This is a genomic window from Vibrio sp. 10N.247.311.47 (genome assembly GCF_041467535.1).
Taxonomy (GTDB): domain Bacteria; phylum Pseudomonadota; class Gammaproteobacteria; order Enterobacterales; family Vibrionaceae; genus Vibrio; species Vibrio crassostreae_C.
This window is the reverse complement of the sequence record NZ_JBFSUR010000004.1, coordinates 173,015-230,685: the sequence shown is the minus strand read 5'-3', so window position 1 is coordinate 230,685 and position 57,671 is coordinate 173,015. Positions and strand designations below refer to the sequence as shown.

The window sequence follows — 57,671 nt, the reverse complement described above, 5'->3', positions numbered from 1 at the left end:
GCTCTTAAACCTTATCGACTGTATCCGCCCCATGAACCCACGGGACGATATTGTTAATACGTGAGCGCCGCAATCACACTGTTAGCGCTAAGGAACCTTTGAAACCGTCATCAAAGCTCACTCATAATAAGCTATTATTTACAGTAGATTTCGGTTAATTTTCCAAAGGCCATTATGAAAAACAAACTGAGTTTAGCAATTCAAGCATACTGCAACTGGATTGATTCAAACATTATTGAAATTGCTTATGTCGGTTCCATTCTAGTTGTGATTCTAACGCTCATCATCAATCTTATTTAGGCTTCCATTTCCTAAATATTAGTTTCCTTTACTCATTACCGAGCTTTTCTAAAAGCCTCAGAGTTAAATCAATCACCTCATGGATTTGGAGTTTTACGCCTTCAAATAGCTGCGTGAGCGGATCTATTTTTGAGGTTGCAGCTTCAACAATGACTGATTTACCTCAACGATAAACTGATAACCTCTCATTCAATGAATCCTATCTTTTTAACCATTGCCTTGTTCGTTTGTAGGGGCCCGTCCTCTATACACGACTATTGGTTACGCTTGAATGAGGATACTATTGAATTAGAATGCCCCTCAAACATATATCGCCTTGGTGATTGAGAAACAAACAGAATGAAACAAACAAATCATATCGAACAATGCCAGCAAGAAATTTTGAGCTTTTCGGACCGATTACATCAATCTGGTTGTGCGCCTTACTCGGTAGCTCAATACACTCAAGCTTATGCAAAACGCCAGAACATTGATGTCTCTATTGATGTGACCCCGACAAAAGTCATCACTATTTTTGAGCAACCCACGCAAAAAGTCGTGATGGAAAACAAAAAACCACCCTCGGTTAACTTACGTGATTTAGTCGCAACGCTTAAAGGGTTTTCGACTCATTCCCATTACGAAGGTTCAGAAACCTACTCGAATCGTACCTTGTGCTTTGCCAATTTATTGCTTCCGCCATGTTATTTAATGTTAGTTGGCAGTACTTATCTGGCGGTCGGTTTATCCATTATTCTGGGCGCTATAGCCTGGCTAGCACAAATTTTCCTGACTGGGCCAAGAAGCATTCTTGTCGAGTTCTTTGTCGCCTTAGTAGCCAGTTTTTTAACCGGTATGATAGCGGCACAGGTTCCCGGCTTACCAACATTGGCACTGTGCATTTCTTCCATTGTCCTTTTTATTCCTGGGTTAACCGTCACCAACGGCTTAGCCAGTCTTGCTCTCAATGACTTTCGGTCAGGTATCGAACTGCTTGCACAAAGCGCACTCATAGTAATGAAAATATTCATCGGCATTGTTATGGGGTTAGGCTTAGCCAACATAATCAATCAACCATTATCGGTACCGGTATTTATTGATGAAATCCCATTCGTTCTTCATGTCACCGCACTGATCGGGATTTCTGTCGCTATTGGCCTTATTTTCAACGCAAGTATGACAGAAATTCTCTTAGGCCTTCCTGTCGCGGCAATTGGCATGTGGGGGCCACATTGGTTTACTTCCGATTGGGTTGTAGGTACATGGGTAAGCACAATACTCATTACGCTTTACGGGTTGGGGATGGGAAAATTGCGTCACGTTCCACCACTCATATACATTATTCAAGGGATCATCATTCTTGTCCCCGGTAGTCGAATCATTGTCGGAGCAAGTGAGTCCTTCTTTGCGACCTCCATTTTACCCATTCCGAATATTGGTCTGTCCGCCTTGCTGATGTTTGGCGCGATTATGGCGGGACAAATCATGGTTTATTCTATATTTAGTCGTCATTTTGATTCCATCATTGAGGACTAACCATCGAGCTAACAATCGCTGATCAACACGCCCCAATAACCCACGATTGAGTCTTTATCTGCTTTTTGACGTTAACCGATTCTGAGAAGGTACTGATGAACAGAGTCTCGAAAATCGATAAGACTATTTTGTTTCAGATGGCGAGGGGAATGAGCAATATGGATTTGGAAAAACCGAATAGAATCGAAAGTAGCCAATAATTCAATAAGATAAGGATGCTTAGGATGAGTCAATGCAAAGTAGGCAGAGGTAAGCTAGGTATAGGCAAGCGCTAGGTTGATAGGCTTGCCATCTACTCCATTTCCGTTCTAACTACGCCACCAGTGCGTTCAGTTTTTTACGCATACTCTCTTTATCAAGGCCACCTTTAGGTCCAATGAAGACTAACCGTGACGAACGAGATTCATCATCTTCCCATGCATCTCCAACCGTCACATTGGCTCGCTGGCCCGTGCACTGAAATACACAGCGATGATCAGGACGATCGGTTAAATTTAAAATACCTTTCATGCGATAAGCATCAATTGAAAACTGTTGCAGTAGAGGATACAAACTTTGTAGATTAAGCGGTTGATCAGTTTCAAAGCTGAATGTTTCGAAATCATGATTCACGTGATGACAGTGCTCATCATGACAATCATGGTGCTGGCATTCCCTTTGATCACCCGCTATTTTGTTAGTGACAAAGCGCGTACTTTCAGGGGCATCAAATAAGATAGGTAAATCCACTTCGCCGAATGAAATATCAATCAATTTAGCAAACGGAGCTTGTACTCGGCACCATGCTTTGACTTGCTCTAGTTTATCAGCATCGACTAGGTCAACTTTATTAACCAGAACAATGTCAGCCACTTGAATTTGCTGCTTCGACAACGTCTCCATTGGGCCTTCTAGCCCTAAAATGTTTTCCGCATCGATCGTCGTCACGATTGCATTTAAAGGTGCGTGTGCCTGCAGTTCCGGATCTTCAAATTGAAGTGCCACTTCTTTGGGTTCTGCGATACCTGAAGTTTCAACAATAATATGGTCTGGGCGTTCCTCTAATGCGAGTAAACGCATTACCGAAACGACTAGTCCTTCTGCAAGGTTACAACAGATACAGCCATTCTCTAGGCTGATCATATTTTCACTTTCAGATTTAACTAACTCCGCATCAACATTGATTGATCCAAAATCATTGACGATCACAGCCATGCGCATTCCATTTGCATTGGTTAATATATGGTTTAGTAGGGTCGTTTTCCCTGCTCCTAAAAATCCGGCTAAAATTGTTACTGGAATAGGCTTCTTGCTCATAGCATGCTCTCTTTCGATTTTCGTTGTCTATATTTACTCGGTAAGCAATAAAAAAGGTTGAGCTAATGCCCAACCTTTTAAGTCAGGATAACTTAGCCAGTAACTTTGTTGCGAACCGCTTCACCTGGGTTTGAATCTAACAACATTTCACCAGCTTCAATGATAGGTGTCCCGTTTACAAGTACGTATTTCATGCCTGTAGAAAGGGCATTTGGTTTATCAAATGTTGCAACGGCTTTTACTTCATCAAGTTTGAAAATAGCTAAATCAGCATCTTTACCTACTTGAATACGACCTTTATTTGCCATTTGTGGCACAGCATCCTCAAGAATACGACATGCGTTTAAGCTAGTTCTTTCCATCGCTTCTACTAGTGTTACCGCTTTGTATTCCTCGACATATTTTTCAATAAAACGAGAGAAACAAGCAAGTGAGCGAGGGTGAGCTATTGCGTTGCTTGGAAGTGGCCATACATCACCTTCAATTAATACGCCTTTATCATCCATCCAAGGCATTGCATCTGAAGCGATAGCTGCACCTGGGAACAATACTGAACGGTCCATTTTAGCGCGATCTTCTTTGTTCTCATCGGGTTTTAAGAAGTGCATGACAACCACGGTACCGGGCGCTGATGCTTGTAGTTCAGTGACTTTTTCTTGGTTTAGTGCTTTACCATTCGCTTCCATGTAGCTAGCGCTTGGTACACCCCAACGTTGTAACCAATCGTCACCACGGAAAACTTCTGCGCCAATAACGGAAGAGCCAGCACCATAAGGATAAGCTTCAGTAGTAACGGCTAAACCTTGATCAATGGCGGATTGAACTAAATCGGCACAATCTTCGATATCTTGTACTGACGTGCTGTTGAGGTGACAAATGTGCATGTGTGCACCCGTTGTCGCCGACAGGCTAATGAGTTCTTGGTATGCTTCAAAGCTTGATTGTGGCTCTGCGCTGTTTAGGTAACGAACGTGAGTGTAGGTTGGTACTTCATAGCGTTTTGCTAGTTTAGCAAGATCATAGTACTCTTTGTGGCCATAACCTGGTGCGTAACCCGCGTTAATACCAATGCCTAAGCCCCCCTCTTTAAGACCTTGCTCAACCGAGCCCAGAATTTGTTTTAATTCATCTGGGGTTGCTAGGGTATTTTGCCAATTGTTTTTAGAAAAAGCTTTCTGGAACCAAACAATCGTACCATCAGGAGCAGGCATCGTAGGTTCTTTTGCTTGAATACGAGCGTAAGTCCATGCTACAGAAGCGCCGTAATTAATCGGGCGACCTTCAGCAGCAGTAATATCGTAGTACGTTCCGATTGGGAATAGACCAGATTCCATCTCAAGAGCGGTGGTTACGCCATCGAATGCTTGAGCACGGGCAGCAGGAAGTTGTTGTCCGTGAGCGTGCATATCGATAAAGCCAGGTGCAACCACGAGACCTTCAGCATCGATGATTGTTTTGCCTTGCAGCTTTTTGTCTGAGATTGCAGCAATACGCTTACCTTTAATACCGACGTGACGAATTGCGTCGAGTCCAGTTTCAGGATCAACAACACGGCCATTTTCGATAACGATATCAAATGGCCCTTTCTCGTTAGGCATCAGTTTGATGTTTTGGCCAACCAGTTTTTCAGGGGCTGCATGTAAAACAGAGGCAAAAGGCAGTGCCGCAGCCCCAACCGCTAACTTAGTCAAAGTCGAACGTTTATCTGTATCGACACCATCAAGTAATACTTGCGTAGCGTCCAATTCATTTGGGTCGTAATTTTTCATATTGATACCTGTTATGTTTGTTGTAAAAAAATACTAGTTCATGATTGCTATGAAAACTATGCTGCATGTAGAAAAATCAATCGATTGACTAACACCCACCTTTCCATCATTAGAATCCACTGCCAACCGTTATATAAAACGCGCTGTCAACGTCACTAAAAGCGAGGTCTACCCCCATGTGTAACCCATATCAGCAAGCTATCTGATAGCGAAATCCAGCACCATACGCATCGACACTTTCATCGTCTGACAGACTGCCCTCTACTGTCGCTTTACCCAGGCCATAAAACGCAGAAACGGTCCAACGATTATCAATCGCATTATCGTATTCCGCGACAACACCCAGCCCAGAGGTCACCGAGCTCTGGCCAATAATCTGTTTCACACCCAGCATCAATGGTGTGTTTGCCACTCGAAACTGGAGCTGCTGAAGCGCAGCGACTCCCGAGTTTTTTGTGCCGAATTGAATCGTTTTGTTGTACGACGCACCTATACTGAACTCTTTGAAAATATCGAGGTTCGCCTTTCCAGCGCCAACGCCACCCGTATATCGAATGGTATCTTTTAGCCACGACGGTATCACCGTTAATGTCGGTATCAGAACCTGCGCCATATTCAAAGTCCCCACCATGAATAAAGACATACACGGGTAATGACTCTGAATCATTGATCTCCGAAGGACGCCAAATATTAAGATTCAAGCAATCTTCAGATTGCTCTTGCTGGGTTATTTTAAGCTGTGGGCACACGGCGCTAAATTGTGTCGCATCTATAGCGCTATCAGCATTGTCTTCTAATTGACGGAGTGACTGTGCTGAAAACGTTGTTGATCGGCGTAAGTGATTCCTTTAAACGCTTCAATGGATACGCGTTGCTCGTCACCTGCTAAGGTATTGATCACAACAGACTCTCTATTTGCGAAAAGAGTCGCGTCCCCGATGGGTACTGAAACCTGCTCTGTTGGTAATGTCTGAAGCGGTTCTGGCTTAATAGGACGAGAGCTGGTTTCATCACTACCCCACGCAGAAAGAGCAACAGTGATAGCGATAACCATGAGTGAGCGATGCGTTAAATTCATGGTTGTACCCATAAATGTGTTCGGCCATCTGACCTGATATTGGTATCATCAAACCTGAGAATCCCTATGCTCAGCCATGCTCATTTCTGGAGTATTTGAAGTATTTTTTCTTTATGGTGCGATATTAATTCACTCTTTAAATTTGAATAAATCGCTTATGCAGGACGTGATCCTACATATATTCACTACCGTGAGTGGATGTCGCTTTTTATTTATCACAAAGACTTCTTGTTGTACCTTATTTGGCTGACTATCTAGGGTTGATAAAATTTCAACGGGTTCTTGAAACAGCTCTATAGGGGGTTGCTGTGACTCTCCTTCTGAAGCTTCAAACTCATCAAAGAACCCAAATATGTTATTAGAGTCCGATGGCATAGTTAGCACCAAACGTAAGTTTCGAGGCCAAAGCCAATATTGTTGAGGTCTGTTTTGACTTGACCCGAAGAGGTCCAAGGTAGAAGTGCGTCGATATCAGGCTCTGCTTTCGCCAGCTCTTTCATGCACTTGACCATGTAGTCTTAGAGGATAAGACCGTTGGCTTTCGCGGTCTCGATGATGCTGTAAAGCATCGCGCTCGCATCAGCACCGTTTGGTGTGTTGGAGAATAGCCAATTTTTCCTGCCAATAACCAGCGGTTTAATTGCGCGTTCAGCGCGATTATTATCGATAGATAAGTGACCATCGTCGATATAACGAATGAGTTTAGGCCATTACCCGAGCTTGTACTTTATTGCTTTGCCTAGTGGGCTAGAGCCTATCACCTTCTGGGTTGTCATCCATTGGTAAAGCTCATCCAGTATCGGCTTGGCATACGCTTAACGCTCTGCTTTGCGTTCTTCGGCAGGCGCACCTTTTAAGCTTGATTCTATCCCGTAGAGCTTTTGGGGTTTAGCCAGCACTTTATCAGCCTTGCCCGATTTACCTTCCCCTTGAAGCTTCTTCGCGTCCATGAACTTGCGTTAAGCACCCCACATTAGTGACGTGATGCAGACCATGATAAGCCGTGTAGCCATCGGTTTGTAGATAACCGTTGTAGTCACCTAAAAAGTCCACGGGGCACACCCTCGCGCGACTGTTTTGATAGTCGTACAAGGCGATTTTTTCACATTCGGCAGTGCCGCTTCGGGCGAGTCAGCGCCTGAGCAGTAAAGCCACATATAACACTGCTTCTCTTCTTTGAGCACATTGAGCGGCGTTTCATCCGCCTGAACCACCACTTGTTGAAGTAGGTTCTCCTTCAAGGCCACATACAGCGGGGCGAACTTCTCACTGACTTGGATAACCCACCTTGCCATGGTGGCGCGTGATAGCTCGATACCCGACTGGGTAAACAGCGATCATCAATCAATGCATTGGGTGCTAACTCTTGTCCTCCACCCGCTAAGCGACCATTACAAAAAGCACCAACAAGGATCTCGCCGGTAAAGCTGCCTTTGTCTATGGGCAACGTGCCACTGTAGGGCTTAAAGCCAAGTGCTTTCACCACACCTGTTAGTGTATACGCACCGCCACCGAGAAAATCTTTAAGCTCGACTGGCGTTTCAGCTGTGACTTCAGCACCAAAACCCGCCGCAGCGACATTCATAAAATAGCGGTCATTCGCACGCGCGCTATCCACCGCAAACGCCTTGCCTTCCAGCGCTAGTTCAAAAGCACCCGAAATATCGTTAGGTATTCCCGTTGCGGTAGCAAAATCATTCGCAGTGCCCATTGGGATAAGCGCCAGTTGTGGTCTTTCACTGGCACGGAACTGGTTGAGCGCGTTAACGGCTTCATTCACCGTTCCATCGCCACCGACAACAATCAGACGCTTAACACCATCGCATATTGCCTCGCTTACCAAACGAAACATGTCCGACGATTCCCAAGTCACTCTAACTTGCAGGTCAATATCATTGTCCCTCGCCGCAAAGATGGCTTGCCTTAATTCCGGGATATTGGCTTTCTTTCCGTTTAAAATCACGCGAATGCTGTCCATGGCTATGTCCTTGTATAGGCTAACTTGATAACTCTTTTGCTGCCGCTTTGATCTTAGATCGTAACCACTTATGGCTTGGTTCATTAGTACGGCTTGGATGCCAAATCATACACATATCGAGGTCTTCCAACTCGAAGGGTAATGGTAGTGTTTTTACCGCGTACTTTTCAGCAAAACAACGCACTGATGAAATAGGCATTACTCCGATGTACTCAGAGCCTTCGATAACAGGAAGCATCTCTACAACGCCCGCTGCGCGATACACGATTCTACGTTTCTCAAGGTCACTATAGTGCTCAGAGCTTAATAAGCTTTTGCGCGCATGCCACCTAGAGACCACCACATGCTCGAGTGCTAAGAACTGTTCCATATCGATGGTATCGCCAACCGTAGGATGATCACTACTACACACCACGACCAGCTCTTCTGTAGAAATCACCTCGTGCTTAAGCATGGTTCTTCCTTTAGGCGTCATATCAACAATCACGTCGTGTCTTTGCAGCCTTAAATCAGACTCATAGTCTTCGGTAAACAGAGGATGAACCTCTAACGCGATACCTGGTGCGACTTGGCTGATTAACCGCATGACTTTTGGCATCATTTCGTAGCTCGCCGCCGAGACGCAGGCAATGGAAAACACGCGGCCTGAGGTTTTAGGATCGAAGTCTCTTGATGCGGATAAGGTAGAAGTAAAGTTTTTAAGTGCAGCGGCCATTGCAGGATAGATATCAATAGCGAATGTGGTTGGCTCTACGCCTGATGTGGTGCGATGAAACAGTGGCTCATCATAGATATCTCTCAACCTTGCAAGTGCTTTACTCACTGCTGGTTGGCTTATATCCATGCGATTAGCAGCTCTAGATAAGTTCTGCTCTTCATAAATAGCGACAAATATAGGAATTAGATTTAGTTCGGTACTTTTCATACAGTTCCATATTAAAGAAACAGGTTCTCCATAGTAGAGAACCTGCCGATTATGTTCGATGCGAATAACTAAAGTTTGCTACTTAGTTCTATCTTTTAAGTTTGGCAAGGCTTTAGGGATTTTCAAGCGAGCGGCAATTGAACGAGAATTGCTTGAGTTTGATGTGTCACTGGGCAAGTTACGTAACCCTTTCCATAAACGAGTGAATACGTTTTTATCTTCACATCCTTGTTGAAGGGCTTCGCTATCTTCTAGCCAACGCTTTTGTCCATTTGATTTACCATGTTGCGCTTTATCCAGTTGCACTTTATTCAGTTCTAACTTAGAGGTTTGGTTTCGCAATTGACGGTAGATAAAGGTTCTTAATGCAGCCCAATTACCTTGCTTAACTAAACGACGTAGTACCAGCCAACTCAGTGTTGGGCGGTTTGCGTAGTAACGCTTAACCGAAACAATAAACGCAATGCAGACTAACAACACCAAACCAACACTAATAAACACCGACATGTAGGCCTTGATGAAAGATTGGACTGTGTGTTTGGCTTCAAACACTTCGCCTTTTATCACCACGTTTTCAAGGCGTTGATTTTTGCTGTCCCACCACTGAAATGAAAACTCTGGCAGCGTAAACTCACCACCCTGCTGAATCACATATACAGTCTGTTCAACTCGGCTTGAGCGATAATCACCACGTTCTTGAGTGTCATCCAAACGATTGGGCTGTGGGTAAGCTTGGAACTGCTTAGTGGACTTATTGGTTAGCACATCTGGCAGCAACACAGAAAAGCTGTCTTTTGCCTTAATCGTGATAGTTCGAGTAATAGCATCGCCAACTTTTAGCTCTTCACTTGAGCGTTGCCATTGCTGCTCTATATCTACTTCTGTCGCAGAAAACCAAGGCGTTTCATTATCGAGTAAACCTGAAGGCAACGAAGCTTCAAACTTAATCGGCTGCGTGTAAAGCGTACCGCCCACGTTTGAACCATCAGGAGCAGAAACTTGGATACGAACCGGTACGGTTGGAATAACAAACTCACCGGAAGTCATCGGATAAAGCGTCACTTCCCAACGCTGACGTGACCATGTAGTACCACCGACTCTTTCTGTGTAGTTCGTCGCGAGTTGGTTACGCTGCTTAGCGATAACGTTAGGGATTTCGATACTGCCGATTCGAGTGCCGCCCGTTAACCAGCGCGGTGTCGCCACCTCAATGTTCAGAATGACCTGCTCATTTACGCTCACTTTAGTCGGCGTTATCTTATCGCCTGACTTTGGCTTTTCCCCTACCCAAGCGATAAGCTCAACGTCACCACTTTTTTGGAGATCGAAGATATCTGCAGCAGAAACAAAAGTAGGGAAAACAGTGCTAATCAATAGAACCATCGACACAAGCAAGGTCTTGGTTGGTTTAAAGGACTCTGAGCGCCCTACCTTTACTTGAATCGATTCAAGAGCTAAATCATATCGACTCATTGCGTTTGCTCCTGTTTTGATGCCTGTTCCTGTTTTGGTGTCTGTTCGATAGAAGGCGCAGGATCTCTTAACTGAATTTGGAATTTGGATTTCAAGAAGAACTTAGGATCGGCTTCTACTCGCTTTAACCACTTGTCGGCAAGCTCTTGGCTGCCCAAGATTTCATTGGCGTTAAGTGTTTCCTTAAGCATCAATTCCGCTACCGTTTCTTCTTCAGCGCCATCACCCGTTCGCGGCTGATCGTCTTCGAGTTCTAAAGATTCTTCAGGGCCATCTGTGGTTCCAGACTGGCTTTCACTGGTTCGGTTTACCTCTTCGACAATTCCACTAAGCACAGCAAGATTGTTCTCCACATCCGTTCTTAGTTCTGGTGACAGATCCTCTTTCTCGCTTAATGATTTCAAAAGGTCTCGTGCGGCAAGGTATTCACGCTGCCTGGCTAACGCGCTCGCCGCGTTGTATAAACCAAGATCAGTTTTGGTTTGCAGGAATGCGCTGTGAGCGAGCTTAAAATCACGAGCATAGTAGTAAGCCGCGCCCTTTCTCATTGGGTCAGTAAAATGTTTTGCCGCTTCAAGGTATTCTTTCTGATTCAACAGGCGTTGACCTTGCTGGTCGGGCGTTAACCATAAGTCCCACCACCATTGAGCTGTTTTGTCCCAAGCCGTAACCGACTCCACCACAACGGGTTTCTCAGCCGTTAAGTTGACTGTTTTCGCCAAAATGCTTGGTGAATACATGCTGCTTGTGATCATCAAACCAACGACACACCACTGCACCAGCCAGCCTTTTCTGAACCATAGCAACATAATGAAAGCCATTGGAATAAGCAGTCCATAGCCCATGTCTTTCCAAGGCATTGAAGATTCGCCGTTGAGCTGCATGTTTCTTTCAACCGCTCTGTTCAGTTGTTGGATATCCGAATCATCAACGGTCACCTCAACCACTCGTCCGCCCGTCTTGCTCGCTAAGCTACGCAATGAATCGAGATCGACTGGATTATCACTCACCACATTGCTATTTCCTGCGGCTAGAATGAGCAACTGATACGGATTGTCGTTAAAGAAACTCTCGTACGCCCTAATGGTGCTTGGGTTTACACCATCTGATACCAACAGTACAGAAGAGCCTAACTCACCAGACAGTTGCTGATTAATCAATGGCAGTGCTTCTTCTGCTGACTTACCTGATACCGGCATGATATCGGGTGTGATAGCCGCTAGAAACGGTTCGAATACCTTGCTGTCTTGAGTGACGGGCATCGCGACGTGTGCGCTGCCTGCATAAACCACTAAGCCCGTATTACCGCCTTTCCGAGCTGCCAATAAGTCTCTAATTTTCTGCTTAGATCGTTCCAAGCGACTCGGTGGTAAGTCTTTAGCGAGCATGGATTCACTGTTATCAAGCACAACCAACATCGACGCTTTGTCTTCACCAAAAGGCGAAGCCTCACGCTGCCATGTTGGGCCAGAACAGATAATGATGGCGATAGTTACAATCACCACCAATAGCTTCAATGGCAGCTGCTTACGCCAGCCTGTTTCGCCAATGGTCAATGCATCACGTAAGTGTGCAGGTAGAATGTCTTTCCACGTTGGTTTGGTCTCTTCTCTCCAACGAACCCATAGCAGGAAGAACATCGGAATAAAGGCCAACAACCACAAAGGTCGGATAAAATGAAACTGGGTAAAGACCTGTTGCAGAGTGAGAGAATCAGGCATCACTCTCTCCTTTCAAATTCTTAACAGAAGAAGCGAGCAGCGATCTTCGGCGTATCGTTGCTAAGCTGAATGCGGTCAAATACATCACTACAACAATCGCCATCAAATAGTGGTGCAGCCCCTGTTTAGGGCGATAAGTGGTACTTTCATATAACTGAGGTTCAAGCTCACCAATCTGAGCATAGGCTTTGGTCAGTTCGTCGCGGTTAAGTGCTTCAAAGGCTTCGCCACCTGACTCTGGAGCGACACGCTTGATGGTTTCCATATCCAGAGCAACCTCTCCAACGGTTTGCGGATCGCCCATCGCAATAACGTGAATTCGAACGCCTTTAGCCTTGGCGACTTTTGCGGCATCGATAGGCTCAACAAAACTTCCTGTATCATTACCGTCTGTTAATACGATCACGACTTTCTCTTTTTCGTTGGTGTCGACGTTTGAATCTTGAACGGCAGCACTTTGCTTTTCACTTTGTTCAAACACCTTGATCGCCAAGCCAATTGCATCGCCCAAGTGCGTACTTTGCCCTGCCATCGCGACATCGGTTTGATTAAGCAGTTCAAGCCATACATCTTGGTCCGCGGTAAATGGCGTTTGTACAAACGCTGCATCACCAAACAAGATCAAACCGAGTCGGTCACCTTTTCTGGTTTTCGCAAAATCAACCAGCACCTCTTTGGTCGCATCTAAACGAGAGATTTTATCGCCTTGTTTAGAAGTGAAATCTTGCTCCGCCATTGAGCCAGACAAATCGACCACCACCATCACATCACGACCCAATTGTTCGCGAACCTGTGGCTCACCAAGAATGGTTGGTTTCGCTAACGCACACACGACCAATACCCAAGTAATAATGAGCGTGGTTCGTTGCCACCAGCTTGGAGTTAACTGGCTTGCACCTTCTGACGGTGCTTCCCCAATCGCTTCTACCAATTCTCGAAAAAATGGCACCTTAATCGCCATTTGCTTAGTTCGATAAGCTGGCACCGCAAAGTAGACCAACAACGGTAAAGGCAGCGCAAAAAACCACAGCGGATGCGCAAATTCAAAACTGGCAGATAAAACATCAAACATTGTCTTGCCCCTCAACCGTTACCTGTACATTCGGCTTGTGAAGTTTTAGCCACATCATCGCGGTTTGAATTACCTCTAAACGCTGTTCAAAGCTCAAACGCACATTAGGGTCAATTAGGCTTTGCATCCATAATTCCGAAACTTCATCGGCAAAGAACGCATTGCTGTTTTCACTCGTGTTGGCGCTAACAGGCAGATAAGCGTTCAAACGGTTCACATAAGCTTGGCCAAACAACTTGGCATTACTGCTGTCTAGGTAACGAAGCACCACTTTGAGGACTTTAAAGGTTCGTTCGGTTGAGTTCTTGTCTCTTGCATCCAGTACCATGAGTTCTTGAAGCGCTTCTTTGCGATAACGGTTATTCCACCACCTTAACGCCAAGCGATAAGCCAGATAGATAGCGACCAATAACAGAATAACGCCAAGGATCTTCCAGCCGATCGTTTGAGGAGCCCAGCTCACACTGTCAGGAATCGCTACATCGTGCAGTTCGCGAAGGATATAAGTACTTGGAGGCGTATGTTCAACAGCCATTTAGCGCCCTCCCACTAGTTTCTGCAGCTGTGATATGTGATTGCCCGACGTGTCTAATTCTATATAAGGGAGGTTTTTCATCGCCATCAATTTAGCAAGGGACAGTTTCTGAAGTGCCGCTTTTTGGGCAAGGCTTTTACTTGCGAGGTTAACCTTAGATTGGCTATCCAGATTAAGTTGAAAGCGACCATCACCCACCACCCAGTTTGCGCTTGCCAGATCTTTAGGCAATGATTGTTCTAATGGATCGGTGACCATAATGGCTAAGATGTCGTTGTGTTGTTGCAGTTGCTTTAGTCGGTCAAGATGTTGCTCTTGGCAATCTCGCCAATCACTAATAAAGATTAAGGTCGATTGCTTTAATCTCATTCGTTTTATCAGTTCAATCCACTGGCTAAATCCAACACCTTCGCTATCGCTCACACTGACACCTAAGCTTTGATTAGCCTTGGTAAGATGTTTTAGCTGAGCCAACAAATCAGATTGAGAACGTTGAGCTTTGGTATGAAACAGTTTTTGGTGCGAGGCCAAAACGAAGCCAACTCGATCACCATCTTTCAGCACTCGCCATCCACACAATGCCGCCACTTCGGCAGCCACAACAGATTTCATGGTGTTTTGAGACGCAAAGAACATCGAACTGCGCTGATCGACACAGATCATCACATTACGGTCTTTCTCTTCGGTATAGCTACGAACATGAGGCTTACCCGTTCGCATCGTAACTTTCCAATCGAGATTACGGATATCATCACCCAATTGGTAATGACGTAATTCTTCGAAGTTCAAACCACGACCACGGAACAAAGAGTTATGTCTGCCCGAAAGTACGCTGCCCGCTTTTAAATGAGGTAACAGTGAAAACGACTCAGCTTGAGCCTGAATTCGCACTAACCTTGAATAATCACAATACAGTCGTGGATCAAGGCCTTGCGATTTGGGAGCTTGTGTTGGCTTCGCCATGACGCCCCCTAGTTATCCAATCTCAACATTATCGAGCAGTTCTTCAACCACTCTTTGATGGTCAACACCATCGGCCAATGCGTCGTAAGACAACGAGAATCGGTGACCTAATACGGTTGGTAATATGGCACGCACATCGTCCAACGTGACATGGTCACGTCCTTGCAACCATGCATAAGCGCGAGCACATTTATCCAACGCGATCGAAGCACGCGGACTTGAACCAATCTCAATCCATTTAGACAAGTTTGATTCTGGGTAACGCTCTGGCTTACGAGTTGCCATCACCAAGGCCACAATGTAGTTCTCAACTAAATCAGAAACGGCAATGTCTGGAAGTTGGCGCCGAGCTTCAAGTACCAACTCAGGTTCAATATGTTGTGGCGTGACTAATTCTGAACTGGTCTCGCTACCGAGTTCCTCACTGCGCACAAGTCGAATGATGTCGCGTTCAGCTTCATCTTCTGGATAGTCGACTGTCACTTTCATAATGAAACGGTCCATTTGTGCTTCAGGCAGTGGATACGTACCTTCTTGCTCAACTGGGTTTTGTGTGGCTAGCACCATGAACAAATCTGGCAGGATGTGAGTTTGACCACCCACCGTAATCGTCCCTTCCGCCATCGCTTCAAGCAGAGCAGCCTGTACTTTTGCAGGCGCACGGTTCACTTCATCGGCTAATACAATGCTGTTGAAAATAGGACCCGGTTGGAAATGCAACTGAGGCTTTCCATCAAGCTCTTGATACACCTCCGTGCCCGTCACATCAGATGGCAGCAGGTCTGGCGTAAATTGAATTCGACCAAAACTGGTGTTCAGTAGATTCGCCAGCGATTTTACTGAGCGAGTTTTCGCTGTACCGGGAAGTCCCTCTAAAAGCACATGGCCATTAGTCAATAACCCTATCACCAGAGCCCGAACGACGTGGCTCTGACCGATAACACTTTTCTCTGTTTGTTCAATCAGTTGGTTTATTGCTTGTTGCGCATGGTTCATAGGTCTTCCCTTAATTCAATCTGGCTGCGTACATCCTACTCACAAGCCCCATAACTATTAGTTATAAACGCGATAATTGGTTACAAGCGGAATAAGCAGCAAGCTCGATAGCCAAGCTCACCTCATCGCTTTATTTAAACCTAGCTTTCAATTGGTTAATGGCTTCCGGCGGTGCCACTTTGCTCAATGATGAAATACATTGCTCAAACGCCTTTGGTACGCCCGGTATATGACTGTTTCGCGCCAACACTTCACACTGGGCATACAGGTGCTGTGGGTTGCGGCTAAATTGGTAAGCCTTATGCAGTGATTGACTTGCCGCAAGCACATCCGATTTTTCCAAAGCCAATCCGTACACATACCAATATTGAGGGTCGGTTTGCGCAGTTTCAGCGGCTTGTTTAAGGTAGTCCGTTGCTTGTTCGTAATCTTTCACACGAAGCAGAGACAATCCTGTGCTGTATGGCAAAACACTCGATTTAGGCTGAGCTTCAATACCTTGCTTCAAGGTCGACAACGCTTTTGCCTCGTTACCTTGCGCTCGATACAAATCCGCTAAATTGGCGTAGCTGTTTTCGAAATAAGGCTCAATCTCGATAGCGCCTAGATAAAACTCAATCGCTTTGTCGTGCTGGCCTAAATCTCGGTAAACGTTGCCTAGGTTAGTACGTCCAAATCCTCTGTCGGCATTAAATTGCTGTATTTCAATGTACTCTTCTAATGCAGGCTTGATTTGGTCTTTCTGCAGAGGGTTCATTACTCCCCAATAACGCACTAATGCGCCTGCTGTTTCTGAACGAATCGACAATACAGGGTCTTTCAGTAGCGGCTCTAGAATTTGCCAACGGTCAGTGAATGGGAAACCAGACGAGCCTTGTACCACACCCAAACGGATCATTTCATCATCATGTTTCACCGCTCTTGCCAGCGAAATAAGCGTATTCTTACCCGTATTACCGCCCAAACGTTCTAAGCTCGATGCACGAATGATATTGCTTAAGCTAGAGTCCTGAGCCGAGTATGCCAACGCATCCTCTGCACCTCTGTGCCCTATCGAGTCAGCATAAAAGGCAACGGCAAAGTGCTGCTGATTACGATACTTAGAATCTGGGAACCACTCACCGATTTGCTTATCTGCCCACTGGTCGGTTTGATCTGCATGACAGCTAGTGCACACGTTCGGCGTTTTAATGTGTTGGCTAATATCAGGACGTGGGATATGCCAACTGTGGTCACGCCTTGGGTCGACCTCCATGTAAGTCGTCTCTGGCATGTGACAAGTCGTGCATTGTGAAGCTTCAGTATTCGCTTCGTGGAATGTGTGCTTTTCAGGCGTGTATTCTGATGCAATATGACATTGGCTACACACGGCTTCTTCCGCAATTTTTAGTTCAGCGGTATGAGGATCGTGGCAGTTAGTACATGTGACGCCTTTTTCAGCCATCACGGATTGAAGGAAAGATCCGTAAACGTAATCTTCATCGTAGATTTGACCATCGTTGTGGTAAAGCTCTGGGGTAATCAAGCTCAAGCGATACTTATCAAAGAAAGACCCGTTAACGTGATCACCCGTTTCATTTAACTGAGTACGACGGCTGTGGCATTGAGCACAGGTTTGAACTTGATTGGTATGGATGATGTCTTTTGGTTGCAGGGTTGAATTACCCTCTTGATAGATCCACTCTTTGACCGACTTCGACAAGTCGCGGTCAAAACCATAATGCGCCGAGACTGGAGCATCCTTTCCACCGTTAGCTTTTGCTAGCTGAGCCTTTTCAACGTGCTCACTCGCAGGGCCATGACACGCTTCACAACCGACATTAATCTCAGACCAAGTAGTGTTGTAGGTATTACTCGCGCTGTCGTAGTTTTTCTCTAGGTTCGTTGAATGGCAATCAGCACACATGAAGTTCCAGTTTTGACCGCTATTGGTCCAGTAGAATTCATCGGTGTTGGTGGTATCAGGATAGAGGTGAAACCAGCGTTGACCGCCTTCGCCCTCAGTGCGAGAATCCCAAGCGAAAGGAATCAACTGTACACGGCCGTCTTCAAATTCAACCATGTATTGTTGTAGTGGTTCAAAGGCAAAGGTATAGCTGATTTTGTAATCTTTAAAGTGGCCGTCTTGCCCTTCAATATTGACCCAGAACTCTTCGCCCTTGCGGAAAAATCGGTTGGGTTTACCGTCATGAGTGAATGTTTGATCGTTGAAATCGCCTAATACAGATTCGTCTGTAGCGTGCTTCATCGCCATATCATGATGAGAGCCCTCCCACGCTGCGACTTCTTCACTATGACAATCAACACACGCTTCCGAACCGACATACGTGGCTTTAGAACCGATAGGTAAAGCGTCAGAGCTAACGGGCGACGCTACAGAGCTGGCCTTTGAAATATCAGAGTTGATATTAGGATCTTGCTCGTTGGCATAGGCGTTCAGACTGAACAGCGACAACATCAGTGAAGACAAGATTGCGGATAATACTGCGACTCGCTGGTGTTTCAATCCGTTTACCAGTGAGCACAACCATGCAGACATAACATTCCTTGTTTTTATACATCCTTATGCTTAATAAGGTAGACGTAAAAACAACGAATTTACAATTATTTAGTGGCAATGAGCTCGATTGTTGTGATTCGTATTCACGACCGGGATTTACTCATCGATATGCGCATAAAAAAAGAGCTCCTAAGAGCTCTTCAATCTATTCAGTTTCACTCAAACAATCACTTACTTGTTATGAGATTCCTGCAGTTTTTCCATTACCTGATCCAAGCTAAAGCTCGCAGCTTTTTGACGTGGCGGATATTCAGCAAAGGTTTCTAGGAACTTGCCCACATACGCTTGTGCTGGAACGAACATATAAGCATGGTCTAACAACCAGTCGTAATATGTGTTCGATGTAATGTCTGCGTTTTCGTATGGGTCCATACGCAGGTTAAACAGCTTAGGAAGACGTAACGTCACGAACGGTTCAGCCCAAATTTGCATGGTACCCGTTGCACGCTGCTCCATGAACACCGCTTTCCATTGGTTGTAACGAAGCGCCGCTAAATCACCATCATCGGTAAAGTAGAAGATCTCCGAACGACGGCCTTTCTCTTCTTCACCCGTTAGGTAAGGAAGGAAGTTGTAACCATCTAAGTGAACCTTAAACGTTTTATCACCGGCAGTATGACCTTTGAGTAGTTTCTCTTTGATTTGGTCATCACCAGCGGCGGCAACGAAGGTTGGCATCCAGTCCATATGGTGCATGATTTCGTTAGATACGGTTCCTGGTTCAATCTTACCAGGCCAACGAACCATTGCTGGTACACGGTATGCGCCTTCCCAGTTGGTGTTTTTCTCACCACGGAACGGGGTTGTACCCGCATCAGGCCAAGAGTTCATGTGAGGGCCGTTATCCGTTGAGTAGAAAACAATCGTGTTGTCTTTGATACCCAACTCATCCACTTGCTTCAATAGTTGCCCAACGTGTCGATCGTGCTCAACCATACCATCAGCGTAGTTACCGACACCGGTTACGCCTTTACTGTCGGCTTTCACGTGCGTTCTAAAGTGCATACGTGTCGCGTTCCACCACACGAAGAATGGTTTGTCCGCTTTCACTGCGCGATCCATAAAATCAAGTGCCGCGTCTAGTGTTTCTTCATCAACCGTTTCCATACGCTTACGCGTCAGTGGACCGGTATCTTCAATCTTGCCATCAGCGAATGACTTAATGACACCACGAGGGCCAAATTTCTTACGAAACTCAGGATCGGTTGGGTAATCTTCATTCTCTGGTTCTTCTTCAGCATTTAGGTGGTAAAGGTTGCCAAAAAATTCGTCAAACCCGTGTGCTGTTGGAAGGAATTCATCTTTATCGCCAAGGTGGTTTTTACCAAATTGACCTGTCATGTAACCCATAGGTTTCAGCATTTCTGCGATTGTCGCGTCTTCTGCTTGTAAGCCAATGTCTGCGCCCGGCAAACCTACTTTACTCAAACCCGTTCGTAATACACTTTGTCCCGTGATAAAGGTAGAGCGACCCGCAGTACAAGATTGCTCTGCGTAATAGTCCGTAAACATCATCCCTTCTTTCGCGATGCTATCAATATTCGGGGTTTTGTAACCCATGAGACCGAAGGTGTATGCACTCACATTGGATTGACCAATATCGTCCCCCCAAATAACCAATATATTTGGCTTTTCAGCCGCAAAAGTGGCGCTGGACGCGGCCATCATCGCTGTACCCAAAATCGCTAATCGACGTTTAGCGCCATATTTCGCTGTCATAGAAACCTCTTCGTAAGTTATTTGCATCCTGCCCTACAACGTATAGTCCATTTTTTACACATGCGCGAGATACCCTAAGCTATTAATCTTTTTGTCATTTTTATTGAGATACGGATACAGAAATCATCGATAAGGTTTACGCCAACAAACATGATAAGGATCACACATACAAACTAAGGCTTTATTCTACGTACCCACTGGAGCTGATATTAATCAATAGGTTACCTAAGCATCATAACGATTGGTTATAAGCACTATAAAAGGACGTAACGGAATTTTGAGAATAACATTTGCTCATCGATGCGTTGTTCTAACGCATTAATCTTAAAAGTGAATCGGAGTCCTTATGGGTACTAAAATTAATAAACTAGCATTAGGTGTTGGCTTATTAGCAGCTTCTTCAGCGGCAACAGCAGCAGAAAAACCAAACATTCTTGCTATCTGGGGTGATGACATTGGTGTATTCAACATCAGTGCATACAACAACGGTATGATGGGTTACGAAACACCTAACATCGACCGCATTGCTAACGAAGGCGCACTATTTACTGACCACTACGGTCAACAATCGTGTACTGCTGGTCGTGCTGCATTCCTAACAGGTCAAGAACCTTTCCGTACTGGTCTATTGACTATCGGCATGCCAGGTTCGGACCACGGTATCCCTGATTGGGCTCCAACGATCGCAGACCTTCTTAAAGAACAAGGCTACATGACAGCTCAGTTCGGTAAGAACCACATGGGTGACCAAGACAAACACCTTCCAACGAACCACGGTTTTGACCAGTTCTTCGGTAACCTGTACCACCTAAACGCCGAAGAAGAGCCAGAAACATATTACTACCCTAAAGACCCAGAGTTCCGTAAGAACTACGGCCCTCGTGGTGTAATCAAGTCTACTGCTGACGGTAAGATTGAAGATACTGGCCCAATGACGCGTAAGCGTATGGAGCATGCGGATGAAGAGTTCCTAGAAGAATCTCTAGCATTCATGGAAAAAGCGGTAAAAGCTGACAAACCATTCTTCATCTGGCACAACACCACTCGTATGCACGTGTGGACTCGCCTACAAGAGAAATACCAAGGTAAGTCAGGTATCAGTATTTATGCTGATGGTATGTTAGAGCATGATGACCATGTTGGTGTGCTTCTAGACAAGCTGGATGAACTAAAAATCGCTGACAACACTATCGTAATTTACTCTACCGATAACGGTGCTGAAACGGTTTCTTGGCCTGATGGCGGCGCAACTTACTTCCACGGTGAGAAAGGTACAACTTACGAAGGTGGTATGCGTGTGCCTCAGCTAGTTCGCTGGCCTGGGACTATCAAACCTGGAACTAAAATCAACGATATCATGGGCCACCAAGACTGGATTCCTACTCTACTAGCAGCCGCTGGTGATGATAAAGTGGTTGAGAAGCTAGCATCTGACAAAGGTGCAACTTACAACGGTAAAAACTGGCGCGTACACCTAGATGGTTACAACTTCCTGCCTTACTTCCAAGGTAAAGAAGAGAAAGGCCCTCGTGACAGCATGCTTTACTTCTCTGCTAACGCTGAGCTAAACGCAGTACGTTGGAATGACTTCAAGATTTCGTTTGCTGTGATGGATGGTAACATTGTGGATGCAGTTCGTTTCCAACCAAACTGGCCTCAAGTTGTTCACCTACGTGCTGACCCATTCGAGAAAGCACCGCACGAGTCTGGTATGTACCTACGCTGGATGGCAGACAACATGTGGTTATTCGTTCCAGTAGGAAATCAGGTTCAAGAGTTTATGACGACGCTACCAGATTACCCTATGCAGAATAGCCAAGTACTGAACCCAGGTAACTTCAACCAGAATGCATACATGCTTCAAGGTAAACTTAAGCAACTAGAAGCAGCCGCAGCACAAGCTAAATAAGCTACTCTAGATTAAAAATGTAATAACGAAGCCGTGGTGACTGAATGCAGTGACCGCGGCTTTTTAGTATCCAATACAAATAACATAAGACGCGAACCGCCAACTAGTACAATTCACACCCAACCTACCCTCTCATTTTTCAAAAATAAAAACTCACACTAGTCAATGTGAACCTTAATATATGACCGTTGCGTTAAGATTTCGCAAATTTTTTCAAATCCTTATGACATGACTTGAATTGGAGTTCTTACCATGCGATTGTAGTTCAACTGCCCATAAACAACTGTATGATTATGAAAACATTAAAATCCATCGCGCTGCTTTCCACAATTATCGCAGCACCACAAGTGTTAGCTGACGTAACAATTGAAGTTCCTTCTAGCGCAGATGCTTTAGTCGAAGTCTTAGCTGTTAATGAGGCTAAACCTGATCTCGACGGTGGTTTCTTCTCTTCGAGCAAAACGATCACCGTTCCAGATGGCGTAAACCAAATCGTTTTCAAATATCAACTGGCTTTCAGCCAAGGTAACGACCGAGAGTTTGTCGATAGCGATACCATTATTGCTACTTTTGATGCGACAGACACAGCATTGACGTTTGACATGCCTAAGTTCCGTAACACCAACGAAGCGAAAAAAGGCCTTCAAAACTTAGATTGGAAACTGGTTGATGAAAACCAAAATGCAATCAGTGTTAAGCAAGACAAACTTATCAAAGATGGCATGCAGATTGGTCGTAAGTACCCGCAAGAAGCGAAGGAGTACAACCAGAAAGGCGGCATCGCTGCACTTACAGTAGGTTCTAGCGCGGGCGTAGCAGCTGCTGTCGCACAACCGGTAACGCTTCCAACAAAGATTGACGGAAATGCAGCAAATACAGCTGAAGAGATGCTCTATTTCTGGTACGAAAAAGCGGATGCTGAAACCAAGCAGAAATTCAAAGACTACGTGAACAAGTAGCTCAATGAGCTTAATTTAGAAATGAAAGAAGCTGGCAAACTGCCAGCTTCTTTTTTGTCTTCATCTAGATGATTTAGGCTTATAGAGATTAAGCAGACTCAGTCGATAACACTTTACCATCCACTTTAGTTGGCCATCCTAGCGCTTTATACTCAGCTGCTAGTAAATGGGCACAGCGGCTAGAAATTCTGGTCAGAACCAGCTTTAGCTAAGTAACCTTGAACAAGCTCTCGATATTGCTGCTTCAATGGCGCTTCAATAAAGCTCGCGTCTATCGCATTCAAACTAAACAGCGCTAACTCCTGATGCGTCATCTCATGAGCTTTGCTCACCGCATTAAAGTTATCCGACATGTAACCACCAAAATAAGCAGGGTCATCCGAGTTAATCGTTACAGCCACACCCTTTCTGAGCAGTTCGACAATGTTGTGGTCTTCCATCACATCGAATACACGCAATTTAATATTCGACAGTGGGCACACCGTCAGTGGCATTTTGGTTTCAATCAGCTCTTCGATTAGAGCTTCGTCTGTCATGCACTGGACACCATGATCCACTCGACTCACGCTGAGCATTTCAATCGCATCGACAATGTTTTGAGCCGGCCCTTCTTCTCCTGCATGCGCCACCGTCAAGAAGCCCGCTTGTTTTGCTTGTTGGAATACACGCTTGAACTTCTCTGGTGGGTGTCCTAATTCAGAAGAGTCCAGTCCAACCCCGACGATCTTATCTTGATGCTTCAATACCTCTGCGAACGTTTGAATGGCGCTCTGTTCAGATAAATGGCGCAGAAAACATGCGATGATTTGAGAGGTAATGCCCAACTCTTTATGACCCTGTTCAAGCGCACGATGAATGCCGTTAATAGCGGTGTCGAATGCAATGCTACGATCGGTATGTGTCTGAGGATCAAAGAAAATCTCAGTATGGATAACATTGTCGGCTTTACAGCGTTCTAGATAAGCCCATGTTAAGTCGTAGAAATCCTGTTCTGTGCGCAGTGCATCAGCACCTTGATAATAGATATCCAGAAATGACTGTAAATCATCAAATTCGTATGCGCGTCTTAGTTGCTCTGGGGATGAATAAGGCAGCTCAATGCCATTGCGTTGAGCAAGCTGGAAAAGTAACTCAGGTTCGAGCGAACCTTCAATGTGTAAATGCAACTCTACTTTTGGGAGCCCTTGAATAAATGCGTTCATATTTCACCTACTATGGATTTTAGGTGTGCACTTACTCTGAATAATAGACAGGAGGTTTTCTTGAACGCCATTACAAAGAGTAAGAACACAATTGTGATCTAAACCCTTCGTAATCAGCACTTTGCGGGAGCTGGTAGAGACCCCCAAACCATATCATTGGGGTTATACGAAGCAAACGGTTGCTACTATACAGAGTTTAATGGGAATTTCACTAATCAATTGCTCATTAACCGATTTCTAAAGCAGGAACCTGTTTGGTTCGATCTCAACGGTAATCTGGTCGTATTCTCGACATCAGCAACATATCGATGTACTTACCCGCTTTGAACGTACTGAGTCTTTTTGTGCCTTCTAACTGAAAGCCTACACGTTCATACAAAGCAATAGCGGCGTGGTTATCGGCATGAACCTCTAACTCAAGACGCACGAGATTAAGCCAGTTATCCGCCTGATTGATCGCTTCTTGCATTAACGTCTTACCGACCCCTTTACCATGCATATCTGGGTGAATAGCAATACCAAGACCAGCGCAGTGCCTGTCTCTTACCTTGGTGGTCATGAATAAAGTAATGTGACCCACTACTTTGCCGGAGACTTCCGCAACCAGAGTGAAATGGTCTGAATGACCAAACAGTCGCTCCACTTGTTCAGAACTAAGATAAGGCTTTTGTGAGGTGTTTTCTGAAACTGAAGGGCGGCGATAAATATCGAAAACATCTTGGCTATCCGTTGCTTCTAAATGTCTAATTTGTATTTCCAAAGCGCTTCCTTATCCTATTATTTCTATCCATAAGCTAATTTTCATATTACGGATAGCAACGGGAACCTACAACCTTTAAAGGTGTAAGTGCCCGAAATAATTAAACAAATAGTAAGACTGAACTTAAACTTCTGCTTTGATGAGTATTTTTAAAATAGTGTGAATATCAGAATTTATAATCCACACCCACACTCGCTAATACTTGCTCGGAGTTATAGAAATCGATATTAGAATCTATGCTTCTTAAACCCAGTAAAGTAATGAACGCCCAATCTTTATAGCCCATCAAACCACCAAACTCATAAGCTAAGAATGCACCGAATTCATTCTCTTCACGTACTTGCCCGTAAATTGGATTCGACTCATCATATTCACGATCACTTGCATCTAGGGTGACAACAAAACCATGACGACCGATTCTCTTCGCGTAGTTTAATTCAATACCATAACTATCGAAGCTGAGTGCTCCTCCTTCTGCGTCTGAGTGGAAATACACCATTGAAGGAACAAATAGACCTGCGTGGTTTGGTAAGATAAAGCGGTATCCTGCTTTGGCGTACACATAGGTTCTTTCCCTATCCAGCAGCACAGTATCTTCCGGAGATAAGCCTTGGCTACCAGATAGCTCTTCATCAACATCTGATTGCCCAAATGCGAGATCCGTTCGAAAACCAGTTCCACCGATATTAGTGAGCTGCAGTCGTCCTACATTACCTTTCACATCCGTTTCATTTCGATTAACGCCAACAGCATACGGATCCGTCCAAGCCTTACCCGAGATAAGCGTAGGAATAACAGAAAAATCCAATATGGTGCCACCAGAAAGTTGATATCGATAACCGATCTCAAACGCAATGGTACCTGTTGCAATATCCTCTCGTGTCGTACCCGCATACACTTGGTGAGTCAGCGATTCGCCAAAAGTATATTGAACAGTACCCAAAAAGCCGAGTAGCCCTTGGTTTTCACTCTCCCCTTCCTGGGTGTTGGTGGCTTGATTCGAATCTTGTTCAGTACTCAAATTACTACTGTCAGAGTAGAAACCGGCCAATACACTGAAGTTACCGCTGAAGCCTTCACTTGGAGCAAGGCCACTGTATGCAGGCATTGAAGCCAATGCAGAAAAGACTACTGGTAAAACAAACCTCATATTCACATCCATTACTTGAATAATCACCAAATAACTATAAGCATCAAATAACTATAAGCATCAAAATGGAATTATAACAAGCATTTGACAACATAAATTTATTCGCTTGACGCTGTCGATATCGCTAACCATTCACTCAAAGACACAACAAATTGATCTATCACGATTGGGCTTTCGTAATACCTCTCGAAAATAACGGACAAAACTCAAAGGAAGACAATATGTTTAATAAATTAATCAAAACCATGTCAGTGCTAGTTGCGACGCTTCTTTTTACGGCTTTTGCTCACGCTGATCACCACGGAATGAAGAAAGATATCGTTGACGTGGCGGCTGAAAACGGCTCTTTCAACACCTTGGTAGCAGCGGTAAAAGCGGCAAGCTTAGTTGAAACATTGAAAGGTGACGGTCCCTTCACAGTGTTTGCGCCAACGGATGAAGCGTTCGCTGCGCTACCAGAAGGAACGGTTGATATGCTGTTGAAGCCAGAAAACAAAGACAAGCTGATTGCAGTACTGACCTATCATGTGGTGCCAGGGAAAATAATGGCGTCTGAAGTGATGAAACTTGATAGTGCCGTAACAGTGCAAGGCGAAGCGGTAATGGTAGGAATTGATCACGGCAACGTGATGGTCAACAAAGCGCAGGTCGTGATGGCAGATGTTGAAGCAAGCAATGGTGTTATCCATGTGATTGATGCTGTATTACTGCCTAAATAATAAAGATGAACACAAATCAAAGCTTCTTAGAGGGTGTGACAGGTTCACACCCTTTTGACGTTTAAATACCAAGTTAAGATCGGTATCAAACTAGCCAAGCCTGCCTTGATATAAGCAAGAACCCGGATTACATAAACAAGCGCCCGAATATCAGAAAGGCCGCCATCGATACCACCTTCGTGAAGACCACCACCCAGATGCAGTCACCAATACTAGAGTGCGTCGCTTTCCCGAGTAAGAACACAAACAGAATCAACCCTAACACCCAGCCTACTGTTGGAATCAATGACACTAGAGCAACGATAACAGCAATAGTAAGAAGGGATTTAAAATCTGCGACCACGAAAGACATTTTAGAGGCGATGTACATACAACATGCGGTGATTAATGCGTCCATCACAAACACTAAAGCTTCAATTCCCACGTTACTTCCTTCACTCAAATTAGTTGCAGTGAATATTATCGCTAAAGTGATGATTTTTCTTGAATAAGAGAACAAAAAGCATGTGAAAACTGTGTCAAAAATGAGATTACCGTTCGTCTGAAGGCATAGGTTTATTTGTTCGAGTCTTCTAAGCCTTTGACCAGTGCTCGCGACCGAGTCTGATTTGCTTTTTGATAGGCATCAAAGCCATCTTCGCGTTTACCTCCGAACAAACAAAGAAACGAGTTGATGACAAATGAAAAGAATGAGATGACGACAACAAAGAGAGGAAATAGCCCCGACACCCCAGCATCTAAGGCAAGAACGCCAACAGCGAAGGACAACATCGACACCAATGTATATAGTTTAGATCTACTCACATGACTCATGAACAACACTCCTTGTATTCATTCAATGTTTAGATTAGACAAATTATCTTGCACACAATTTGAACTCATCGACAATATCAATAGATCAGGAAAAGTTATCCTTAAAAAGGTTTTTTAATATTTCAAACTCGGTTTCTGTATCCCTAAGAACACGAGTCCGCCTATTCAGCTGCCTTGTCCATCTTCAACTACCTTTTCCATCACGTAATTGGTCAGCTTTACACCACGCATTTCGACTTCCTGTTCATTCACCACCTTAAAACCAAGATGCTCATAGAAAGGCCTTGCGGTAATACTTACTTCAGAGAAATATCTCGATATACCACGAACTCGACCCACAGTGAAAACATGTTCCATCAACGCTTTCCCTACCCCCTTCCCTTGATATTCGTGGTGACAGAAAAAGTGATCAATCAAGCCACTTGGTTGCAGGTCAGTATAGCCAACTACGCAACCATCGAGTTCAGCCACAAAGGGTTGTAACCCATTCATACGCTTTTGCCATAACGCAAAGTCAAAGCTACTGGGTGCCCAAGCTTCGACTTGCTGTTGAGAATAATCTCGAACATTCACGTTACGTACCGTATAAAAGAAGATCTCCCACAGTGCTTTGTCATCATTCGCTTGATAGTTTCGAATTCTAATCACAACATACTCCTTTTTGTCTTAAGTCCTTTCTGAGGTGAAAATAAACAGCTGAATCAGCAAGCTTTATAACCTAACAGCCTCAGCTTTAGAGCAAGATATCAACGATAAAACACAGCGAGCCAGATCGTCACCGCATCTTTATCCGTCCTCAGCACCTTGTGTTTTTCACCTGCGGAAATATTGAGATAATCCCCTTTAGACAAGGTAACAATGCGACCATCTTCAAACTCAATCACCCCTTGCCCATCGATCACCATTACCCATTCATTCTCATCTTGATCATACCAACCCTCGTCTGGTGAACTGTGACCATATGAGAGTATTCTCTCGATTCGAATGTTGTCGTTGGCAATCAGGTCATTGAATATTTCATTGGGTATTGATGAAGGAACATCATTGTAAATGTTTGGCATCAAGCTCTCCTAGCTAGCATTGAATTGATTAACAACTTGGGCCTTAGCTGTACTGTAAACCTAAGCAGCGGCACTCTTTTTGAAGTAAAAACGGTAATAGCCCACCAAGTTACTGCAGATAAACAGCGCCTCCATAACAACCGCTGTTGGCGAACCAACTAAATAATTGTGAACCAACCAAAAGCTGGTTCCGATGATCATCAATTCTCTTAATCGACGGTCATCTTTATTGAAGGCTGCAAAGGTCTGAAATACGGAGGCAAAGCAACTCAATATGCTGGTCAGCCCTGAGTAAGTCACTGCGGTTGCGACCACCGACATCGAAGAAAACAAATATTTAAACTTAGACGAGGTAGAAAATACGCTCGTCAAATAGCGAATCGTGGCAATCGTCATTAAGCTCGCCGCTGTCCATTGTTCAAGAAGGATAAAGTGACTCGAAATAAGAACGCCAGCAAAGAACAGACAAGTGACGATTTTCTTCCTTTCCTTGAATTGGAATGACAGAAGATCAAAACAAATGGCTATCGCGACTAATACTTGGGAAAGATAAAAGGCAGACACGGTGATTCCTTCAATAATAACATTCCGCCCTAGCCGCTTCTTTCACGGTGAATAATCGAATAAAACATACTAGGCGGTTACAACAAAACAGAGCAAACAGCGCTCTAAAGCTTCTATAAAAATCTAAAGCTTCAACACACCACTAATCACAGTGGTCGCAGAGCCGATTAACTTTATTCGCCCATTAGCCAATAATTCAGTCGACATATAGCCACCACGACGAGACGCCTGATAAGCACTGAAACTGCTTTTGTTGAGCTTTTCTGCCCAGTGTTGCGTCAATGCGCAATGTGCCGAGCCAGTCACAGGATCTTCATTAACCCCAACCCAAGGTGCAAAGTAGCGAGAAACAAAATCAAGTTCCGTATTTGCTGCCAATGCTGTCACCACTACACCTCGCCCTTGAATACCTTTTAACGCATCAAAGTTTGGTGAAAGCTCCAATAACACTTGTTCGTTGGAAACTTCGATTAACTGCTTAGAGTCAAATTCTCTGAATGAAACTACTTGATGCGGATCTAAACCTAGGTGTTCAAGCAGCGTGAGGTTGGGTTCAGAACGCAATGATAGCTGTGTACTAGGAAAATCAAGCTCGATAGACGATTCACAAACGGCGGCAGATAATTCCCCAGATAAGGTGTTAAACACGACCTTATCACCTGTCTCAAGCAGTCCTTGTTCTTTCATCACATGAACCGTTGCCAGTGTGCCATGTCCACACAGCTTCACTTCGACTTCGGGAGTGAACCATTTAAGCGTCATAGTGTTAAGCGCGAGAAAAGCCGTTTCAGATACCGCCATCTCTTCAGCGATTGAAAACATTAACGACTCATCCAACGGCTCTTTGGAGATACAGACCCCGGCAGGGTTCCCTTTAAACGCTTGAGTTGTAAACGAATCTACTTGATATATCTCTAAATCCACAATGGCTCCTAAATGCACAACATTTCCCAAACCGGCAATCATGGCTCGTTGGGACATAACCTAGATATTGCTGCCCACAATAAGCACAATCACCTTGTGCTACAAGTCTTTAGCAACAACTTTATCGATACTTATTGAGAAACGAAACAAATGATAAACAAAACGTTATAGAAGTGTTTTTAGGGATAAAAGAACATTGAACATAAGAGTAAATCGCGATGGCAAAACAAAGGAATAACGACGATTAATACGAGCGAAAACCCGAAAAAGGTAATCACCGCATCATTATTTAATGCTTAATAACTTGTAAGAATGGATATTATGATGAATATTAATTTAAATAATCCATTCACGGACAATAAACTGGAATACGTACTTGTGTTGAATACGATACGACGGAGTCATCCTTGCCTCACACGATAAAGGTTCGGTATCAAGTAGGAGTAGCAAGTTGCTATTTGCATGAAATGCATGAAGTTGAAGTTAAATTAAGTGCCTAAATTTAAATCATGTCGCAAATTTTGGGCTACGATTTAGTTATCACGTACGAAAGGGAATCCGTCAGTGAAAGCGTTTTGCGTATCAATACTTGCGTCAACATCCTTTTTGGCTAGCCCTGTATTTGGCCAGCAGCATGATATTTATCTCTACAATTGGGATGAATTTTTATCTGACAGCGTCGTTACCCAGTTGAGTGATACCTACGGCATCTCACTAAAGCAGCAATATTTTTCTGACGAGTCCATTCGTGATGAAGTGCTATTGAGTGAACGACGAGGTGCGTTTGAATTGGTTGTCATTGAAAGTATTAAACTGAAAGCGCTGGCTAAACAGAACTTATTCCACAACCTGAGCGACTTGCAGCAATCCCTTTCAAGCAACTTTGACTCAAGATGGGTGGATGGGTGTGGCGAATATGGAATCCCCTACGCTTGGGGGACATCCGGCATCTTATACCGAAGCGGAAAAGTTGAGACTCCCAAGTCTTGGGGCGCTCTTCTAGACCCTGAAACCAAAACCAGCGGCCGAATCAGCATGTATTATGAGCCTACGGATTTGGTGAGTGCTGCGCTTCTGATGAATCAATTTGAGCCGTTTACCAACAACGAACAAGAACTTCGAGTCGCTTACAAAACGCTACAAGCACAGAAGCCTCACCTTGAAAGTAATGAATACGTTGTCGATTATATTCGTCATCCCGAACACTTAGCCAACATCGACCTCGCCTACGGATACTCAGGTGACAGCTATGTGCTTAATGATACCGAACCTGAGGCATCTTGGGCCTACACAGTGCCTCTAGAAGGAACAACCTTATGGTTAGAGTGTATGGCTGCAATTAACAACGGAGAGCGATCTCCACAGGCAACCACGATTCTCTCCTTCTTATCGCAACCCGAAATCGCCGCTCAAAACGCAATGGATTCATGGTTTGCAACGCCAAGTTCAAAAGCAAAAGCACTCACTTCTCAGGAGTATCAAAACGATCCCGAGCTTTTCCCGAATAAAGAAGTATTAGATCGCAGCTACCTTTATCAGCCGTTAGAACCGAGTAGCATTCAAATTCGCAATCGTATTGTCGACAGTTTGAGATAACTCATGCCAGTATTGAAGAAGCTCTATTTTGTACTTTTACCAACGCTGACATTTGTGCTCCTGATAGCAGGAATCGTGATGTACAACTTCGCATCAAATCATGCTAAGCACATGTATTTGGACAAGGTGCAATCTGATGTGAACACCGCTTTAGTCGCGGCGGAATACGAGCAGCTCGGCTTGTCCTTACTAGTTAAAGATATCGGTTCTTCGTTGCAGTTCCTCCGCTACATTCAAAATCCTGGCGACTACACGACTCTATCGCTATTGGAAAAACGAGTACTCCGAGTATTAAGCCAGAATCACGTCAATCAATTTGGGCAACGCAATGTTTATATCGTGGACCCTAAGTTCAAATTAACGCTTTCGACTCTCAGAGCCGATCCTTTCGAGGGGCTAAAAATCCCTGACAAGATTTATGAAAGAGTCTTCGACATATACACCTCGTTAATCAGCAAGAAGGAACTCTCCTACGAAGGCTTCTCTTATGTCTCGATTAGTGGCGAGCTCAGATATTCGTATGTTGCGGCAATTGACCCTTACCTCCTTCCTCAAGATAAACGTGCAAGTAGCAGTTTAAATCGCTACATTTTGATTGCTGACGGACCTCTGATACAACTCTCTAGCTTATTAATCAAATACAATGACGATGACAATATTCAGTTCTTAATCGAGCCATCCTCAGACGCTGCCAACATTGAAAATACCCAATTCGTTATCAAATCAATTGAGCAAACCCAAGATAAAATCAATGTGCAGATGACCAGCCGACATCTCATCGCGCAAGTAAATATTCGAGAACAAAAGTTCAACCATGAGAAAGCCATCATCGCTAAACAAACCTTGTTAGGTGGCTTTGGTACTCTCTTTACGATCATGTTGATCGTACATTTAGTGGTACGTTACCAACTCGTGCGACCGCTTAAAGACTTACTGCAAGAGATATCGATCGGCGGGCTCAAACTTAGATACTTCAAACGCTCATCAGGGCAAAGTGAAATTGATGGTTTAAAGAACGCGTACATAGACTCATTAACAGAGTTGAAGTTCGAAGCCGAATTCGACCAACTCACCAAGCTAGCTAACCGACGCTCTTTCATCAGACACCTTGATGTACGACTAAAAAGCTCGATGAGCCCACACTGCTATGTGGTTTGTTGGGACATCATCGATTTTCGTAAAATCAACGATCTCTACGGGGCAAAAGTTGGTGATAATGTACTGATAAGCTTAGCTAAAGCACTGAAAGAGACACTACAAAACCAACAAGCCTCTTTGGGCTTTAGTTGCAGTGATTACTCTTTAGCCAGACTGGGAGGGAATCAGTTTATCGCGATCTTGGAGATGGGTAAGAACCAAGTGATAAACGAAGAAATTGAGAACATCAACAATACGCTGACCGGCACCACCTTCCTTGACTACTATGGGTTTCGATTATCACTCGCAACAGGTGTTTTACCGCTCGACACGCCAAAGTTCGATGAGATTTGGCACCGATGCATCGATGAAATGTTAGCTAATGCGAAGTCTCATAGTGATGGCGAAAGTCGTATTGTTTATGGCGAAGAGTTGTTACATACCTTGGAACGCCATGACGTTGTAGAGAAAAGACTCTTAGAGTGCTGCGAAAGTGACAACTTTGAACTTCGCTTTATGCCTATTTTTAACGCCAAGACACTTCAGATAGATGGCGCGGAGTGCCTGATTCGTTGCCCAGCCTTATTCGATATCGATGCGGGACCAGAAGAATTTATCCCAGTTGCAGAAAAGAGTAACCTTATTGCCAGGCTCGACATGTGGGTCATTGGCACCGCGATCAAAAGCTATAAAGAGCTTTCAGAACTTCATAAATACAAGGGCACTCTGTCAATTAATATCTCGGCGATGGAGCTCTACAACCGTAATTTTGCCGACAACATCCGTAAAGTACTCGAACGTTATCAAGTGCCACCTGGCAACATTATTATAGAGATTACCGAGACCAGTTACGTGAAAAGTACCAAGCTTACGGTGCAGACTATCGAGAGCCTCAGAAGCTTAGGTTTAAAGGTCTCCCTTGACGATTTTGGTACGGGCTACACAGCGTTTAACCAACTTCTCCACTACCCTGTGGATGAGCTCAAAATTGATAAGAGCTTTATCGATAACATGGTAGACGACAAGGCCGCCCGCAAGATGGTCGAATCTATGGTTAACTTAGGCCACTCTTGTGACACGCTAGTCGTCGGAGAAGGTGTTGAGTCGATAGAACAGTATCATTACCTCAGAAAAGCCAACTGTAACCTAATACAAGGCTACTTCTTCAGTCAGCCACTCACTTATCTGGAATTCATCGAGTTTGTTCGAAACCATAACCCGCAAGCAATTTTAAACCCGCAGTCTGTTAGCAGTTCGAGATCTAACGAGCGAATCGTTGCACTCACTCAAAAGCAGTAACCTAAACCTAAACCTAAACCTAAACCTAAACCTCAAAGCCTCTCTTCCTATTCAAGCGCGGAAAGCCACTATAGCTATAACTAGTAGTAGAACTATCTTCATCAGAGCAGGAGCTCTCTATTGGCTGCACATTGAATGAGGAGGCAAATAAAGAATGGCAAAAGCCATGATAGTGAAGCGGGAGAATGGTGAGCGTACAGTCAACAAAACCTAATGATCTAACTTATCGCTGATGCGGGGATTAACTCTGCATTGTCGTTAGTAGCTCCATCATATCTTTAGAGCTGATGTTCTTCTTATGCCTGACTACAGCGTCAATCATCAATTCTAAATTCCCCGCCGAGATATAATCCTTGAGCACGTCATTAAATTTTTCTTGTATTTCATCACTCGTGTACAAGTGCTCAGGAATAAAAAATAAAAATTGGCTGCCACTACTACGAAACGAGATAGTACTTTCTGGAACCTTTGCCGTCAGAGACTTAGCCGCTGAACTCACCACCAAGTCTCCATATTCAAGCCCATACTTTTGGTTAATCTCATTGAGGTTTCTGATTCGTACAAAGTAAAGGTCGAAATTACCGTTTGTTGGATAGCTGTTCTTAACAAACTGCATGAGCGAGACTCGATTGCGAAAGCCTGTAATAAAGTCCGTAGAATGAAGTTTTCGTTTGATGGAAAAATCGATATAGAAAATGATGCCCGTCATCAACAAAATCAAGACAAGAAAGGCGCTGCTGATTTGGTGAACAACAACAAACTTGCCTACCATGGACGTATTTTCTTCAATAACTGGGCTTTGTAATCGAAACTTTTCGTTAATGAATTCGACTAAGGTGGTGTAGCAAATATCGACTTTCTTCTGCAGCGATTCTTTGGGTAGCTGACCTTGGCTGACCAATTTGATTGACGATTCTAGCGACTTAAATTTTTCAAACTCTGCGGTAAAGTAAGGCTTAAAGTTTGCTGAGCGAATAAAATTAGACGATTCAGTGCTGTTGAACAGAATATCAAAACGACTCCAAGTAATGTCATATGCCAACCAAAGTTCATCATAATCAATCGTCTTTGCATGGCTAACCATCAAGAAGTTTGCATACTCTTTGACAAGTTGAAAAACAAACCATGTTGCCTCATTTTGGCGATTAGAAAAGCTCTTGTTGATGTCATTAATTCGAGTAACGCTGTAGATATTGACGGATAGAACAACCACGGCCAAAGACAAAACAACGACTTTGATTGCGGCCATAGACAACAGCTTCTTCATAATTAGCCTCTACAGGTGAATATCACGAATCTGCCAAATCATCTTGGCATGGAAATCAGGGGTATTAGTCTCAGGATTCGCAGAGAGTGGGTAAATCAACCAAAACGGGCCTTTCTCTCTCACAGACATAAACTCCCCATTCTTTTTAATCGCAATGATGGGTTCATAGGTATCAAAATCTTCTTTGGGCACCGCAATTTTATAGTCATTCAATGCTACGAAAGTGACTTGTGATGATATCGGTAGATCCATATTTTCAAGCACCGTTTGTAACGTCACACCACTATAAACGGTCAGACCCTCGACCCAAGGCAAGGTGGTAGTAATTTCTGTCTGAGGAAGTGACAGGAGTTGCTCTCTACTAAAACCATGCTTTTGCCCAGAGTGGTCGAAAACCGTTAACTCTGAGGCTGCAAAAATCGAAAACGAGCAAAGCCAAAGCATCAACAAGAATACAGTTCTCATTCTAAACTCCATTTAAAAGGTCACTAAATTGAGTCTAGTATAAATTGACCATTTAACTTGTACCGATACCACTCAGATTGATTGGTATCACTTTATTCCGAATGCTCCTACACCTCGCTGTTTTTCAATAACTTCGCCGTTTCTCTGTCTCTTCCATCACCGCTCTCGTTCAGCGCTCCCTACCCGCTTGACGTATTTCTTCTCGACTGGTTAGTAAGAAAAACTCGTATTTTACTCTGCGTAAGTAAACCAATCAGCCTTATGAATACGTATCAAACAACAAAATTAACAATAAATATGAGTAAGTAAGTAGCGAGAATGCTGGTTGCTGCATAACCTTTAATCGAACGTAAGCAGCTTTAAGAGACCTAATAACGAGTTCCAGTCGTTTCTTCTCCACCAATTGATCTCGTGTATTGACCTTAGAAAGCTTACTCATTTCATAATCAAGGGAATCGAGAATGAGTTTGAATATAAAAAAATTTAACCCCATGGCGACACTTTCTACCCTAGTAATGACGCTGGTCATGTTTCCTGTTTCTGCTGAAGTTAATCAAGAACAATTCGAATTAGGTAAACAAAAAGCCAAAGTGTGTATGACCTGTCATGGCGCTGATGGCATCTCAACACAAGATCCCTACCCGAACCTTCGCGGTCAAAAAGTGGGTTATCTCATCTCTTCATTGAAAGATTATCAGACTCGAGAAAGAACCAGTGGTTTAGCGATTCTCATGCAGCAACAAGCCGACACGCTCTCAGACCAAGACATCCGTGACATTTCCTATTTCTATTCTGTGCTCGGCAACGAAGCAGGCTCGCTCAGCGATTCAAATTAAGTCAGCGATTCAAAACCTCTAGGCAAGGAGCCTTGTTATGGAACAAGTGACAACGCAATACAGCATTAAGGTCGTGAAGTACTTCATCATTGCATCCTTAGTGTGGGCGATTGTAGGTATGATCATCGGCGTGATTCTCGCCGCGCAATTATATTGGCCAGTCTTAAACTTTGATTCTCAGTATTTCCAATTTGGTCGACTGCGTCCGCTACATACCTCTGGAGTAATTTACGGCTTCGTCGTGAATATCTTGATGGGGACGTCTTTGTACATTGCCCAGCGAACAGGCCATTGTGACTTGTTCAACAAAAGCCTTTCATGGATGGTATTTTGGGGCTGGCAATTCATCCTGTTACTTGCGGTCATTTCCTTACCCGCAGGCCACACTACCTCAAAAGAGTATGCGGAGCTTGAATGGCCAATCGACTTGATGATTGTGTTGGTTTGGGTGCTGTACGCGGTGTTGTTCTTTGGCACCCTTGCTAAACGAAAGGTCAGCCATATCTTTGTGGCTAACTGGTTCTTTGCTGCATTCATTATCGTCGTTGCAATGATTTTCATCGTGAACAACCTCGCGATGCCTGTGTTGGCGATGAAGTCCTACTCTGTGTTTGCAGGCGCTCAAGATGCGATTGTTCAATGGTGGTGGGGACATAATGCCGTCGGTTTCTTGCTGACCGCTGGTGTGATTGGTATGAACTACTATTTCATACCCAAAGCGGCGGATCGACCTATCTACTCGTACCGTTTGTCTGTGATCCATTTCTGGGGCTTGGTCGGCTTTTACACGTGGGCCGGAACGCACCATTTGGTTTATTCTTCTGTTCCCATCTGGATTCAGAACATCGGCATCGTTATGTCTTTGATCCTGTGGCTCCCTTCTTGGGCAGGCGCGTTCAATAGCGCAATGACCCTCCTACAAAATAAAGAAAAGCTGAAGTCCGACTACATTCTTTTATTCTTTTTCTCAGCGATTCTTTACTACTGCTTGGCAACATTCGAAGGTCCGCTACTCGCTATTCGCTGGTTCAACATGGTGGCACACAACACCGAATGGATCATCGGGCACGTACATTCCGCGGCTCTCGGATGGGTTGGGATGTCAGGGATAGCGGTTTTTTACTACTTCATTCCACGCTTATGGGGCCAAACCGATCTATGGTCACGACGACTGATTAAATGGCACTTTTGGCTTGCTCATGCTGGCGTCGCCATCTATGCAATAGCACTTTGGATCGCAGGCATCGGCGAGGGATATATGTGGCTCGCTCAAAATGAAAATGGCGAACTGATTTACAGTTTTGTAGAAGCTATGGACTTTAAAGCACCTTGGCTATTCATGCGTTTCTTTGGTGGCGCGCTGTTTGTACTTGGATTGTTCTTAATGGCTTTCAACTTGTACAAAACGGTTCGTATGCCCGTAACAAATGATGCTAAACACACTGTTAATGAAGGAGCTTAAATGATGAGTAAAGACTTTACACATTCAATCGTCATTTTAATTTTGACCACTGTTGTCGTGGCCTCCTTCTCTTTATTGGTCTGGGTAGTGCCAAGCATTGTCCGTGGCGATGATATTGCCAAAGGCAGCTTAGCGATGCCTCTCACACCGATTGAGTTAGCAGGCCGAGACATATACATCAGTGAAGGCTGCCATGTTTGTCACACACAAATGGTTCGCCCTCTAGAGCCAGAAGTGAAGCGTAATGGTCGCCCGAACCAAGAAGCAGACGATATCTATGAGTTTCCTAACTTGTGGGGCTCTAAACGTACTGGTCCTGACCTCACTAACTTAGGTAGAAAGTATTCTGACCAATGGCATGCTATTCACTTAATTGACCCTCGAAAAGTCGTACCGACCTCGATCATGCCCTCTTACCCGTGGCTATTTGAGCAGACTCTGACTGGCGATGATATTAGCGCCAAAATGGAAGTGTTACGTACCTTAGGTGTGCCTTATACCGATCAAGAAATTGGTGATGCCCGTTTGCAAGTAAGAGGCAAAACCAAAGGTGAAGCTCTGATTCGCTATTTACAAAGCCTGGGTAAAGATACGTCACAGGAGGTATCACAATGAGCACATTCTGGAATCTATGGGCGGTACTCTTAACCTTAATATTCTTTGTTCTGATGGTGTCTGTTGTCGTTAAATACTGGCGTAGCAATCACAAGGCCGATCACGACCACACCATTGGCACCTTTGATGGTATTGAAGAGAAAGATGCGCCTCCACCTAAGCTATTATTTGTCAGTTATGCAGTGGCATTTCTTTTGTCTGCTGGTTATTTGGTGCTCTACCCCGGGCTCGGCGAATGGGAAGGGTTAGTCGATTGGGAACAAAGCGACGATAAGCTCAGTTCACCATCCACCACTCTCAATGAGCAATTTGCACAAACCAGTGAAACCACGTTAGAAGGACTAGCTGCCGTCCCAGAGATCGTGAACAGCGGTAGGATTCTATTCCAAACTCACTGTGCCGCTTGTCACCGAGATAATGCACAAGGTCAGAAACACTTCCCTAATCTTATCGACCAAGAATGGTTATACGGCGGCAGTGATGAAGCTGTGATCCATTCGATTGCCAAAGGGCGAAATGGAGCGATGCCGGGTTGGAGTGAAATCATGCGCCCAGACGAGGTGGCAAAAGTCTCCTACTATCTAGCGTCTCTCAACCAACGTCATACCGATGTGCCGGAGATTAAAGTCGAGCTCGGTAAAACCTTGTTCGTCCAATACTGTTCGTCTTGTCATGCCGATGGTGCTGTCGCTAACCCAGCGATTGGCGTACCTGATCTTTCCGATGATATCTGGCTTCACGGAGGGAGTATTGAAGAGATTCAGCACACCATCAATTACGGTTTGAACAACCTAATGCCTGCGTTTGATGAGCAGCTCAGTGAGAACGAGATACTCGCGCTTGGGGCTTATATCCGACACGCTGGTGACGTAGAGCAACAAAGGCTTGCGAGTTTGAAAGCATCATCTGTTGAGCGCGGAGAATATCTCGCTTACGCCGGTGACTGTGTGGCTTGTCATAGTGCAGAAGGTGGCGAACCCTTTGCTGGCGGCCTACCGTTTGTGACCCCTTTCGGTACCGTGTATTCAACCAACATAACGCCACACACCACCGAAGGGATCGGGACTTATGACTTCGACGATTTCCGAGCTGCGTTAGTTGCAGGTAAAGGTAAGAATGGTTACCTGTACCCTGCAATGCCCTACACCTCTTATCAATACCTCACCGACCAAGACATGGTCGATTTGTGGGAATACATGCAGTCAATCACTGCCGTGCCACGACGCAATGATGACAACAGCATGATGTTTCCATCCAATATTCGCTTAGGTTTGCTTGGCTGGAACATCGTATTTATGGATACAGACCCTATTGATTATGAAGTACCAGAAGAGCTCAAAGGAGAAATTGAGGATGTCGATAAGTGGCAACAAGGCAAATATTGGGTCGCAGGACTTGGTCACTGTTCGGAGTGCCATACACCTCGAAATATTGCCCAAGCACTGATACCAGAACGTATTTTCCAAGGTAACTTGATCGACGGTTGGAACGCGCCTGATATTACAGCCAATGAGCTCTATATCGATGGTTGGGATGAAGCAACACTCACAGACTTTTTACACACAGGACATTCAGACAAAGGCACCGCTTTTGCGGGTATGGCTGATGTAGTGAAAAACAGCCTAAGCTTGATGACGCGTGAAGATATTGAGTCGATGTCCTATTACCTACTCAGTGGGGACATCAACAACACCATTGCCAGTGATGCCGTTCAGTTACAGCCTAAAGGGTTTGATGAAGCTGCGTATGCCAGTGAAATCTACACCACGTATCGTCAAACCTGTGGGGCCTGTCATGGTGACGATGGTAAAGGTCGCGATCCAATCGCCCCTACTCTGTTGAACAACGGTATTATCATGCACAGCGACCCATTCAATACCATTGCGGTAACGGTGCGCGGCTTGCAACCCACCTATCTCGACAAAGACAGAAATTTCATGCCAATGGCAAGTTTTGAGGATGTACTGTCGGATCAACGCTTAGCTGAGTTAATCACGTTTGTGCGTTTAAACCTTGGCGACAGAAATGAACCGGTCACGGCTGAGCATGTTCGAGAGGTAAGAGAAACACTTGAAGCAGCAGGCTATGCAGGTGGATTACACACCACACCTGAAATGTACGAAAATCGAGATAAGAACATTAACATACGATAGGCGCTGTAGCTGTGCGTAGCCGATTGGCCCAACAAGCAGCGAACAGCACGTAACTTTTATGTTTGCCTAACAAGCCAAAAGGAGACCACTGTGTCTCCTTTTCTTTTGCCCAAACCCAAGTTTTCGATACTTTGCCGTACAACACAATTGTAACTAACTGATTACACAATTAAGCAGAGCTGCACATAATGCGATCAATCTCGCAGAACAAAGATGACACCAAGTGCATAATATGCAAAATTTTCTAAAGATGTACTAAGGACAGTTATGGATACAACTACACTCATCTACGATACGTTGGAAGGCCTGTCGAGCGCAAAGCCTCAGCAACACGCTCAAATCCGCCAAAATCTATATAACCAATTAGATTTATCATTTGAGAAGCAGTTGGCTTTGTATTCATCAGTTCTTGGTCCAGCAAGTGCTGGTAGATTGACCGATTTGGATAGTGCAGTGATGTCTGCACGCAAGATTGTTGGCTTAGAAAACAGCTAAGCAATCTTCAACCTATCTCAACTTTAACGCTGCCATTGTGCAGCGTTTTTTTATGGACGCTATTTACGATAAGTAAGGTTGGTTACAATAAATGCTGTTAGTTGCGATAAATACGGTTAGTTGCGATAAACGCGGTTAAGAAGATAAGTGCAGTTGGGTCTGTTTTTCAAGTTACACGTATTCTCATTTGGTTAATCTTATGTTCCATTTTTAACAGGTGTGTAACCACAATAATGGCGCTAATGTTAGTAGCACGTTAACCACACATCGGATGGAAGAATCATGAGAGTACTTATTGAATATACACAAACAGGCAAATACCGTGATCATGCGTGGGAAGCATTAACGATTCGTTCAAAAGGCGAAATTCAAGCTGTGACTCCCTCTTATGCGGCTCAACTTATCGAACAGAACCGCGCCAGCTTATCGACCACTGAAAATCAAGATATCGTCATCCAACCTTAATGGCTTCAAGGGCTACCCCTCCTAGTTCCTTAAATCGAATAGTTCGATGACATAAAAAAAACGCTGCACGGATGCAGCGTTTTCTTGTTTCTGGCGTATCGTATTTCTAACGTAGATAGTTTCTAAAGTAGAAAGCTTCTAACGCATCTTGTTTCTAGTGCAAATAGCTTGATTACTTTGGCAGATTTTCTAACGCTTCAACCATCGTCATCAATTTATCGACAATCCTTTCGCCGTCTACTCGCAAGCCATTGTGTTCATATTCATTGGTGATCCACGCTTTCGAGTTAGGAATGTTCGCCAATGTTTCACGGCTGTAATCCAACTCAACGTACATGTCATCGGCGTAAACGGCACACGCCATTGGCACTGTATTCTTGCTCAACTGCTCTGCGTTGTACAAAGTGCCCCAGTCCGACTTTTCAGCCAACATGTTCGCGGCTTCACGCAGTGGCTTCAGCGTTTCAAGTTGGTCGAACATCCATGGGTACACCATTTCACCAGTAAACCAGAACTCACTGCCCGATTGGTAGTTGAAGTGTGGGTACTGCTCACGAACACGATATGCAGACCAGTTAGACGCTGTACCTTGACAGTAAATCGATTCATGCAAGATTGCGTAAATTGGGTTAGTTAAGTAACCCTGCTCTTGCTGCATTTGATTTAGGAAGCTGTAGCTCAGCTGTCTGTTACCGTTCACTTCAACAAACGCACTCTCCAGTGTGAAATACATTGGAAGGTTTGCTTCGCCGCCACCAAGATTAATACCTATTAGCTGGAACTGTTCAACTGTGAACACCTGACCGTTTGGCAGTCTCACATCGTGGTTGAGCAGGTAATCAGAGATCTCGCGACACATAGCTTGTGCTTGTGGGAACTGAGCAAAGAAAGCTCTGTTTTTGTCTTCTACACGCTTGTAAGTCGCACGATAAACATCGTCAGCTTCTCGTTCAATAGAAGGAATGCCGCCCGTCACATAACAACGCTGCAAGCTCTGTGGGAACAGTGACAAATAGCTCAGTGTACAGAAGCCACCAAAGCTTTGACCAATCGTCGACCATTGCTTAATACCAAACTGTTCACGAATCGCTTCAGCGTCACGAACGATGTTATCCGCTCTGAAATGCGTTAAGTATTCGACTTGTTGTTCTGGAGACAAATGCGCCAAAGTTTCATGGCTGATAACCGTGCTGTTGCCAGTACCACGTTGGTCTAGAAGCAGAACACGGTAGTTTTGTAATGCACGCTTTAGCCAACCCGATTGACCACTCACCCGTGGAGAAGGAAAACCTGGGCCGCCTTGAAAGTAGATCAACCACGGCAGCTCTTGCTCATCTTTAGCGAGATCAACCAGCTCACGTGCGAAGACTTGGATCTGTTGTCCATCTTTGGCTTGATAATCAAGTGGCAACTCGAAAGAGTGCTGACGGTACAGGGTGGTTCCATCAATAAAGTTAGCTTGCACGCTTCATTCCTTTTTATCTGATTCTAAAGTCATTGGTACGAATAAAAATGGCACCCTTTGGCACCGTAGTTAGCAAGATACGCATACTAGCTTGTAAATGAAACCGTTTGTTGAACCTGAATGTGAAGGTACTTCATTAAATCGCCAAATTAGCTTTATACGCGTAACAACTTGTGTCAAAACAGAGAGTTTAAGATGTGATCTATTGAGAAGAAGAACAAAAGTGGGACACAAATAAAAAGAGCTTAACGAGGTGAGGATACGTTAAGCTCTTTGGTTTTATCTGTTGTAAATGAGGTTTTTAGGTTGAACAAGCTCAGGCTTTATAGGTTTAGTTTCTATAAGCCAAAGATCTATAAACTGAGCTTCTGTAACTTATAGCTCTATAAAACAAAGCTAAGAAGCCTCGAGCTCACCTGCACCTTGAATTGAACGTTGGCTGTTTTCAACAAGGATAGCCGTCGCCGTTTCTTTCAACGCGCCCCACTCTCCATCGTCAACTTCAATGCCCTCGTTCCACGCCTTCTCTTGAGTTTTAAAAAGCGCTTCCGATTCAATGTGTGTTTGGTAGCCATCTGACAAACGTTCGATATCGAAATCCTGGACGGAAAGCTCGATGGTCATATTGTGGATATGATCGTCCGATGCCAGAGGCAAATCTGATAAAAACAGTTCTGGTGCAACGCAACCACGGTTAAGCACATACAAGGCGCTCTTAGGATTTGAGCCATTATCCCAACGTGCGGTACATGCGATGCCTTTCGCTGCCAGTTTTACAAGCTCACTGTACGCTAACCAACGGTTATGGCAGTTGTTTAGCTCGATTTTCAGCGTCTTTTTACCGACCATTTTTTCAATGGCGTAATCCATCACCACAGGAAGATGACACGCTAAGCTCGCCTTGTTCAGGTCCACTTCAACTGTGTTGTCGCTTGTCACTTGGATGTCTACAGGGCAATCGTCTTCTAGCCCCATAAAGTTGCTCGCATTGTTAAAATGACGAACACCATCCAAGCCAACCATTTGTAAATCTGCCACCATGTTCGCTATCACATCGGCTTCACCACATGTACGACGCATACCCAGAAAGGCTTTATTAACGGCCGCTACCAGTTCATTGTGAGAAACGATCATAACGATTTACCTCCATGTTGAGCGTTGATATGTGTAGGAACTTTATTTGAGTCAGCGATCTCCGCTTCACTTGGTAAGATTGGGAACACCCATTCGTCCTGATGAATTTCATCAAGCAACGGTGCACCTTGGAAAAACGTCACTCGTACCCAACGGTCTGAGCGAGGATCAAACTTAGTCGCTCCAAACATCGCTAGCTTACAACGCAGCAAATGCATTTGTGGCGAGTCTTGGTGCAGCACGTTCATTTGAATGTCGCCCATCGCCTTGTTACCTAACGTCCACACACGGCGCGCAATGGCACGATGCTGCGGTTGTTTAACAAGGAATTCAGCCAATGAAAGCTCTGGCGCGAATTGCAATAAAGCATGGTACAGACGGTAAGCTTGACGGCCGATATCCAACGGCAGTTCGCGCTCTTCGCCGAGTTCCTCGCCTCGAACACCGAGCCTTGGCTCTTCTTTGTCCTGAGAGCGATACCAGAACCAGTAGTTATTTTCTGCTTTCGTAAAGTCAGTCGTGATCGCCCAACGGTACTTTTCTTCTAACACAACCAATAGGTCTTGGATCTTTTTGCCACTAGGAAGCGAGAGTGTTTCGCTACAATTCATTTGCTCTTGATGGGCGTCCACTAATTCTGGGTACAATTCCATCAAGCATGAGATAAGGATTTCTTGGGCTTCCATACTCATGTGCTTAGATTGTTCAACTAACTGCGCCCATGTATCGCAATGGTTTACAGAAGCTTCTAGTGACTGTTCTGCGTGTTTCAACTCATCAACAGCGGTTTTGTTCAACTCTTGCTGATTTTCATTGATGGTAACAACTTGTTCTAAATGACAAATCGCTTTTTTAACTAATGTACGTAGGGGCTCAATCAATGCCGTATCCGTGTGATTAGCTAACACGTCAGCTAATGCATGCTCACGGGTTGTCATCCATTGATCGACAATACTTGGGTGGTTAATCAGATATGGCGCCATACCTAAACCTGTGGCATTACCCACACCTAGGTAGCGTTGTAAGCCTCTGTGCAAGGTAATCGCTTGTTCACCGCCTTGTTGCTCCGCTAGGTAATGAACCCAATCTAGGCTGAACTCACGCAGCATATAAACAGCACACATTTGAGCACTGAACGATTGATTAAAATCTGGATTCTTTTCCAAGATTTTAAAGTCAGCAATACCAAACTTACCATTACCATAAACCGCTGTGGTTCGTAGGATGTAGCCAACTTCCGCTAGCTCTTTTGGCGTTGGTTGAACACCTTTAGCCAAGTGACTAACAATATGTTCAAACACTCGTACACTTTTGTTGGCACGCGCTAAAACAAGCACATTGTTAGGGTTACGGCCTGCTTCTTGTAGCGGTACATTCGCACGAAGTCTCTCAAGTAGGGTGACATCAACATCACCAAGAACCAGAGCAAACGTTACGTCCCACTTTTCAGCAATTACACGGTCATTTCGTTCGTCGTCTGCAATCTCATCGCAGAAAACAACCAAATGATAAACATGATTTGGCGTCTCTAGCTTATAGATAACATGACCAAAACCTCGAGCGTCTAGTTGCCACTCATGCTTAGTCACTTTCCATTGCTGTTGCGCCATTTTACGAATCAGAGTTCTTACGAAGCTGATGCGTGTTTGGTGCATAGCACCCAGTCTTTCCGGTGCCATGACGACCGTTGCGTCACGTAGTGCTGATTCAGTGTAGGTAGAACGATGTGCATCCATTTTGCTCACCACCTTAATAGTTATAGGATTTTGCTAGCCATTCAGAACCGATCGTTGCTGTCTTTTGAAGCATATATAGCTACAGTATGTTGGTTAGCTTTCACGTTTTTAATCGTTATTGATATTATCGAGGCAAGCGAACTCGCCACTTATTATTTGTCCTGACTAGATCGATTGACCTAAATACGTGCCGCCCGGTGTATCTTCACCAGTACGGTTTTTATCTTCCTTCCGGAATCTTGTATCAGCCTTCTTTCAAAGGCTCACACCTTGTTTATCTTCAGTTTTTAGAGAGCTTTATCTCTACATTTTCTTCTTTATACCGGCATTGATGTTTTATAAGCCTTGATCTTTCGCCATCTTGATTGCGATTTGAGGCGCATTCCAAAGTGATGGCAGCAAGATTAAGGACACCGGTACCGCTGTGATAACTATGAATGATTGCAGCGCTGAAATACCGCCGGAACCTAGGGAAATCAGAATCAATGCTGTTACCCCCATCATCACACCCCAGAAAGTACGAATAATTGCGTTAGGCTCTGTCTCACCGCTGACTACCACACTGATGGTGTAAGTCATTGAGTCACCTGTCGTTACGATGAAGATCGTCGTCAAGATCAAGAACAGAATAGAGATAAGCATTGGCATTGGTAGTTGCTGAGTTACTGCCAGTAGCGCGCCAGGTAAATTAAAGCCTTCGAACGCTTTACTTACGCTGCCTGGGTCTGCAATTTCAAACGCAAGGCCAGAACCGCCAACAATGGTGAACCAGAAACATGTTACGAACGGTGCAATAAGACTGATGGTTGATACCAATTGGCGAATACTACGACCGCGTGAAATACGTGCGATGAAGATTGCCATCATTGGGCCGTAACCTAAGAACCAACCCCAGAAGAATACTGTCCACCAGCTCAACCAACCTTCGTCACCACGGTATGTTGCCATTGGGATGAAGTTGTCTATCATGCTGCCTACACCTTGGATGTAGCCATTGAAAATGAAGTTTGTTGGGCCGAAGATCAGAATGTAGACCATCAATGACATTGCTAAAATTACGTTGTAACGGCTTAGCATTTGCATTCCGCGGTTAAGACCACTTAATGCCGACAATGTGTATAGAACGATAGCGAACAGGATGATGATAAGCTGCGTCGTGAAGCCATCAGGAATATCAAACAGTGCGTTCAGTGCGTAGCTCACTTGCAAGCCTAAGAAGCCGATAGGACCAATGGTGCCCGCCGCTACTGCGACAATACAACATGCATCAATCAATGCGCCGGTGTGACCTTTCAATGCTCGCTCGCCTAAAACTGGGTAAAGCAAAATACGAGGTTTAAGCGGTAAGCCTTTGTCGTAGTGAAGGTGCATCACCACAATAGACGTTAAGCTACCGACAATGGCCCATGCTAGAAAACCCCAGTGCATGAAGGATTGCGATAAAGCATTCACCGCGCCTTGCTGTGCGTTTTCTTGTGCGCCGTACAATGGTGGTGGGCTAACGTAGTGAGCGATAGGCTCTGCTGCTGCCCAAAATACACCGCCACCTGCCAGTAGCGTACAGAAGATGATCGCCATCCAACGGAAGCCGTCCATTTCAGGTTTAGCGATGCCGCCTAGGATAACCTTGCCTGTTCGCCCTGCCGCCAGGCCAAGACCAATAAGAAAAGTCAGAAGAAGAAGCATTTGCCAGTAAGGACCGAATACTTTTACAGACCATGCAAAGCCCGTATTTACTAGGCTTGATAACAGCTCGCCATCAAATAGAGCAAGTGCCACGAACAGAGCGATAAAACCGCCGCTGTACCAAAGTGCTGGGTTGGATAGGCCTAATTTGTCTGACGTAGACTCAGACTCGTTTGTGTTGCTTTTTGCATTAATTGTTGTGTGTGCTTGACCCGCATTTAAGCTTGAAGATTTCACGCTATTGGTTAAATCAGACATACTCTGACTCCAGAGGTTTCTTTGCAGCTGTCATTTGAATGATGACTACAAGGGTGTATTTAACACCTGCCCTATTGTTTTTTGTGTTGGGCAGGCTAATCCATGTTTGGGTTACCGCGTTGCGAAATAGACCGTTGTTCCTTTTGAATAGTGAAATTGGTTTAAGCAGCACTTGCTTATTGAACGTTTGTTAGAAGGCTGCTAATTCGATGATGGCTCGCGAGAAACCGTTAACCCTTGGTTTGAGGCTCTAGGCCATCTTTCAAGAAGTTAAACCAGTTTTCTCCCAAGACTTGCCCAGCTTCAGACTCGCTGAAACCATGACGCATCAATCCGTTATATATGTTTTCCATACCCGCACTACCACAGAACCAAGGCAACGCATCTGGCCAACCTGAGTTGTTCGCAGAGCCTTCGCCGTAGTCCATTGCTTTAGACCAACGACCATTTCTCATCCATTCAAGAACGGCTTGAGGTTGGTTTAAGCATAGGTCACTGCCAATACCGAGGTGCTCTACGCCGACCATGTCAGCCGTAGTCGCAACCATCTGGCAGAAATCTTCCAAGGTACATTGGCTGCCGTTTGGTAGGTGGAATGGGTACAAGCTGAATCCGATTAAGCCGCCGCGTGCGGTTAGAGCTTTAATTACATCGTTTGATTTATTTCGTAGTGCATCATGAGCAAACGTCGGGTTCGCATGGCTGATACAAATAGGACGAGAAGACAAGTCGATAGCTTCAAGTGTTGAGCGCTCTGCACTGTGAGACATATCTATGATCATGCCCACTCGGTTCATCTCTTCGATGGCTTGTTTACCAAAGCGAGTAATACCTGTGTCGTTCTTCTCGTAGCAACCCGTCGCCAATAAGCTCTGGTTGTTGTACGTCAGTTGCATGATCAAAAGACCTTGCTTACGCATCACTTCGATAAGACCGATCTCATCGTCGATTGGAGAACAGTTTTGAGCACCAAGGAAAATGCCGACTTTGCCAGTCGCTTTTGCAGTCTCGACATCAGCCATTGAGTGAATCGGCATGATAAGGTCTGCGTTCTGCTCGAATCTTAAATTCCATTCTGCAAAGCGAGATAAGGTTTCACGAGCCGTCTCGTGGTAAACCGCGGTAGCGTGAACTGCTGTAATGCCGCTCGCCTTTAGTGTTTGGAAATATTCTCTGTTCCAATTGCAGTATTGCAATCCATCTATAACAATCCGTTGCTGGTACATAACCACTCCTATTGAAAGCTCAGTGTTCTAGCTCGGTTTTGAAAACACGCTCAAATAACATGTTTTCAAAAATGGGTTAAATCACTTGTCTAAGTTCGTTTGCTGCTTTGGTTTGAATGTTGGCCTGACTCTGTGAATCAGGCCAATTCGATAGCTGGATAGCTAGGAAGTTAATTCAGCTATCCAATTCTTATTTAGAAAGTGGATTAGTAAGGACGTTGGTAAGCCGTCTTAACCACTGTGTAGAACTCTTTCGCGTATTGACCTTGCTCACGAGGACCGAAGCTAGACTCTTTACGACCACCAAACGGTACGTGGTAATCCGTGCCTGCTGTTGGTAGGTTGACCATCACACAACCGGTCTGCGCTTGTTGCTTGAACATTGCGCTAGTACGTAGGCTCTGAGTAATGATGCCGCCTGTTAGACCGAAGCGAGTGTCGTTGGTTGTCGCAATCGCTTCTTCTAGGTCAGCGACACGAATCACACTTGCCATTGGTGCGAACACTTCTTCTTGGTTCACTTCCCAATCGTTCTTAGTGTTCAAGAACAGCGTTGGAGACATGTAGAAACCTTCGTGCTTCATACTCAAGCGTTCGCCACCAAATGCCAGCTCACCGCCGCTTTGACGTGCTTTCTCAACCCAACCTAGGTTTGCTTCAAGTTGGTTGCCATCAACGACAGGGCCCATGAACACACCCTCTTCCAGTGCGTGACCCACTTTCAGCTCGCTCATACGTTTAATCAGTGCTTCAACGTATTGGTCGTGAATGCTATCCATAACCACAAGGCGAGAAGACGCGGTACATTTTTGGCCTGCGCCAGAGAAAGAGCCGGCAATCGTTGCATCAACCGCAGTTTGGATATCAGCATCGTCAGCAATAACAAGTGCGTTCTTACTGCCCATTTCTAGTTGGCATCGAACGAAGTTTGGCGCTGTAGCCGCTGCCACTTTACGACCCGTATCAACAGAACCGGTAAAGCTCACACCGTTCACTTCTTTAGAGTTGATCAGTGCATCACCTACTGTTGAACCGCTACCCAGTACAAGGTTAAACGTACCTGCAGGGATACCTTGGCGGTGGATGATCTCTGTAAGCGCGACCGCACTTGCTGGTGTTAGGTTTGCTGGTTTCCAAATAACGCTGTTACCGAAAGCCAATGCTGGAGCAATTTTCCAAGCTGCTGTTGCTGTCGGGAAGTTCCAAGGAGAGATAATGCCGATAACGCCCACCGCTTCGCGAGTCACTTCAACAGAAACACCCGGGCGTACAGAATCTGCGTTGTCACCAATTTGGCGAAGCACTTCAGCCGCGAAGTATTGGAAAAACTGACCTGCACGGTAAATCTCACCGCGACCTTCAGCAAAAGGCTTACCTTCTTCACGAGAAAGTAACGTACCCAGTTCATCACAACGTGCAATCAGCTCATCACCAATTGCTTGAAGCACTGCTTGTTTACGCTCAATCGGAGTTTTTTCCCACTCTGGTTGAGCGTGCTTTGCCGCTGAAATCGCTTGTTGAACTTGTTCAGCACTTGCTTGTGCGAAGTTACCGATGTTTTCAGAAATATCTGATGGGTTAATGTTCGCTACGGTGCTTACACCCGCTTGCCATTCGCCGCCAATGTAAAGTGCGTTTTCTGCTTGAACATTCTGTAATTGAGTCATCATTCTGTCCTTGTAACGGTTAGGTTGCGGTTGAGTCTGGCAACCATCTGATTAATGAATAAAACGTTAATTTATATAAGTAACTACGTTTAAATCTTGTATCTAAAACTGAACCAAGTCGCTTGTATCAATAGACCGCTTTAATTCAAAACAGCTTTAATCCGCAAATTGCCTCAGTTCACAGTATCTTTATTCAGGTTGAGAGGCTGATGCGTAAACCACGAACTCAACCAACATTTCTTCTCTTGCTAACCCTGCAACGACGACCGCAGCACGGTTTGGATAAGGTGCATTGAAGTATTCTCCATATACGCTGTTTACCGTTTTTAGGTATTCACGGTCTGTCACGTAAATTAGAACTTGCAGCACTGAATCCATAGATTCGCCTGCACACTCCAACGTATGAACAAGGTTGTTAAAAGTCTGACGCGTTTGCGCTTCGATACCGCCTTCTACTACTGCGCCAGTTTCATCAATTGGAATCTGCGCGGTGTATAGAGTGCCGTTATTAACGATTGCCCACTCTAGGGGTGCTTTTGAAGCGAAAAGCTCGGTTTTTACTGGGTGTTTTTTAGTTTGTGCGTTCACGATTCCATCCAACTTTGTAACAACTATGTTTCAAGATGGTTAAATACTGCACCTTGACGCCTGATAAATCTAACGGTAAATTTTGTGCATTTGATAAATAATATCTATCACCTTGCAAAAAGTAAGGTATAGCAAGGGCTAGAGAAGGATTCGCGCCATGAGTATTAAGCTACAACAGTTAAAACATTTTGTTTTGGTGGTCGAAGAAGGTGGGTTTCGAGCGGCATCTCACCGTGCAAATCGATCGCAAGCGGCACTTTCGACTTCGATAAAAGAGCTGGAAAAAATACTCGGCCAACCTCTGTTTGAAACAGGCAACAAATCGACACTGACGCCATTTGGCGAAATATGCTTACCCAAGATCATTCAATTTCTTAATGTTTACAAAGCATTAGACAATGATTTACGCGCAGCGGCAGCAGGACAACAAGGAAGAGTTCGAATAGCGAGCGTGCCTTCGGTAGCCGCAAAACTAATCCCTAGTGTATTAGGGGCTTTTTGTGAGCAGTACCCGAATGTAGAAGTGAGTTTGATTGATGATAATGCGGCAGGGGTAGAAGCAAGATTACTCTCTGGCGAGGTGGATGTTGCCCTCGGCAATAGCTCCCATTTAGAAGAAGAGAGCATCGACTTCACGCCTTTGCTCTCTGACCCTATTGGTGTGGTCTGCCTCAAAGACAACCCCATCGCCTCTCAACGAGAGGGAATAGAATGGCAAACTTTGTTAAAACAACCCTTCATTCGCAACGGTACTTGTACCCTACTTGACCCAACACCCGCACGAATGCTCAGCGAACAGGCTCTGTATTCAGTAGAGAACATCACTTCGTTGTTTTCGGTGTTAGAGCTCGGGATAGGCGTGACCACGCTACCTAAGCTGGCTTTCCCAACCAATGAAACCCGCTTGGTGTGGATTCCGCTAATTGACCCACCCTTGCAACGACAAATCGGCATTTTCAGACTGTCTGATCGTACGATCTCGCCACAAGCACAGGCTTTCCATGACTTATGTATTCAATACCTCAGTTATGAAGAGTCATAAGAGAGCCTAGATTAAGTAAATTAGGCAGCGCTCTGCTGCCATTTACTTCCTCAAAACTCGGTGTTTCTTCTCCGCACCATGCTTCTCGCACACCCAGTCCCCCATTTCACTCCTATATCATCAACATTTAGGCGCTGAATTTTCACTCTCGCGCACGCAAATAGTGACAAGCTGACGACAATATAAAAAATATTCGCTTATTGATAAGGAGCGACGTACGTTTAATTTACCAGAAAAACCAGATCTTCCATCATTGCCTCAAACAAGCTTAACCCCTACCAAAATCACACTTCACAACTCAGCTTGTAAATGAACCTAAGTGTTTGAATAGTCGTAATTGATAAGATCATAAGTTGAAAATTTAGCTCGCTACTCCCTTCTAAAAAGACCCTCTTTTCACAAGGATAAAGCATCTTAAATATTCATGAATAAAGTGATAGAACTATTACTTTCATAAATGAAAAACATTCATTTCAAAAATGGAATTATTGATATCAATATTTGTCGTTTTGATCACATAATTTTAGGCGTAGTTTATATTTTGTCGAAACGAGAGCGAACTAGTTTATATCGTTCTATTTCGTCAGGAGATATAAAACCAGCAAGATTATCTCTTTGTTAACAAGCAAAGTTTTATTAACAAGTAAATGCGAGTAGCAAGACATATTCAAACTGTGTTTTATATGAGCTTACACTGTTAAATATAAGGTTTTATTATGAGGCTTAATGGGATAAGTGGTGACATTCTTGTTGCTGCTAAAAGAGTTGTTCTCTGCCAAGTAGTATTAGCCGTCGGTGTAGTTTTATATGAAGTGTTTTTTGGTAATAAATTAGATATGGAATCGTCGGCTTTGGGTATCGGAATTGCGATGCTACCTCCGCTGTTTGGTTTTATATATGCAAGCCTAAAGGTGCGCAAGAATCCTAATTATAGTTTACGTGACTTAATGCAAATGAGTCGTGTCGTGAAAATAACTTATACGTTCTTAATGTTTATCTTGGCGTTCCAGTTTTTCAAATTGGATAACCCAGTAATATTGTACGCATATATTCTCACTATGGTTGGGTACTTCTTAACACCATTTATTACTGCCTCTACAAGATCGGAGTACGTGTAGTATGGATCAAGTAACTACCGCTCACGAATACATAGAGCATCACTTAACCTTCTTAACTACAGGTGATGGTTTCTGGGCGTTCAACATCGACTCGATGTTGGTATCTTGGATTACGGGTTTACTGTTTATTGGAGCTTTTCGATACGTAGTGACTAAGGGCACCAGCGGTGTTCCAGGTCGATTTCAATGTTTTATCGAACTGATATTTGATTTTGTAAACAACCTAGTAAAAGAGATTTTTCAAGCGGAGGATAAATTAATAGGGCCACTGGCATTAACCACTTTTGTTTGGGTGTTGTTAATGAACGCGGTCGATTTATTACCAATAGATTTCATACCAGCATTAAGTCGTGCAATGGGTCTAGAACACTTTAGAGATCTACCAACGGCGGACGTAAATATTCCAATGTCGATGGCACTCGGTGTATTTATCTTACTGTTGACTTATACATTTAAAAACAAAGGATTGAAAGGCTTTATCAAAGAGCTTACTACGCAGCCATTTGATAACCCTCTTTTATACCCTGTTAACTTAGTTCTTGAATTAATAACATTAATTTCAAAACCTATATCACTAGGCTTACGATTATTTGGAAACATGTATGCAGGTGAGATGATATTTATTCTGATCGCATTAATGCCATGGTGGATGCAATGGGCACTGAGTGTTCCTTGGGCACTATTCCACATATTAATCGTATTCTTGCAAGCATTTATATTTATGGTACTGACCGTTGTTTATTTAGGTATGGCAACAGAAGAACACCACTAATTAATAACTAAAAATTTAACTAACAAATTATTTATCGGAGATACAAATGGATATCGTAAGCGCAGTTTTATATGTAGCAGGTGCATTACTGATCGGTTTAGGTGCAGCAGGTGCTGCATCTGGTATTGGTAACTTAGCAGGTAAATACCTTGAAGGTGTTGCGCGTCAACCAGACCTTACTCCAATGCTTCGTACTCAATTCTTCATCATGATGGGTCTTGTGGATGCAGTACCGATGATCGGTGTTGGTATCGGTCTATACATCATCTTCGCCGTGGCTTAATCAAACCGCTTTGAAAGATCGATTTGTAAATAATCAAGATTTAGTGAGGAAGGTATGAACTTAAATGCAAGCATGTTTGGACAAGCAATCTCATTCGTGATTTTTGTTTGGCTCTGCATGAAATATGTATGGCCCCCTCTCACCGCGATGTTAGACGAGCGCCAAAAAGAAATCGCTGATGGTTTACGCCACTCAGAGAACGCTGCGAAAGAGCTAGAACTAGCAAAATCAAATGGCGCGCAACTCATCGAAGATGCCAGAAAAGATGTGACTGAACTGGTTGAACAGGGCCGAAAACGCCGCAATGAAATCATCAGCTTAGCGCAACAAGAAGCCGAGCAAGAAAAGGCACGCATCTTAGAACAAGGTAGAGCTGAGCTAGAAGGCGAACGCCAAAAGATACGCCGTGAACTTCAGGCAGATATGGCAGACGCAGTAATTCAAAGTGCACAGAAACTGATTAGCAAAAACCTAGATTCCGCAACGAACCGAGCGCTAGTTGACCAAATGATTAGCGAACTCTAAGGAGAGGCAATATGTCAGATTACACCAATATTGCTCATCCCTACGCCAAAGCATCGTTTGAATTTGCTTTAGGTGAAAACCAGTTACAAGAGTGGCACTCAATGCTGTCCATTCTTGTGGCTGTCGCGGAAGAAGAAACGATCGCTAGTCAGATTTCTTCAGCAGAAGGTGCTTCTACACACCAAACAGAAGAGCTGGCAAACCTCATCATTCATATTTGCCAAGGACTCGTTGATGACCACGTCATTAATCTTATTCGAGTCTTGGCCGAGAACGGCCGCCTTTCTGTTGTAAGAGACCTGTTTGAATTGTACTGCGAGCTAAAGGACGAACATGAACGTGTAGTGCCTGTCACTGTCACCAGTTCAGAAATGCTGACACAAGATCAAGTTACGTCACTAACAGCTGCACTTGAGAAGAAATTAGAGCGTCAGGTTGAAATGAAGCAGGTTATTGATGACACGTTAGTAGGTGGAATGGTCATCAAGGCGGGTGAAACCGTTATCGATGGTTCTTTAAACACATCAATTGACCGATTGGCTCATCAACTTCACGCGAGATAGGTAACAATTATGCAATTAAATTCAAATGAAATCAGCGATCTAATCAAAGAACGCATCTCGAAATTTAATGTGAGCACCGAGGCTCGCAATGAAGGCACTATCGTATCGGTTCGTGATGGCATCATCACAATCAATGGCCTTGCTGATGTTATGCAAGGCGAGATGATTGAGCTACCAGGTGGTAAATACGCACTCGCACTTAACCTCGATACCCACTCAGTAGGTGCGGTGGTTATGGGCCCCTACACTGACCTCTCTGAAGGTATGAAAGTGAAAGGTACAGGTCGTATCTTAGAAGTACCTGTAGGTAACGGACTTCTTGGTCGTGTAGTCAACACATTAGGCGAGCCAATCGATGGCAAAGGCCCAGTGAGTTGTGACCGACTCGACCCTGTAGAAGTGATTGCACCGGGTGTAATCGAACGTAAGTCTGTTGATCAACCTATTCAAACTGGTTATAAAGCGGTTGATACCATGGTGCCAATCGGTCGTGGTCAACGTGAGCTTATCATTGGTGACCGTCAGACGGGTAAAACAGCGTTAGCTATCGATGCGATCATCAATCAGAAAGATTCTGGCATCAAATGTGTGTATGTAGCGATTGGCCAAAAAGCCTCCACTATCGCTAATGTGGTTCGTAAACTCGAAGACCACGATGCGCTAAAAAACACCATCGTAGTCGTGGCATCAGCATCAGAGTCTGCAGCGCTTCAATACCTAGCCCCTTATGCGGGTTGCACCATGGGTGAATACTTCCGTGACCGCGGTGAAGATGCGCTGATCATCTATGATGACCTATCAAAACAAGCCGTTGCTTACCGTCAAATCTCATTGCTATTGAAACGCCCACCGGGTCGTGAAGCCTTCCCTGGCGACGTATTCTACCTTCACTCACGCCTACTAGAACGTGCAGCACGAGTGAATGCAGAGTATGTAGAGAAGTTCACTAACGGTGAAGTGAAAGGCCAAACAGGCTCATTAACGGCGCTTCCTATTATTGAAACTCAGGCGGGTGATGTATCAGCGTTTGTACCAACCAACGTAATCTCAATCACTGATGGTCAGGTTTTCCTTCAAACCCAACTGTTTAACTCAGGCTTACGTCCTGCAGTAGACCCAGGTATCTCGGTATCTCGTGTGGGTGGTGCGGCGCAATGCAAGATCATCAAGAAACTGTCTGGTGGTATCCGTACTTCATTAGCTCAATATCGCGAGCTGGCGGCCTTTGCTCAGTTCTCTTCTGACTTAGATGAGATGACGCGCAAACAGCTAGACCATGGTGAGCGTGTTACCGAATTAATGAAGCAAAAACAATACTCTCCAATGTCAGTCGCTGAGCAAGCAACGGTTATCTACGCAGCAGAGAAAGGCTACTTGGTCGGTGTTGAGCTAAACAACATTGCCCGTTTTGAAGAAGAGCTGATTGCTTATGCCAAAGGTCAGAACCCTGCGTTGTTCGAAAAAATCAACGCGACAGGCGATTACAATGACGAAATCGACGGTGCTCTTAAAGAGATCCTAGAAGGTTTTGTTGGGATGAAAGCTTGGTAAGTGCTCCGGTTTGTTAGCTGGAAATCAAAACAAATAGGAGCAGATTATGGCAAGTACTAAAGAAATTCGCACCAAGATAGCCAGTGTTAGTAACACTCAGAAAATCACTAGCGCAATGGAAATGGTTGCAGCAAGTAAGATGCGCAAGGTTCAAGACAACATGACGCTAACTCGCCCCTACGCCGAGAACATGCGAAAAGTTATCTCTCATGTTGCATCGGGTTCCCTGGAGTACCAGCACCCTTACCTGCAACAGCGTGAACCTAAGCGTGTCGCTTACATCATTATCTCGTCCGATCGCGGCTT

Annotated in this window: 52 protein-coding genes, 2 pseudogenes and 1 riboswitch (2 of these 55 running past the window's edge); of the genes and pseudogenes, 21 read left to right on the top strand and 33 right to left on the bottom strand. The window is 44.5% G+C overall.

Annotated features, from left to right (window positions below; all coding sequences use genetic code 11):
- Positions 1-57: part of a transposase coding region (locus tag AB6E51_RS04715; RefSeq protein WP_372139827.1), annotated on the top strand (this coding region is incomplete at its 5' end). The annotated region extends 424 nt beyond the left edge of the window; the window shows 57 of its 481 annotated nt.
- Between the two features lie 582 nt (positions 58-639).
- Complete coding sequence (locus AB6E51_RS04710; RefSeq protein ID WP_017064690.1) at positions 640-1,815, top strand: threonine/serine exporter family protein; 1,176 nt, start codon at positions 640-642, stop codon at positions 1,813-1,815.
- Positions 1,816-2,127: 312 nt separating this feature from the next.
- On the opposite strand, the gene AB6E51_RS04705 is transcribed toward AB6E51_RS04710, so the two are convergent.
- From AB6E51_RS04705 to AB6E51_RS04635, 15 genes and pseudogenes are all read right to left on the bottom strand, one after another.
- Positions 2,128-3,111 carry a GTP-binding protein gene (locus tag AB6E51_RS04705; RefSeq protein WP_108202790.1) on the bottom strand — a complete coding sequence of 328 codons (984 nt, stop codon included), beginning with the start codon at positions 3,109-3,111 and terminating at the stop codon, positions 2,128-2,130.
- 92 nt (positions 3,112-3,203) lie between these two features.
- On the bottom strand, positions 3,204-4,880 hold the full coding sequence (locus tag AB6E51_RS04700; RefSeq protein ID WP_017062008.1) for an amidohydrolase family protein: 1,677 nt from the start codon (positions 4,878-4,880) through the stop codon (positions 3,204-3,206).
- Positions 4,881-5,200: 320 nt separating this feature from the next.
- Positions 5,201-5,629: a carboxylesterase family protein gene (locus tag AB6E51_RS04695; protein ID WP_372058240.1), complete on the bottom strand. Its 429-nt coding sequence runs from the start codon at positions 5,627-5,629 to the stop codon at positions 5,201-5,203.
- A 44-nt stretch (positions 5,630-5,673) separates the two neighbouring features.
- Positions 5,674-5,958: a hypothetical protein gene (locus AB6E51_RS04690; RefSeq protein ID WP_372058241.1), complete on the bottom strand. Its 285-nt coding sequence runs from the start codon at positions 5,956-5,958 to the stop codon at positions 5,674-5,676.
- A 377-nt stretch (positions 5,959-6,335) separates the two neighbouring features.
- A pseudogene (tnpC, locus tag AB6E51_RS04685) lies at positions 6,336-7,295 on the bottom strand (IS66 family transposase); the annotation flags it as partial.
- Positions 7,196-7,936 carry a lipid kinase YegS gene (gene yegS / locus AB6E51_RS04680; RefSeq protein WP_108111935.1) on the bottom strand — a complete coding sequence of 247 codons (741 nt, stop codon included), beginning with the start codon at positions 7,934-7,936 and terminating at the stop codon, positions 7,196-7,198. The pseudogene tnpC and the gene yegS, both read right to left, overlap by 100 nt.
- Positions 7,937-7,955: 19 nt before the next feature.
- Positions 7,956-8,861 carry a LysR family transcriptional regulator gene (locus tag AB6E51_RS04675; protein ID WP_372058242.1) on the bottom strand — a complete coding sequence of 302 codons (906 nt, stop codon included), beginning with the start codon at positions 8,859-8,861 and terminating at the stop codon, positions 7,956-7,958.
- A gap of 78 nt (positions 8,862-8,939) precedes the next feature.
- Positions 8,940-10,334, bottom strand: coding sequence for a BatD family protein (locus AB6E51_RS04670; protein ID WP_372058243.1), 1,395 nt, complete (start codon positions 10,332-10,334; stop codon positions 8,940-8,942).
- A complete protein-coding gene (locus tag AB6E51_RS04665; RefSeq protein WP_229648128.1) occupies positions 10,331-12,055 on the bottom strand; it encodes a VWA domain-containing protein in 1,725 nt (574 codons plus the stop codon). Before AB6E51_RS04665 ends, AB6E51_RS04670 begins: the two co-directional genes overlap by 4 nt.
- Entirely contained in the window at positions 12,048-13,127 is a 1,080-nt protein-coding gene (locus AB6E51_RS04660) for a VWA domain-containing protein (protein ID WP_372058244.1), read from the bottom strand. The genes AB6E51_RS04665 and AB6E51_RS04660 overlap by 8 nt, the downstream gene beginning before the upstream one ends.
- The gene (locus AB6E51_RS04655; protein ID WP_108208755.1) at positions 13,120-13,662 is read right to left on the bottom strand and encodes a DUF4381 domain-containing protein; all 543 of its coding nucleotides are present in this window, start codon (positions 13,660-13,662) and stop codon (positions 13,120-13,122) included. The genes AB6E51_RS04660 and AB6E51_RS04655 overlap by 8 nt, the downstream gene beginning before the upstream one ends.
- Positions 13,663-14,625: a DUF58 domain-containing protein gene (locus AB6E51_RS04650; protein WP_372058245.1), complete on the bottom strand. Its 963-nt coding sequence runs from the start codon at positions 14,623-14,625 to the stop codon at positions 13,663-13,665.
- Between the two features lie 12 nt (positions 14,626-14,637).
- Positions 14,638-15,621 carry an AAA family ATPase gene (locus AB6E51_RS04645; RefSeq protein ID WP_372058246.1) on the bottom strand — a complete coding sequence of 328 codons (984 nt, stop codon included), beginning with the start codon at positions 15,619-15,621 and terminating at the stop codon, positions 14,638-14,640.
- A 130-nt stretch (positions 15,622-15,751) separates the two neighbouring features.
- Positions 15,752-18,160 carry a tetratricopeptide repeat protein gene (locus AB6E51_RS04640; RefSeq protein WP_372058247.1) on the bottom strand — a complete coding sequence of 803 codons (2,409 nt, stop codon included), beginning with the start codon at positions 18,158-18,160 and terminating at the stop codon, positions 15,752-15,754.
- 192 nt (positions 18,161-18,352) lie between these two features.
- Positions 18,353-19,900 carry an arylsulfatase gene (locus tag AB6E51_RS04635; protein ID WP_017060009.1) on the bottom strand — a complete coding sequence of 516 codons (1,548 nt, stop codon included), beginning with the start codon at positions 19,898-19,900 and terminating at the stop codon, positions 18,353-18,355.
- Positions 19,901-20,246: 346 nt separating this feature from the next.
- Between AB6E51_RS04635 and AB6E51_RS04630 the strand changes: the two genes are divergently transcribed.
- Positions 20,247-21,809, top strand: coding sequence for an arylsulfatase (locus tag AB6E51_RS04630; RefSeq protein WP_017064704.1), 1,563 nt, complete (start codon positions 20,247-20,249; stop codon positions 21,807-21,809).
- A gap of 293 nt (positions 21,810-22,102) precedes the next feature.
- Entirely contained in the window at positions 22,103-22,768 is a 666-nt protein-coding gene (locus tag AB6E51_RS04625; protein WP_102320967.1) for a DUF2057 family protein, read from the top strand.
- A gap of 179 nt (positions 22,769-22,947) precedes the next feature.
- On the opposite strand, the gene AB6E51_RS04620 is transcribed toward AB6E51_RS04625, so the two are convergent.
- The 3 genes from AB6E51_RS04620 to AB6E51_RS04610 all read right to left on the bottom strand — a co-directional run bounded on the left by AB6E51_RS04620 (position 22,948) and on the right by AB6E51_RS04610 (position 25,880).
- Positions 22,948-23,970 (bottom strand): adenosine deaminase, encoded by a 1,023-nt coding sequence (locus tag AB6E51_RS04620; RefSeq protein ID WP_372058248.1) that lies wholly within the window; start codon positions 23,968-23,970, stop codon positions 22,948-22,950.
- Positions 23,971-24,060: 90 nt separating this feature from the next.
- Positions 24,061-24,160: riboswitch (purine riboswitch) on the bottom strand.
- Between the two features lie 75 nt (positions 24,161-24,235).
- Entirely contained in the window at positions 24,236-24,730 is a 495-nt protein-coding gene (locus tag AB6E51_RS04615) for a GNAT family N-acetyltransferase (RefSeq protein ID WP_372058249.1), read from the bottom strand.
- 166 nt (positions 24,731-24,896) lie between these two features.
- Positions 24,897-25,880 (bottom strand): DUF2860 family protein, encoded by a 984-nt coding sequence (locus AB6E51_RS04610; RefSeq protein WP_102332872.1) that lies wholly within the window; start codon positions 25,878-25,880, stop codon positions 24,897-24,899.
- A 221-nt stretch (positions 25,881-26,101) separates the two neighbouring features.
- Between AB6E51_RS04610 and AB6E51_RS04605 the strand changes: the two genes are divergently transcribed.
- Entirely contained in the window at positions 26,102-26,599 is a 498-nt protein-coding gene (locus AB6E51_RS04605) for a fasciclin domain-containing protein (RefSeq protein WP_372058250.1), read from the top strand.
- 127 nt (positions 26,600-26,726) lie between these two features.
- Here the strand turns inward: AB6E51_RS04605 and AB6E51_RS04600 are convergent, their stop codons facing one another.
- The 6 genes from AB6E51_RS04600 to AB6E51_RS04575 form a co-directional block, all read right to left on the bottom strand.
- Positions 26,727-27,023 carry a hypothetical protein gene (locus tag AB6E51_RS04600; protein WP_017060019.1) on the bottom strand — a complete coding sequence of 99 codons (297 nt, stop codon included), beginning with the start codon at positions 27,021-27,023 and terminating at the stop codon, positions 26,727-26,729.
- Positions 27,024-27,154: 131 nt separating this feature from the next.
- Positions 27,155-27,412, bottom strand: coding sequence for a hypothetical protein (locus AB6E51_RS04595; protein WP_017060020.1), 258 nt, complete (start codon positions 27,410-27,412; stop codon positions 27,155-27,157).
- A 165-nt stretch (positions 27,413-27,577) separates the two neighbouring features.
- Entirely contained in the window at positions 27,578-28,060 is a 483-nt protein-coding gene (locus AB6E51_RS04590; protein WP_372058251.1) for a GNAT family N-acetyltransferase, read from the bottom strand.
- Between the two features lie 98 nt (positions 28,061-28,158).
- Positions 28,159-28,473 carry a cupin domain-containing protein gene (locus AB6E51_RS04585; protein WP_065584628.1) on the bottom strand — a complete coding sequence of 105 codons (315 nt, stop codon included), beginning with the start codon at positions 28,471-28,473 and terminating at the stop codon, positions 28,159-28,161.
- Positions 28,474-28,533: 60 nt separating this feature from the next.
- Positions 28,534-29,037 (bottom strand): YgjV family protein, encoded by a 504-nt coding sequence (locus AB6E51_RS04580; RefSeq protein WP_017060023.1) that lies wholly within the window; start codon positions 29,035-29,037, stop codon positions 28,534-28,536.
- A gap of 123 nt (positions 29,038-29,160) precedes the next feature.
- Positions 29,161-29,961: a PhzF family phenazine biosynthesis protein gene (locus tag AB6E51_RS04575; protein ID WP_065584627.1), complete on the bottom strand. Its 801-nt coding sequence runs from the start codon at positions 29,959-29,961 to the stop codon at positions 29,161-29,163.
- Positions 29,962-30,525: 564 nt separating this feature from the next.
- On the opposite strand from AB6E51_RS04575, the gene AB6E51_RS04570 reads away from it, so the two are divergent.
- Together AB6E51_RS04570 and AB6E51_RS04565 are read left to right on the top strand one after the other, a co-directional pair.
- Entirely contained in the window at positions 30,526-31,557 is a 1,032-nt protein-coding gene (locus AB6E51_RS04570; RefSeq protein ID WP_372058252.1) for a PotD/PotF family extracellular solute-binding protein, read from the top strand.
- A 3-nt stretch (positions 31,558-31,560) separates the two neighbouring features.
- Positions 31,561-33,993, top strand: coding sequence for a putative bifunctional diguanylate cyclase/phosphodiesterase (locus tag AB6E51_RS04565; protein WP_372058253.1), 2,433 nt, complete (start codon positions 31,561-31,563; stop codon positions 33,991-33,993).
- Between the two features lie 241 nt (positions 33,994-34,234).
- Here AB6E51_RS04565 and AB6E51_RS04560 read toward each other — a convergent pair whose 3' ends face one another.
- Both AB6E51_RS04560 and AB6E51_RS04555 read right to left on the bottom strand, forming a co-directional pair.
- Positions 34,235-35,260, bottom strand: a complete 1,026-nt coding sequence (locus AB6E51_RS04560; RefSeq protein ID WP_372058254.1) for a GGDEF domain-containing protein — start codon at positions 35,258-35,260, stop codon at positions 34,235-34,237.
- 9 nt (positions 35,261-35,269) lie between these two features.
- Positions 35,270-35,725 (bottom strand): hypothetical protein, encoded by a 456-nt coding sequence (locus AB6E51_RS04555; RefSeq protein WP_372058255.1) that lies wholly within the window; start codon positions 35,723-35,725, stop codon positions 35,270-35,272.
- 461 nt (positions 35,726-36,186) lie between these two features.
- Here AB6E51_RS04555 and AB6E51_RS04550 point away from each other — a divergent pair, with 461 nt between their 5' ends.
- The 6 genes from AB6E51_RS04550 (at position 36,187) to AB6E51_RS04525 (ending at position 41,751) form a co-directional block, all read left to right on the top strand.
- Positions 36,187-36,561 carry a cytochrome c gene (locus AB6E51_RS04550; RefSeq protein WP_029235248.1) on the top strand — a complete coding sequence of 125 codons (375 nt, stop codon included), beginning with the start codon at positions 36,187-36,189 and terminating at the stop codon, positions 36,559-36,561.
- A 37-nt stretch (positions 36,562-36,598) separates the two neighbouring features.
- Positions 36,599-38,023: a cytochrome-c oxidase, cbb3-type subunit I gene (gene ccoN, locus AB6E51_RS04545; RefSeq protein ID WP_017069846.1), complete on the top strand. Its 1,425-nt coding sequence runs from the start codon at positions 36,599-36,601 to the stop codon at positions 38,021-38,023.
- The gene (locus AB6E51_RS04540; protein WP_017064719.1) at positions 38,024-38,638 is read left to right on the top strand and encodes a cbb3-type cytochrome c oxidase subunit II; all 615 of its coding nucleotides are present in this window, start codon (positions 38,024-38,026) and stop codon (positions 38,636-38,638) included. It begins immediately after the preceding gene.
- A complete protein-coding gene (locus AB6E51_RS04535) occupies positions 38,635-40,791 on the top strand; it encodes a c-type cytochrome (RefSeq protein WP_372058256.1) in 2,157 nt (718 codons plus the stop codon). The genes AB6E51_RS04540 and AB6E51_RS04535 overlap by 4 nt, the downstream gene beginning before the upstream one ends.
- 267 nt (positions 40,792-41,058) lie before the next feature.
- Complete coding sequence (locus AB6E51_RS04530) at positions 41,059-41,286, top strand: PAS factor family protein (RefSeq protein WP_004730426.1); 228 nt, start codon at positions 41,059-41,061, stop codon at positions 41,284-41,286.
- Between the two features lie 282 nt (positions 41,287-41,568).
- Positions 41,569-41,751 carry a hypothetical protein gene (locus tag AB6E51_RS04525; RefSeq protein ID WP_004730424.1) on the top strand — a complete coding sequence of 61 codons (183 nt, stop codon included), beginning with the start codon at positions 41,569-41,571 and terminating at the stop codon, positions 41,749-41,751.
- A gap of 172 nt (positions 41,752-41,923) precedes the next feature.
- Here the strand turns inward: AB6E51_RS04525 and AB6E51_RS04520 are convergent, their stop codons facing one another.
- The 7 genes and pseudogenes from AB6E51_RS04520 to AB6E51_RS04490 all read right to left on the bottom strand — a co-directional run bounded on the left by AB6E51_RS04520 (position 41,924) and on the right by AB6E51_RS04490 (position 51,511).
- The gene (locus AB6E51_RS04520; RefSeq protein ID WP_372058257.1) at positions 41,924-43,216 is read right to left on the bottom strand and encodes an alpha/beta fold hydrolase; all 1,293 of its coding nucleotides are present in this window, start codon (positions 43,214-43,216) and stop codon (positions 41,924-41,926) included.
- Between the two features lie 396 nt (positions 43,217-43,612).
- A complete protein-coding gene (locus AB6E51_RS04515) occupies positions 43,613-44,350 on the bottom strand; it encodes a DUF3726 domain-containing protein (RefSeq protein WP_372058258.1) in 738 nt (245 codons plus the stop codon).
- Positions 44,347-46,159: pseudogene (locus AB6E51_RS04510) on the bottom strand (hypothetical protein). Before AB6E51_RS04510 ends, AB6E51_RS04515 begins: the two are co-directional and overlap by 4 nt.
- A gap of 263 nt (positions 46,160-46,422) precedes the next feature.
- Positions 46,423-48,030, bottom strand: coding sequence for a BCCT family transporter (locus tag AB6E51_RS04505; RefSeq protein WP_017066850.1), 1,608 nt, complete (start codon positions 48,028-48,030; stop codon positions 46,423-46,425).
- A 230-nt stretch (positions 48,031-48,260) separates the two neighbouring features.
- Complete coding sequence (locus AB6E51_RS04500; protein WP_017060833.1) at positions 48,261-49,256, bottom strand: membrane dipeptidase; 996 nt, start codon at positions 49,254-49,256, stop codon at positions 48,261-48,263.
- Between the two features lie 206 nt (positions 49,257-49,462).
- Complete coding sequence (locus AB6E51_RS04495) at positions 49,463-50,923, bottom strand: aldehyde dehydrogenase family protein (protein ID WP_061017242.1); 1,461 nt, start codon at positions 50,921-50,923, stop codon at positions 49,463-49,465.
- Between the two features lie 189 nt (positions 50,924-51,112).
- Positions 51,113-51,511, bottom strand: coding sequence for a RidA family protein (locus tag AB6E51_RS04490; protein WP_004730412.1), 399 nt, complete (start codon positions 51,509-51,511; stop codon positions 51,113-51,115).
- Between the two features lie 157 nt (positions 51,512-51,668).
- Between AB6E51_RS04490 and AB6E51_RS04485 the strand changes: the two genes are divergently transcribed.
- The 8 genes from AB6E51_RS04485 to atpG all read left to right on the top strand — a co-directional run.
- The gene (locus tag AB6E51_RS04485; RefSeq protein WP_017060836.1) at positions 51,669-52,553 is read left to right on the top strand and encodes a LysR family transcriptional regulator; all 885 of its coding nucleotides are present in this window, start codon (positions 51,669-51,671) and stop codon (positions 52,551-52,553) included.
- Between the two features lie 716 nt (positions 52,554-53,269).
- Complete coding sequence (locus AB6E51_RS04480) at positions 53,270-53,671, top strand: ATP synthase subunit I (RefSeq protein ID WP_372058259.1); 402 nt, start codon at positions 53,270-53,272, stop codon at positions 53,669-53,671.
- A 1-nt stretch (position 53,672) separates the two neighbouring features.
- Positions 53,673-54,443: a F0F1 ATP synthase subunit A gene (gene atpB / locus AB6E51_RS04475; protein WP_017060838.1), complete on the top strand. Its 771-nt coding sequence runs from the start codon at positions 53,673-53,675 to the stop codon at positions 54,441-54,443.
- Between the two features lie 46 nt (positions 54,444-54,489).
- Positions 54,490-54,726 (top strand): F0F1 ATP synthase subunit C, encoded by a 237-nt coding sequence (atpE, locus tag AB6E51_RS04470; RefSeq protein WP_004730405.1) that lies wholly within the window; start codon positions 54,490-54,492, stop codon positions 54,724-54,726.
- Positions 54,727-54,780: 54 nt separating this feature from the next.
- On the top strand, positions 54,781-55,251 hold the full coding sequence (locus AB6E51_RS04465; RefSeq protein WP_017060839.1) for a F0F1 ATP synthase subunit B: 471 nt from the start codon (positions 54,781-54,783) through the stop codon (positions 55,249-55,251).
- An 11-nt stretch (positions 55,252-55,262) separates the two neighbouring features.
- On the top strand, positions 55,263-55,814 hold the full coding sequence (locus AB6E51_RS04460) for a F0F1 ATP synthase subunit delta (protein WP_017060840.1): 552 nt from the start codon (positions 55,263-55,265) through the stop codon (positions 55,812-55,814).
- 9 nt (positions 55,815-55,823) lie between these two features.
- Complete coding sequence (gene atpA, locus AB6E51_RS04455) at positions 55,824-57,365, top strand: F0F1 ATP synthase subunit alpha (RefSeq protein WP_017060841.1); 1,542 nt, start codon at positions 55,824-55,826, stop codon at positions 57,363-57,365.
- A gap of 46 nt (positions 57,366-57,411) precedes the next feature.
- On the top strand, positions 57,412-57,671 hold the 5' portion of the coding sequence (atpG, locus tag AB6E51_RS04450) for a F0F1 ATP synthase subunit gamma (protein ID WP_017064727.1). The gene runs 610 nt beyond the window's last position; the window shows 260 of its 870 coding nt (coding positions 1-260); it begins with the start codon at positions 57,412-57,414; the stop codon falls past the right edge of the window.

Coding starts and splice junctions, on each gene's coding strand:
- AB6E51_RS04535 (WP_372058256.1), top strand. CDS start 38,635: ATGAGCACATTCTGGAATCTATGGGCGGTACTCTTAACCTTAATATTC.
- atpA (WP_017060841.1), top strand. CDS start 55,824: ATGCAATTAAATTCAAATGAAATCAGCGATCTAATCAAAGAACGCATC.
- AB6E51_RS04655 (WP_108208755.1), bottom strand. CDS start 13,662: ATGGCTGTTGAACATACGCCTCCAAGTACTTATATCCTTCGCGAACTG.
- AB6E51_RS04540 (WP_017064719.1), top strand. CDS start 38,024: ATGATGAGTAAAGACTTTACACATTCAATCGTCATTTTAATTTTGACC.
- AB6E51_RS04495 (WP_061017242.1), bottom strand. CDS start 50,923: ATGACTCAATTACAGAATGTTCAAGCAGAAAACGCACTTTACATTGGC.
- AB6E51_RS04645 (WP_372058246.1), bottom strand. CDS start 15,621: ATGAACCATGCGCAACAAGCAATAAACCAACTGATTGAACAAACAGAG.
- AB6E51_RS04660 (WP_372058244.1), bottom strand. CDS start 13,127: ATGTTTGATGTTTTATCTGCCAGTTTTGAATTTGCGCATCCGCTGTGG.
- ccoN (WP_017069846.1), top strand. CDS start 36,599: ATGGAACAAGTGACAACGCAATACAGCATTAAGGTCGTGAAGTACTTC.
- AB6E51_RS04665 (WP_229648128.1), bottom strand. CDS start 12,055: ATGCCTGATTCTCTCACTCTGCAACAGGTCTTTACCCAGTTTCATTTT.
- AB6E51_RS04650 (WP_372058245.1), bottom strand. CDS start 14,625: ATGGCGAAGCCAACACAAGCTCCCAAATCGCAAGGCCTTGATCCACGA.
- AB6E51_RS04515 (WP_372058258.1), bottom strand. CDS start 44,350: ATGATCGTTTCTCACAATGAACTGGTAGCGGCCGTTAATAAAGCCTTT.
- AB6E51_RS04670 (WP_372058243.1), bottom strand. CDS start 10,334: ATGAGTCGATATGATTTAGCTCTTGAATCGATTCAAGTAAAGGTAGGG.
- AB6E51_RS04710 (WP_017064690.1), top strand. CDS start 640: ATGAAACAAACAAATCATATCGAACAATGCCAGCAAGAAATTTTGAGC.
- AB6E51_RS04480 (WP_372058259.1), top strand. CDS start 53,270: ATGAGGCTTAATGGGATAAGTGGTGACATTCTTGTTGCTGCTAAAAGA.
- AB6E51_RS04675 (WP_372058242.1), bottom strand. CDS start 8,861: ATGAAAAGTACCGAACTAAATCTAATTCCTATATTTGTCGCTATTTAT.
- AB6E51_RS04460 (WP_017060840.1), top strand. CDS start 55,263: ATGTCAGATTACACCAATATTGCTCATCCCTACGCCAAAGCATCGTTT.
- AB6E51_RS04640 (WP_372058247.1), bottom strand. CDS start 18,160: ATGTCTGCATGGTTGTGCTCACTGGTAAACGGATTGAAACACCAGCGA.
- AB6E51_RS04620 (WP_372058248.1), bottom strand. CDS start 23,970: ATGAACGCATTTATTCAAGGGCTCCCAAAAGTAGAGTTGCATTTACAC.
- AB6E51_RS04605 (WP_372058250.1), top strand. CDS start 26,102: ATGTTTAATAAATTAATCAAAACCATGTCAGTGCTAGTTGCGACGCTT.
- AB6E51_RS04500 (WP_017060833.1), bottom strand. CDS start 49,256: ATGTACCAGCAACGGATTGTTATAGATGGATTGCAATACTGCAATTGG.
- AB6E51_RS04635 (WP_017060009.1), bottom strand. CDS start 19,900: ATGACAGCGAAATATGGCGCTAAACGTCGATTAGCGATTTTGGGTACA.
- AB6E51_RS04700 (WP_017062008.1), bottom strand. CDS start 4,880: ATGAAAAATTACGACCCAAATGAATTGGACGCTACGCAAGTATTACTT.
- AB6E51_RS04530 (WP_004730426.1), top strand. CDS start 41,059: ATGGATACAACTACACTCATCTACGATACGTTGGAAGGCCTGTCGAGC.
- atpB (WP_017060838.1), top strand. CDS start 53,673: ATGGATCAAGTAACTACCGCTCACGAATACATAGAGCATCACTTAACC.
- AB6E51_RS04560 (WP_372058254.1), bottom strand. CDS start 35,260: ATGAAGAAGCTGTTGTCTATGGCCGCAATCAAAGTCGTTGTTTTGTCT.
- AB6E51_RS04555 (WP_372058255.1), bottom strand. CDS start 35,725: ATGAGAACTGTATTCTTGTTGATGCTTTGGCTTTGCTCGTTTTCGATT.
- AB6E51_RS04525 (WP_004730424.1), top strand. CDS start 41,569: ATGAGAGTACTTATTGAATATACACAAACAGGCAAATACCGTGATCAT.
- atpE (WP_004730405.1), top strand. CDS start 54,490: ATGGATATCGTAAGCGCAGTTTTATATGTAGCAGGTGCATTACTGATC.
- AB6E51_RS04550 (WP_029235248.1), top strand. CDS start 36,187: ATGAGTTTGAATATAAAAAAATTTAACCCCATGGCGACACTTTCTACC.
- AB6E51_RS04585 (WP_065584628.1), bottom strand. CDS start 28,473: ATGCCAAACATTTACAATGATGTTCCTTCATCAATACCCAATGAAATA.
- AB6E51_RS04690 (WP_372058241.1), bottom strand. CDS start 5,958: ATGAATTTAACGCATCGCTCACTCATGGTTATCGCTATCACTGTTGCT.
- AB6E51_RS04465 (WP_017060839.1), top strand. CDS start 54,781: ATGAACTTAAATGCAAGCATGTTTGGACAAGCAATCTCATTCGTGATT.
- AB6E51_RS04595 (WP_017060020.1), bottom strand. CDS start 27,412: ATGAGTCATGTGAGTAGATCTAAACTATATACATTGGTGTCGATGTTG.
- AB6E51_RS04630 (WP_017064704.1), top strand. CDS start 20,247: ATGGGTACTAAAATTAATAAACTAGCATTAGGTGTTGGCTTATTAGCA.
- AB6E51_RS04625 (WP_102320967.1), top strand. CDS start 22,103: ATGAAAACATTAAAATCCATCGCGCTGCTTTCCACAATTATCGCAGCA.
- AB6E51_RS04705 (WP_108202790.1), bottom strand. CDS start 3,111: ATGAGCAAGAAGCCTATTCCAGTAACAATTTTAGCCGGATTTTTAGGA.
- yegS (WP_108111935.1), bottom strand. CDS start 7,936: ATGGACAGCATTCGCGTGATTTTAAACGGAAAGAAAGCCAATATCCCG.
- AB6E51_RS04565 (WP_372058253.1), top strand. CDS start 31,561: ATGCCAGTATTGAAGAAGCTCTATTTTGTACTTTTACCAACGCTGACA.
- AB6E51_RS04505 (WP_017066850.1), bottom strand. CDS start 48,030: ATGTCTGATTTAACCAATAGCGTGAAATCTTCAAGCTTAAATGCGGGT.
- AB6E51_RS04610 (WP_102332872.1), bottom strand. CDS start 25,880: ATGAGGTTTGTTTTACCAGTAGTCTTTTCTGCATTGGCTTCAATGCCT.
- AB6E51_RS04485 (WP_017060836.1), top strand. CDS start 51,669: ATGAGTATTAAGCTACAACAGTTAAAACATTTTGTTTTGGTGGTCGAA.